This window comes from Bacillus sp. JAS24-2 (assembly GCF_008274905.1).
GTDB classification, from domain to species: Bacteria; Bacillota; Bacilli; order Bacillales; family Bacillaceae_G; genus Bacillus_A; species Bacillus_A cereus.
In genome coordinates this window covers 57,672-115,342 of record NZ_CP031069.1, presented here as the reverse complement: position 1 = coordinate 115,342, position 57,671 = coordinate 57,672, and the positions used below count along the sequence as shown (strand labels likewise).

Below are 57,671 nucleotides of genomic sequence, written 5' to 3'. Positions count from 1 at the left end.
AGACAAGGTCCCATGAGAAGCGGATTTTCCATCTCCTCTCTGCACCTATGCAGGGACTCCTTTTCTTCATTTGACTAAGCAACTTCTGCACATGCAGAAGGGTGGGAACACACCGTCTACTACTTTTTGCTTACGCAATCCACAAATACTTTCTCTTCGTTTCTTCCGGGATATGACACATCTTTCCGTACAGTTCTTTTGCCAAAATGTTGCGGGCACCGTGAATGTCCCAGTGTTCTTCGTAGCCGCACACACAAAAGTAGTTACGTGTCCGCACTTTCTTTCCTCTTAGGGAATAGTAAATCCATGGCTTCTATCATTAAAATCCATTCTCCACGTTGTTTCCCTTCAGGTTTGTAGTATTTAATTTTCCTACCTTTAATTAACTCATCTACTAGGGGGCACCATATCAAAAAAAGAAAATTGTACTTTCAGGCACAAAATTGAAATGTTTTGCTTATCTTCCTTTACGTTAAGGAATTAGTTTGTATATTTGAGGAGATGTTAGGGACAGGTGTATATTCAGGATAATCTAATATTTTCCATTCAAATATGATAGGATAGAAGTATATCCAAAATGGAGGAATGGCAAATGAACTCAAACACAAAACAGTTTATTTATGATATCCAGCAAAGAAAGAACAATTATATAGAAAATGTATTAATAGCAATACACCACCCTCAAAAAGAGCAATCTGAACAGGTCATTCAAAATATAGTAGAAAAGATGGATATGATGATTAGTCTAGTTACTACGTACATGAAGATTGAATCAGGATCTACGGAAGAATTAAAAGAACTTCAGAAAGAAATTATCCATGCTCAAGCATATATCCAAAAAAGAAAATTTGAAGAAACACAGAGATAAAACCCTGTGTTTTTATTTGGTGGTCTATGACGCTAATCTGTTATAAATCAAATTACATGTAATTTGATTATTGTTTTGGCATAATCCATACAATTTGTTGAATTCGTACAATATACGGTACCGTATCTTCAATGAGCAAATGATCTGGTTTCACATCCTTTAACTAACCTCTTACATTACCTCTTACAGTTTCAATAACCACATGTTTACCAATCACGGATTGTAATGTCTGATATACGTAGGGATTGGAGGTACTTACCATATGTTGTTCACTCAAGTCATTTCCTTCTGAATAAATCATTCTATAAGACTCCCTTCTAACTTGCATTCTTTCTCCTAATATATGATATAAATCTTATAAATATGCTAGAAGGATAATTCATTATAGGAAAGGAAATAACATTTTAATAAGGTACTGTTTCTATTTCTGACTTGCTAAAAATTATTTAAATGAAGTTACTTTTACTAGTTAATAGGTGATGATATATGAATATTTTGATTGTACATCTAGGTAGTTCCTTTTAGATATGTATGAATTTAAATACACCCTTTATTAGAATAGTGCTCATACTTTTTTTGAGATTCTTTCGTAATACGTGCATTAAGTAAAATTGCTAACAATAAAAACACTCCATATTTTCCTCCTGTAGCTCCTATGATTATCACACTACTACAAACAAGTATAATTAATAGGATAAACGAAACTGAATAAATACGATTATAATACTTTGACATTTTTTCGCATTTAATGCGTTCTTTCCTTGCATCCATCTAAATTCCTCCTTTAAATTATCCATATCACTTTCAAATAAGTCTTGCCCTTAAAAAGGAAACAATATATCGTTATATGAATTAGTTTCTTTTTTTTTCAACTAACTTATATAACGTAAAAAGAAATCCTATCAATATTAAGCTTTCCACCATGATAATCCCGACCCTCTCCTTCCTTTTAAGCCCAACACATTAAATAAAATTTGTAGCAAACAAAAAGGACCCTCCTTCCTCTTAAAGGCAGATCCTTTCCTCTTGCATGCAACTATTTTTAGCTATTCTTGATTAATTAGAATAACAGCTGGTCCATCTACACGAATTCCACCAACTTCGATTTTTTCGTAAGGCTCAACAGTAATGGAAATGATTCCATCCCGCTTCTTTAATTCATTACTTAATTCTTTTGTTAACATTTTTTTCATGTGTATGCTCCTTCTTATTGCTTAATTTACTATTGTAATGTAAATGGAATTTAAAATGGTTTCCTGGCCAGGAAACCATTTTTTGTAGTTAACCATATGGTGTTCTAGTTCGTTTATCAATTTTACGTAAAGAAGAGAAACAAATCTTATTCACTGTCTCAGTAGATGCAAGAAACACTTAAAGATTGCGGTGAGATTGATTGTTTTTTCTTCTAGAAATAATGACTTAGATATATATACCTAAAACAATGAAAGCCCTACCTCTCTTTCATCCTTACGGCTCCTTGTCCGTGCCAGTGTGAATCAGGATTGCAAAAATCAAGTGACTATTTGATCGAGTTATTTAATGAAACTTCGAACGTTTGTAAAAGAAATTTAAAAATAAAAATGGATTAGATTGAAGTAATAACAAAAGAGGTTCCTACTCTAAAAGTGAGTTGAAGAAATTGAATGTCTTTGAAATGATTTGCTTTTAATACTCATCATATTCCCGAAAGATTTAGAATGTTTTCAGAGGATATAATACATTATTTATAATGAACCTTAACAGAAACTTTTTATTTGATTTTCAGTGATTCCTTTAATTAATTCTAGTTCACTGACCAAAAATCTATATGCATCATCCAATAATTTTTTTTCGCTTGTATTGAGTGCTTTTTCTTTCTTCATACGCATTAAATCCCGTACAACTTCAGCACCTTCTTGTATTTCACCAGTTTTTATTTTGTCCGTGTTCACTTTATGCCTTTGTTTCCACGTCAGTAATTTACAGGATTCTTCATGGTGAAAAATGTGTATAATGTGCTTTAATGCAAGTATATCAGTAACTGGGCGTATATTCGAATTCAATATTTTACCCGTAGGAATCATGACTTGCATATTACTGATCGACATTTTTATGACAAAATACTGTTGTTTTTTTCCTGAGAATTCTTTTTCTTCTATGGCTTCAATTATACCTGCTCCGTGCATTGGATAAACAATGTTATCGCCAATTTGAAACATATAATCCACCTCCATATATGGTAACTTTCTTAACCTTAACACACATTTGTTTTTTTATCAAATATTTTATAATATCATAAAATTATTTTTTATGTCAATTACTTTTTCTTTAAAAATCAAATAAAATAAAAATAGCACAAAAAACATAGGGAGTGTGTCAGATTTCCCATAAAGGGAAGGGGAATTTTCTCTCGCATATTCTGAAACCTCTACTCATTAACGTAGATCAGTTTTTTCCTTGAAAACGACCAAATCGATCCCTTATTTTTTTCAATCTTGTGTGGTACTCCAAAATCTCAATTCTTGCTTTTTCTGCAAGAGGGGCAATTGGTCGTAAGGCTTTTAACCCCCAATACTCAACCACTACATCAAGTACTTGATCAAAATATTGTAGCGGCCCATAGTTTGCTTCTTTTGCAATCACAGCCATTCTATTTTCAAAATCAGGCATGACGGCACCTGGCATTTTAAAATTCCTAATCACATTGGCAATATGGTAGCAATAATTTGGTTCCAATTCTAAATGTGTTCGAATAACATCTCGATAAAAAGCATAATGAAGTGTTTCATCTTTTGCAAGACGGCGTAATAATGTAGCGAGATCTGAATCATGCTTACTTGCAACTTTAGCAACATTATTGTAAAACACCATCGTTGCAAGTTCTTGTAGCGTCGTATACGTCATGGCTTCGATTGGTGTATGAAAATCAGGCTCAAATCCACCCTCAACGACTGACTTTCTTAATTCATGTATACGTTTAGGGTTCACACTTCGAGTGAGTAGTAAATATGTCTCCAATAAATTCGAATGTTGATCCTCTTCTGAGGTCCAAGTATGAATAAAGTCTGTAATAACAGAAAGGGACCCTTTAAAAGTCGCAGATAAATACGTTGTAAACCAAGGTAAATTCACTTCTGTTAATAGCGCTGTTTCAATGGCTGTAATTACACCAGAAGGAAGAGTAACTTGACTCTCATCCCAAGGAACTCTTTTAAAGTCCATTCCCTTATTCCATGGTAAAAACTCATGATAACCCCAGTCTATCTTCTGCGCTCTTATTTTATGTTGTTCATACAGTTCTTTTAAACGTGGTTCTAATCGGAAATCTAAATCATTTGTTAGCATAAAAGTCCCCCCATTTCTTATCACAGATAGTCATTCTATTTTTACTCTTAAAATTTTCTACAAATAAATATTACGTTCCTTTTTTTAAGTCAAACATAATAAATTTGTAACAAAACTTTTTAAGAGCGCTATATTTTTATAGTTTTTTTTATTAAAAGGGGGACCGTTACATCTATTTTCTTTTTTTATAAAATAGATACTGAGGCATACAATATGTTAGTTAGCCTAAGTAAAGGAACTAACCTCAGTAAATACAGAATAACATTCATGGATGAAGATACTCGTTATGTTATAAATCTTCGTGAGTGTAAAAAGGTGCATGCTTATAAAGAATCGTTTTATAATAAAGATAGATAGTGTTTTATACACACTAACAACTTATTTAGATGTAAATCCAATATATTAGATTAAGCACTTGAAAACCAAATACAGTGGATGAGATAGCCTTAAACGACAAATCCCAACTAGAACAATGTACATTGGCTATGTATGGTGAGTTAGACCAAATTTTGTTATACAACAAAAAAGGGAAGAGGCGATAAACATGCAGTCAACGGAAGCGCATATGAAGGAAAAACAACGTAGAGAAAAAATAGAAATTATATTTAGTCACAGGGTAAAAGGAGAGAGTTATTTTCACGGCTCTTCCTATCAATGGAAAAACATTGTATATCAAAATTATAATAGAATAAAACAGAAAGAGTTGGAAGTTGAACAACTCATTTCAAAAATGGAAAAAGAAGGGGTTCGTTTTACGCAGCACCGTTCACTCATACACTATCCCATCATTGATTTTGTAAAATATATAGCTAAGATTTATAAGGAACCCCTCGAAATACAATAATCATATTTAAAGGAAACCTTTATAAAAGGTTTCCTTTCGAGGATTTTTTAACTAAAACCTTAAAAAATCATTACAACATTCTTTTTATTTTCAATACTCTTCGGTTTTGTTATAATATCAACCATAACGTATTATATTCGTTTGTATATTTTCATATTTTGGGGATTTTATTACACAAAAAGACAACTCTTAATTGGAGTTGTCTTTTATTTTTTTTGATATACACAATACTATCCTGATACAAAAACATCAAGATTCTTACAACCACAGAAAAAGTAGGATTTCTAATAAGAGAGATCCTACTTTATTTCCTCATATTCCGTCATTATTTGTATGAAACGTGTTTTTCTTTATCTCTAACATTTGCATAAACATAGTAGCTGTTATTACGCCACTTTTCCATTTAGAATAAGTCTCTTCTATCATATGCATTTGTTGTTTGCTTAAGGTTGAAAGGTTCACCTGAGGACGTCCTAAATTAGCTACTACACCAATCCCTTCTGCTCGTCGCTGATGGATTTTTTTACGCTCTTGATCTACAAACATAGGAAAGCAAAGATAAAAATTGATTTTCAATCAACCGACCCATGTCACCCATCTCACGAAACTTACGGCTATCGAATAAAGTTTCATTTTCTAACAGGGGTATGTATAGCAATGGAACAGGATAAAGTAACAAGCATTAGTGTACATAAAATAACTATTTTATGTACACTAATATACGAAATAACCCTTAAAATGAATGTCCGCTAGTGTTTGTTGCGTGATTTTGTTCCATTGCTACACACACCATATACGTCAATGATTATTATAAAGAAATAGCGAGCTAAATGTCTTTTCTTTACCTTGACATTTATTACAAAAAATGTTATTATTGAAATGAATTATTTTTGTTCGGTGTAAAGGATTTGTAACTTTTCACCTTTATGATCACTGAGAGCAAGGATAGTATTACATTGTGTGTGTTTACACACTAGGAGGCAATACAAATGGAAAAAGGTAATGTAAAATGGTTTAATGGCGAAAAAGGCTTCGGATTCATCGAACGTGAAGGTGGAGACGATGTATTCGTTCATTTCTCAGCGATTCAAGGCGAAGGTTACAAAACTTTAGAAGAAGGTCAAGCAGTGACTTTTGATTTGGAGCAAGGTCAACGTGGACCTCAAGCTTCAAACGTACGTAAAGCTTCTTAATTTTACAAAGCAGGGAAGGCAGGCTCTTTTATGGGAGTCTGCTTTTCTTTTTTCTGTGAAACAAAGAACCCCCTCTCGTAAAGGACATGAACACAGTAAATCAAATGGTAAACCAGGTCTAGCATATACTTACGGATTATCCTAATTTAATTTTTGAGCTACTCAACTTTATAAGCCTTTTTTCTAGCATAAAAGTACCCTCTAAATGGAAATTCTCTTTCTCTACAGTTAGTTATTTTGAGAAGTCAGCTCATTTTTTGTTTTTGGGGTGTTTACATTCCTTACATTGATGTGCATGGGGTACCACCCACATTTTAACGAAAATATACGCTAAGTAAATTTCGTCATAAAAGAAGCCGATTTTTCTGCTCTAAGAAATTTCCGGATCTAATTCGTTATAAGTTAGTTACTACTTAGTTTTCTTCATATTCTTTCACTATTTTATAAAAAGTATTTTTCTTCAGTTCTAATAGCTCCATAAACTTAACTCCTGTTATTTCTCAATTTTTCCACTTTGGGTAAGTTTCTTCTATTATAAATAGTTGCTTTGTGCTTAATGTTGAAAAGTTAAGTTGAGAACGTCCTAAGTGCTTTCCTTGAGATTTAGCTACAGCAATCCCTTCTGCTTGTCGCTGATGGATTTTTTTCCGCTCTTGTTCTGCAACATAGGAAAGCAAAAATAAAAATTGATCTTCCATTAATCGGCCCATATCGCCCATCTCACGAAATTTCCGACTATCAAACAGGGTTTCATTTTCTAAAACTACGATATCGGCTTGTAATTCTCTTGTTATATACTTCCATTCTGAAATTACCTCATCATAATTGCGGCCCATACGATCTAAGGCATCTATATATACAATGTCACCTGTACTTAATATCTTTCTTAATAATTGATATTGAGGGCGATCAAAATGTCGTCCACTTGCTTTATCGGCAAAAATGCGTCGAGCTTCCATTCCTCGTTCCATCATCTTATGTAATTGACGTTGTTCATTTTGATCTTTTGTACTTACACGTATATATTCATAAATATTTGTTTAGGCCGTCAAACATTATGCTAACAAAACCAAAAAAACCAATTCCCGTGTAATGGAATTGGTTTTTTTGTGCAATTCAGTCAATACAGCAACTTGAACCCACATTTTCAAATGTAGTCTTATTAATCTTACCATAATTTTGAAATTCTTAAACAAAAAATCTAAATCTCTAGTAAGTTGCGCGAATCCACTGCATTTTCATCAAGAAAGCTGGAGTATAACAATAATTAAGTTCATACTAGCATGAACAACAAATGATACTAGTAACCTATTAGTACGCACATATACTACAGCAAGCACAAACCCAATTAAAAAATATCCAAATATAAATGGAAAATCAAAATGCATGATAGAAAAGAACAATGAGCTTATTAGTATGCTCCAAGTTTGCTTAAACTTAGAAATTAAAATGTTTATGGCCGCATAACGAAAAACAAACTCTTCTACTAAAGGTGCAAGAAGAACAATTGAAACAAGTGCAACAGGAGATATTGCTGCAGCAGCGACTGTACTAGACGCATTTGCTGATTGCGTAGTTAACTGAAATACACTCTTATCTAACACACTACCAACCATCTGCGCAAGAAATACTACTATGATCCCAACTAAAATCTATACAAATGAATTTCTTGATAATTTAATCGATAACTTGGGATCGTTCATTAGTTCTTTACTATATATAAGAAAAATGATTATTAATGTAAGTGAAAATCCAATTAGTTCCCAATGCACAAGAAGTTGTTGGATTGCTTGCTGTTGGTTTCCCTGAATATCATACCAACCTGTCTTCGCTAACAATTGTACACCTATTATCCCTACAAATTGTGTCATAACAAAATAAATCAAAATGACGAAACCCGATTTATATCTAATACCACTACTCATATTCTTAATTCCATCCTCCACTTTTATTATGTTTTCGCTACTGCTGATTGTAGTTGCAATAAGTTCAAAAATACTTTTATAAGTGTTTTTGTATTTTTCGTAACCTTTTTTAAAAAATTTCATAGTCTATACTGGGCGGGATGATAATACACACATACACCTACTTTATTCGGTCAACTCTACACACTCCGAGAAAGAGCGTTGTTCAATAGCGCTCTTTTTTACTTACCAAAAAATATCCGTCCATAAGTTAAGAGTATTTCTTTCATTATTATTTTTACAAACGCTATGCTAACAGTATTTCTAACATATATTTCTCAATACCTAGCACCTAGAAATTAATCGACTTCATTGATACTTTATTAGTAATCATTGTTTTCCTCTTATGCACTTTTGTAGAAGGGCCTGTTCTCTATTTCGTGTCCTTTTAATTTTTTATCGTTTTCCGACAGAAGACTCCTTCCTCAAAAATGTGAAGGTGTAAAACACCAATTTTAGGTGGGAGATGAATGTCGGTTGTCATAAGCCAACATGTTTACTACCATATACTTGTACAGATTGCTCTTTGAAAACTGAAGATATGAGGTTGGTTGCAGAAAAACGTTGCAACCGTAAAATCTTCAACGTTCTATCGCCCCACGCTTGCCGAAGTTGCGAAAATCAAGCTAAAGTAGGAAGTGTGGTGAATCAACGTACAAGATACTTATGTTTTCACCATAGGGACTACGGGCAGAGCCTGCTAAGATAACCGGTGGATACATCGGTGTTCGCAGGAATCTCCCACTTTAAAAAGTCCGTAAGGACGTTAAGTGGTGAGTAGTTCAATATAGATACATTTACCTTCTCCAAAGAAATTACGGGTGTCCCATTAGCTACCATAATGAGCACAACATTGTCTTGTATACTTGGATTTGAAGCCCCAAAGTATCTGCATTACTTGTTTGCCTTCCTAATATATAAGCTAGGATACATTGAAATATAACAAATTATTTGTATAATATATTTTATTAATCGATATCATATTACTATAGAACCGCTTATATCAAGAAAAGACTCCTAATAATTCCTTAGCGTAAGCTAAGCCAAATTTTTATAAAGAAAAAACCGATTCCCCTAAATATTAAGGGCATCGGCTTTTGTTCATATTCTTTTACTTAATCAATTTCTGACATAAAACTTATAATAATAAAATTAATTTCACTAACTAGAAAAGGGTTCATACTGTACATTTTAAAATAGCAATTAAGCGCTAATATTTGTGTTATGCACTGTTTCACCTTTATGGGAAACGTAACTGTGTGCTATCATTCCTAGCATTATTACAAACATGCCACACCAAGATAAAATAGAGGGGAATGAAGAATGTAATAAGATTAGTTCTCCGATAACAGCAAAAAGCACCTCCATAGATTGTGTTGCTTCAACAGTTGCAAGTTTCTGCATATCTCCTTTAACCATATCAGTAGCTTTAAAAAACAAGATAGTTGCAATTACACCAGAGCAAATAGCAACTAAAATAGATTGCATAGTTTGCTCCTTACTAGGTATTCCTGCTGTAAAAAGACCGTACAAGGATAGTAAAAACCAAAATGGTAAGCTAGCTAATGTCATTCCAAGGACCCGTTGATAAGCATCTAGACGATCTCCACAAACCTCCATCATCTTACGATTCCCGAGTGGATAAGCAAAAGAAGCTACAATAACAGGGATAATACCTAACATAATGTCTTTTACAGCAAGCGATTTTGCTTGTTCCATTTGCATAAGGAAGATACCAAGAAGAATAATCAATGACATACCCATACCCTTCATTGGAATTTTTCCTCTTTTCTTAATAATTCCATCTGGTGTTTGAGAGGTTTGGATAAAAAGAGGAGCTAACAAAGATCCTGATATAATAGTAACTTGCCATGTCCCCGCAATAATCCATCCTGGTGCATGTGCAGCGGCAAAACATAATGGAGCATAAAATAGACCAAAACCTACAAAACTCCATAAAAACCATGCACTTAAATCCTCTCTCATAACTTGTAATAATACTTTTAATTTCTTTCGACTTATAACAAGAAGTAAAAGAAATGGAAGCATGAAAATAAACCTTAATGAAGCACTCCATATCCAGCTACCACCTGATAATTCCATTGCTCGATTTAATATAAATGTGAAAGCAAAAAAGAAAGCAGCACATATACCTAAAAAAATAGGGCGCAAATTTCTCACCTCAATCTGCCTCATAAGTCATTAATTTCTCAAGACTTAACCAATTTTGTTCTACAAGGTGCGCTGTTGTTTCTTTATCTTTATTTTTGCACGCCTCTATAATTTGCTGATGTTGTTCTACTGACTTTAGACCATTTATAGAAGTGAACTGAGAAATTTCGAGACGCTGAATCTTAGATATACTTCGTTCTAACGCACGAATGATTTCTGGATTTTCTGCCACATCTAAAAAAACATTGTGGAATAACTCGTCAGCTTCAATTGCTTTTATAATATCTTTTTTCTCAATAGATAATAGTAAAGCCTTATTACTGAACTCTAATTCTTGAATATCCGACTCTTTTAATAATGGTACTGCTAAACGAGCAGCTAACGAGTGTAAAACTGCTACCACAGTAAATGCGTGTTTCGCCTCCTCAATATTTAATGGTGCAACACGAGTAACTGAACCAGGAATAGATTCAACAAGTCCCTCATCCTCAAGACGCTTCAACGCCTCTCTAACTGGAGTACGGCTAATTCCAAATTCTTCTGCTAACTCTTTATCATTTAAACGTTGCTCCGGTTGCAGCTCTAATGTAACGATCGCTTTTTTCAAAGTTAGATATACTTCATCTCTAAATGACATACGTTTAATGGGTTTAATAATATCTTTTTTCATAAAACCAATATATCGGATATTGGTTTTATGGTCAACTGTAATTTTTCAATAAAATATACTCGATTATCAAATTCTAAAAACGATCATTTAGGGAACTCTATTTAGTGTTAACAAAACTCAAAGAAATACGCTCAAAAATATAAGGGATAACACCAATAAAACGCAAATTTCGTACGCTAAGAAGGAATCAGTTCTTTAATGTTAAAGTATTTGTAGTGGTCGAAAGAATATTATAAAAAAGGGATACTGAAAATTTAGATGCAATGGTTGAAACCATTGTAAAGCATCTTGATACTTTCTCGTGTTCAAATTGACACTACTAGATAAAAAAAATCCTGCATGTTTGAAACGTGCAGGATTTTTTTTATTCTTCGTTTTTCATAAAGTAAGAAACAAAACGGAGAATTTCAAGGTATAACCATACTAATGTCATCATGAGCCCTATTGCGCTATACCACTCCATATGTTTTGCTGCCCCACTACGTGCACCATTTTCAATCGAATCAAAATCCAGTAATAGATTTAATGTAGCAACGACAATCACAACGGCACTAATAATGAGACTGATTGTCCCACCTTGGTGAATGTAAGGAACAGTCAAAACAAAGGTGTTTAGTAAGAAGACAATCAAATACATAATTAAAATGCCAAGTGTTGCAGCTGTTAAAACAGTACGGAACTTTTCAGTTACTTTTATTATACGAGTAGCATATAATACTAACATTGCAAATAAAATCGAAATGGTTAATAATACAGCAGTTAAAAGAATAGAATTTCCAAAACGCATTGTATAATATGCAGAAATACTTCCTAGTACAATCCCTTTTACCACAGCATAAATCGGTGCACAAATTGGTGATATACGAGGGATAAATATAGCTAAAAATGCAACTACTATATTAACTATTGCTACTCCAATTAATACTGATGTTTTCATTGAACCTTGCATCATTTGTAAGTATGAATAGACAGATGCCGCAAGAAGTAAGATAAGCATAATAAATGTTTTTCCTATTGTTCCACCAATAGTCATCGTAGAAGCGTTTGTCTTCTCTTCATGAAATTTGTCTTTTTTTAACATTGGATTAGATGTTCTCATGTTTTCCTCCTAAAATATTTTTTACTTGTAAAGTGAATTTTTATATCTCTAATTTCTTATTGATAATGCGACCTGTAATCGCTACGAGTACAATTATTAACAAGCAATTAAAACATAGACCCAAAATAGTGAAATCTTCAATAGGATAAAATGATGTATCAAAAAAATTATTCTTATCCATGAACCCAGAGCTTTTAATAGTAATTTCATATTTCTCTAATTTACTTAACACATTCATTACCATTGTTTGTATTGTTGAAAAAATAGCAACGAAAATGATGAATAAAATTATTTTACTCATCCATGACTTCACTGGAAACAGCCGTATAATTGCCATGATAAAATAACAAGAAATAAGGATACTCATGAAATCGATTCCCCATAAAAGAAAAGCAAATATGTGTTGGAAGATTCCGTAACTATACAACTTGTGATATTCTTGTCGGAATTCTCCGGTTATTTCCCCACCATAAAGACTGGGATCATAACCAATTACTTTTCCATCATCAAGACTTTGTGAAAAATAATATGAAAAAATTAAGCCTATACCTAATAAAATAATAAACATTACTGTGAAAAATAATAAATTCGCATATATATATTTTTGGGTTGGGATGGCTGTATAACGAACCATAGAATTTTTTAATATTTTATTGAAAGAAGGCAGCGCTATTAAAAGAAGTAAAAATGCAGCTATACCAATTATCATCAGGAATATGATTAAGACTAAATCCTTTATAAACGGAGGTAGTACCCTTGAGAGTCCTATCGTACTAAATAAAAGAAGTAAAGAAAGAATAGTAAAACCAGAATAAAAGACAGCTATTTTTTTTCTATTGCACTTATATAAATAGAGAAAAAGTGGATTCATTACTCAAAAACCTCCTTAAACAACTCATGTACTGCTTTCCCTTGATGAAAACGGATTTCCTCTACATTTTCATGTAATACAATATTTCCTTCTTTTAAAAAGATTACCTCATCAAATATATTTTCGATTTCTTCTATTAAATGAGTTGAAATGAGAATGGTACAATCTTCTCGGTAAAATTTAAGAATTAAATCTAATACATGTTTTCTAGAAACAAGATCAATTCCACCCAATGGCTCATCTAATATATATAACCTTGCTTTCCTTGAGAAAGTTAAGATAAGTTGTAATTTTTCCACTTCACCTTTGGATAAAGCAACTATATGCTCTTCTAATGGCATTTTAAATTCAGTTATTAGTTCCATTGCTTGGTTTAAATCAAAATCAGGATAAAAATTACGGTAAAAAGCTACAGCATCTTTTATTGTCATCCACTCGTCAAAAACAGGACTATCAGGCATAAATGAAACAGTTTTCCTTGTTTCTACTCCTACCTTCTGACCTTCAATTGTGATAGTTCCTTTAGAAGGGTAACGCAAACCAGCAATCATTTTTAATAATGTCGTTTTTCCGCTACCATTATCACCAACAAGACCAATAATTTTCCCTTCAGAAATTGTTACACTTAAATCTTGAAGCACTGTTTTTAAGTTATATCTTTTCCACAGATTTTCAATTTTTAATAACTCTGTCATTCGTTTTCCTTCCTTTTCTTTTCTAATGAAGAATGGAGGATTGGAAGAATTTCTTCTTTCGTAAATCCTAAATTGTCCATTCCATTTATAAAATTATCAAGCAACTCTGTTGCCATTCCTTTGCGTAGTTCAGTAATCTTTTCTCCTTCACTCGTTACAAATCTCCCTGTTCCTCTTCGTGTCACAGCAAGACCTTCTCGTTCTAGCTCTTGAAATGTGCGTTGAATCGTATTTGGATTCACTTGTAATTCACTGGCTAGTTCACGTACAGCTGGGATTTTATCACCCGGTGCTAAACGACCTGTTACAATTTCCTTTTTTATGTATTCCATTACCTGAATATAAATCGGGATATTAGGAGAAAACTCACTTTCCATTTCTTCCCTCCTCAGTATTAGTGTACTAGACGAATAATACACTAATACTGATTTTGTGTAAATGGTAATTTTTTCGAAATATATATAATAAATAAAAGATGATATATTTAGTGAATTAGTGTAACCAAGTAAGCACCATAAACGACCGTTTATGGTGCTTTATTTACTTCTATCCAAATAAATAAAAATATTACGCAAACTCAGGTCCAAAACTCATTACAAAAAATATAAGAGTCCTAACATTTTAGTCATATATAATATGTTAGGACTCTTATATTTTGGGTTTCTTTGAATTTAGGTCTTGATAAAGTACGAAATCCGCGTTTTGTTGGCAGGATCCAATACACTACTCTATGGTATAATTATATCCATATATCTAATTTAAAGGATGATAATAATGTATTTATACACGAATAAGCAAAAAACAGTATCCCTTATAATAGCTTCATTTATTTTTTTTAGTCTTGTAGTAGCTGGTATATACAATTTTACAAAATCAAATTCCTTTTATGTAAATTTAGGAGGTTTAGTTCTTAATAGCTTCATGTTATTTTTAGCAGCTAGAGCTTTAATGAAGCAAATTAAAGTTTAAGTATACACAACGATACAATAATTTTAAGCTTACTTGAGGTATCGCCACATCACGATCTAATTAATAAAATTGAAATGGAGGATTCAGCATGAATAATCTAAAAGAATTCTTAAACAAAAATCTTTTTATCAAATATTCTCTCTATATAATATTAGGAGCTGGATTAATAAGAACAGGTTATGAATTTGGCTATTTCATTACAAACTTTATGCTATAAAACTATAAGTGGTGTTAATGAAAATAACACCACTTACCAATATATTTTCCATCATAGAACTTGAAACATAACAACTATTAAATTCATAATTGCATGTACAACAAATGATACTAGTAACCTATTAGTACGCACATATACTAAAGCCAGTATAACTCCAATTAAAAAATATCCAAATATAAATGGAAAATCAAAATGCATGATAGAAAAGAACAATGAGCTTATTAGTATGCTCCAAGTTTGCTTAAACTTAGAAATTAAAATGTTTATGGCCGCATAACGAAAAACAAACTCTTCTACTAAAGGTGCAAGAAGAACAATTGAAACAAGTGCAACAGGAGATATTGCTGCAGCAGCGACTGTATTAGACGTATTTGCTGATTGCGTAGTTAGCTGAAATACACTCTTATCTAACACACTACCAACCATCTGTGCAAGAAATACGAATATGATCCCAACTAAAATCCATATGAATGAATTTCTTGATAATTTAATCGATAACTTTGGATCATTTATTAATTCTTTACTATATATAAGAAAAATGATTATCAGCATAAGTGAAAACCCAATTAATTCCCAATGCACAAGAAGTTTTTGGATTGCTTGCTGTTGGTTTCCCTGAATATCATACCAGCCCGTCTTCGCTAGCAATTGTACACCTATAATTCCAACAAATTGAGTCATTATAAAATATATAAGTATGATATAACCTGATTTATGTATATTACTATTATTCATGTTTATGTATTTACCCTCCACTTTTTTTATTTAATTAACGATTTTGTTAAATTTTGCTCCATCCATTTTTTCTACGTCTTTCCGCTAAACACATTTGTCTAGAAAACCCTATATTATTAAACAGGGTTATCGACTCTTAACTTGAATTTTTTTACTTTTAATAATGTAACCACCTATAATGGAAATATATTTTTTTCAAGGGAGGAATCTAATGTATATATCAAACAGGATTGGCTTATTTAGCTGGATTGCAACTTGTCTATACTTTTTAATTGAACCTTTCTTTATTTTCACTTCTACAGCACCTTATAACTATTTGCGTCACGCAATGAGTGATCTAGGTGTAACAACCTGTGGAGAATTCACCTACGAAATAGCTCCGTATGAAATATGCTCTCCTAATCATTTTTGGATGAATTTACTCTTTGTTATTAATGGAATAACATTTTGTATTGGAGTACTATATATTTCACAACATCTAGAAAAAACAAGAATTAATAGAATAGCAACACTTTTTATACTTATAATAGGAATCTCCACTATAGTTTCAGGATTAATTCCTGCAGATGTAAACCTAATTGGACATTCTATTCTAGTTTGGATAGGTATGCTGACAGTATTTCCAGGACTATTTATTTTTGCTAAGAATCTTAAAAAAGCTAGAAAATGGACATATTTCTGTTTACTAAGCTTAATAGTAATAATAATCCTTATCTCACTTGTTTTTCTTTTCCCCTTACCTGCAGGTCTACTACAAAGACTTTTCTACTTGGTTCTTTTCGTTTGGGGAACTGTATCAACCTACAAATTAATAAAATAAAAAATTTGTTCACTTTTTTGATACATTTATGAAACATTCATATGTTATCTTCAATACGTTCTTTTCTCTTTATAATACCTTGTGAGATATACTCAGACCTGAAGCCCTAGACCCCCTAACTCTAGGGCTTCCCTATTTAAATAAGGATTTTGTTTAGTTTTATAACATCTCATTTGTGTAATATCTCAATTTTTTAACAACAGAACATTTAATAATGTTAAAATATAGAAGTAATTCATTTTATTACTAGGAGGAATCTCTATGTCTATGGGAACCTGGGCCGCAATTTTTATTGCTATATTTTGTGGAGTTATTTCTTCTAATAGCAAGTTGAAAAACTCCCATAATAAAAATGGATAAACACCCCACTGAAATGCTAGATATCTAGCATTTCAGCTACTAATCTCTCCCAAATAACTAATTTGTTGTAAAAACTTAACTTCAAAGTACCCTCTAAACTCTTCCAGAAAAACCACTTGCGTGCCACTACCTTTTTAATGTTATATATTAATTTAACAATTATAATTCCATAGATATGTATCAAACCTCATGCAACCTTCAAATGCTTTAATCCCATTTCAAGCGCACCAGTTCCACCAAATCCCTGATTAAATAATAGTGGGATATCATACTTCTTCGCGTATTCTTTGGCTACATCTATGGACACATGACCACATGTACCTTTTTGAATGACAATAACATCGAATTTTTTTTATAACACTTCTAAACGTTTTCTTTACGCCTCCATGATTTTTCCCATCATGGAAAATAACCTGACAGTCTCTTTTTTTTGGCCAACTTCTCTAACGTCTTTCCATTAGATCCACCTAAAACTAGAATTGTACTCATCCCCATTCACTCTCCTTATCTTTCTTCTTTATGTATGTACTTGGTGATGTTAATAACACAAGTGTACAAGCTACAATATTCATTAACACGAAACAAAATACTAATAAAATAACGAAAATCGGTGACAACAAGATAAGAATAAAGCCACTTACTACCAAACAGATAAAAATAAAGCCATTGCTCATGTCTTCGTAACCATCTAGTCCTTGTACAATATTCAAACTATGCATCCATACTGTGATACTATCCCAATTTTCTATTAACAGATAGCCACCACCCAACAGAAAAGCCCAGCCAAGCAACGTTCCTAATAATCCAGAATTTCGTCCTATATAATACCCCGAAACAAAATTCGCAGCTGTTCCAATTAACATCCTCATTTGTATTCCCCCATATCTATCTCATTTTAGCGTTATATGCAAATTTCATTTAACCATGGTTTTATTATATAAGAAAATTATGAATATTCAATAAATAATTTTAGGTACTCTTTATTTTTTTACAAAAGGGTTGTGTTTTTTCTTCCACAACCCTCATTTCCTTCTTAATCCACAGGTACTTCTTCTTGTCCATGTGGAATTTGTGCAATTGGTGTTACAATTTGTGCATATTTGTTTACCTGCACTTTAAATTGTCGTGGTTCTAAGAAGTTTACCTGTTGAATTAAAACTTCAATATGAAACGTATCTACTTTTTTCCCACGGTCAATTTTGGTAATTCGCGCATTGTAAAACTTATCCCCATTTAGGAAATATCGTTGTACAGCTTCTGTAGCAAGCATACGCTCATTGCTTGTCATTTTCATTGGTTCAATACCAAATCCAGCCTTTGTAAACAAATACGGGACATCATAACTACTATTAGAAATTTTTCGTAGCAAATCCTCTACTGTTTTTGTCTTTGCGATATATTCTTCCTCTTTTGTATCAAATCCCTTTGGCTTATCTCCAAGCATCTCGATTTCATCTTGATTGACCTGCTCTTCCTCTTGTACTTGAGATTTCATCATGTAACGATGAATAGTATTATAAGTAGCAACGCCTACTACTAACACAATAACCCCCAATATAACTAAGTACTTACGAGGCAGATTCGCTAACACATTCATGACTTTCTTCATTTCTTCACATCCCAAATCAGTCTATAACATTACGAATTTGCGTCATATGTTGACCTCTTGCCGTATAGTTTAGACCTGTAATTTGTACACCTTTATTATCACCAATATGAATCATTCTTTGATTCCCCATATAAATTGCAACGTGCCCTGGGTTTTCATAGAAAATAAGATCCCCTGGTTGTGCATGATTGATATCTGGTACTTGTTTACCTTGTCCGACTTGAGCACCTGTCCAATCTCCAAGTTGTACACCTATGCTTGTTCTAAAGACATACTGCGTAAATCCTGAGCAATCTGAAGAGCCACCTGGTGGATTACGGTCTCCTAATACATATCTGACTTTTCCTTGCCCTAGCCATTTTTTCGCTTCTTCCAGTACCTTTTGTCGTTTAGCATTTGTCATGGTAGGAGAACCACCAGATGATAACCCTGGATCATCATTTTTCTTAAAGAACTTCATTGGATCCGTCGGTTGATCGTTTATACGAATTTGGAAATCTAAATGGACAGCGTATCCAAGCATGTTCAGAACACCACCAACATAGTTAGAACCACCCATTTCCCCTATAATTTGTCCTTTTGTTACCATAGTTCCTGGTGTAACTGAAATCTTACTCAAGTGTAAATAACGGGATACAATGCCATTTCCATGGTCAATATAGACACCTAGACCACCGTAGTTTACATATCCTGTTTGAGCTGTAACTACTCCTGCTTCCATCGACCATACAGGGTCTCCTGGTTTTCCAGCGGTCATGGCTCCAATATCTACAGCATTATGCGGTTTGTTATTATGAATTTCATCAAATGTACCTGTAATACGCCCTGATTTCGTTGGCCATTTCCAACCTTTATCAGAAATCCATTCTCCATCTCCATTTGCTACACAACCTAAATCTTTGTAATATTTTAAAACTTTGGAAACATATGTAAAATCCCCATAACACGCATTTACCTTGGTTCGGAAGTTATTCGGATCGGAGCAACCACCTGGATTTAAATGATTCTTACTTCTTGAGAACTCAATAGCTGTTTCTTCTGAATAGCCACCCTTTGCTAAAGCGTAACTAATAAAACCTTCGCCAAAGTTGTATGACTGCAAAGCGAGTGCAATGTCACCATTGGCCTTTCCTAGTACATCTTTAAATTCCCGTACACCTGCTTCTATAGAAATATTGGGATCTTTAATACACCCTACACGAGCATTTCCCTTTACACCAATACAAGATGAGCTCATGTCTCCATATTGCCCCTCTGAAGCCTGCATCGGGTCATTTCCTGCTCCACCTGATTCCTGCATCATTTGGGCAGCCAAAATACCAACATATTGAGCAACACCATGTTTTTCTGCCATTTCTTTAATCTTTGGAAGATATCCTGTAACTTTTGCATTAAGATTGACAGGCTCCCCGCCAGGACTCACATTACCTACACACATACCACCAACAAAATTACTAGAAGGTGCTAGATGTCCATACATACCTTCTAGCATCCCGGCTTCTAATATCTCACGAGCACGTTCTTTTTGACTTTTACTAAACTTTGCGAGTTCCATAGCTTTCTCTAGCCCATGAGAAGATGTTGTCACTTTTTTGCTTCCACTTGCATTAATCTCATCTATTTTTTTCTTAAAATCTGTATCTCCTAATATCTTTTTTACATCTGGTCCGGAGTAACTTTCAGATTTTGTTTTTTGCATCTCCTTTTTCTTTTTTTCGCAAGGACCATTCGCTCCTGCCTCACATACCTCTTTTTCCGTATATTCTTCATATTGGATATCCAAGAAATATGATATAGCATCATGCGGATCTTTACCAGTTAAATTATTATCATATCGTGCCATGTCAAAGGCGACGACCTCTTTCCAATCCACATTCAAAGCCATTGAGACTTCCATATATTTTTTTACTTGTTCCTCTGTCTTACCTTCATCATCGGTAAAAGGTACAAAAGAGACTAAAATCACACACACAGCAATAATTACTCCCATAATCAAAGCGGCAGGTACTCCAACCGCTGCCACAACAGCACCCACAATTTTTAATATACCTGCTTTTAGCATTTTGGCAGCAGCTTTCGCTGCCGCCTTTCCTGCTTTTCCTGCCAATTTTGCCATCTTCCCGCGCGCTTGCATCCCTTTTTTCTTAATAAAGTGGGAAGCTACATCTTTTAAAGGATTACTTTTTTTCTGTTCATTTGGATCGTTAGGATTTTGACTCATAGACTTATCACACCATATTTTCCATTTTGAGAATTTCTTCCTCTTCGCTGTGCTAAGCGAGGGTTTGGCGCAAATGGAATCAGATTTTGTGGGTCATGTTCTGATAAATTCAAATGCGTTTCTGTACGGACTACTTCGTCCTGTGTTTGTGTTACTAAGATTTCTTCTCTTGGCTTAATACTACTGTCTTTCACTTCACAAACTCTTTCAATCCTTTGGTTTTCTTGTAAACGCGTATCTCCTTTTCCGAATGGCGAAATACGTGACACTGTACCGTCTGTTGTTGTCGCAACCATGTAACTACGATCTCTTTCTACCACCATTTGTACATTCTTATAGCCACCTTGGTCTAAATCAGACATATAGAAGTGACCATTGTCTACCTTGTGATTTACCGTAAGTGGTGGTTCATTAAATACCGGTTTCTGTTGTAACGGTCTATGATTTGGGTTTCCTACTAATTGATTTGGATTTACATTGATCGAGCGATTGATATTGATTTTTCCACCACTTGAATCTTGTATATAGGCTGGAGATGCTTTCGCACCATTACGATACTGCGTTAATTGTCCATCTGAAATATTTAAGTCCTGATATACGACTTGTCCAGATCGTATACTGCTATCTCCACTACCATAACGAGATACAACTTGCGTCATACCACTAGCGTCTTTTGCTTCAATCCAAGATTTATTATTTGTCGTCACAAGACGTACTGCACCTTTTACAACCGATTGCGCACCTGTATGATCTGTTGTTGTCGGTACCATCTGTTGAATTTCCTGAATCTCTTTTGCTTCTGTACGAACTGCACTGTTATATGGATTATGTTTACTTACCATACGTGCAGTTGCTTGATAAGCACCCGCACCACCAATCACACCTGCGGCGTAACTTAAGCCTTTTGTCACATTATAGTGACGCTCTGCTGCATTCCCACCTAATGATGTACTAACTGCAGCAGTAGTCCCACTTATCACTCTTTGTACTGCATTCCCTCCGGATTGTTGAACAGCACTCGCGGCACTAAAGTATGCATTTGATACCGTATCAATGCGATCCGCAAGCATAAGGTGTTTCGCACCTTCCATTACACTCATACCAAGTTTTGTACTTTGCTGTGTCATACGTCCCACTGCTGAAGTTGGGATAGACATTTTACCAGCACTTTGTGCAATATTCGCTACACTTGTTGATGCATCTGCATAAGAGCGTTCAATTTCCGCAACGGAAAGATCTCCTGCACGTGCGATACTCGCTTGTGTTTGTGTCGCTGCATATACAGCTTTATTGATTGCGCCACCTGTCGCAACGCCATGTGAACGAACACCTTGAATCCCACTAGTAATTCCAGAACCTACTTGTTGGCTCACCATTCCAAGACTTGCATGGCTTTGTAAACCTTTCGTTAATTGCGAAGCAAAGGCATCTTTATTAATATACGATTGATTATGTAGACTCTTACCACTCGTATCTTTTGCCTGTACGGGCATCGCTCCCGCTTGTACTGCCGCTTGTTGTGCGACTGCTTTAAATTCATTTCCTTTTTCATTCAGGTGCAACTGCCAAGCTTGCTCTTTTTGTGGTTGAGACATAGTTGGAGACAAGTTTTTCATAAAGCTTGCCTGTTGTTCTGCTGCATAGCCTTGTTTAAAGGATTCTGTAGAGGCTTGTACCAGGTTCCCAACATTACTTACTTGTTTTGCTTGCTGGCTTCCTGTTCCACTTGTCAAACCGTGCGTTTTCACACCGTTGACTGCCTTCTGAATGCCTGCTGCACTAGATACACCCATAGCATTTAAACCAGGATTTTTTTGTAACTGTTGTGATAAATGAGAAGCGAAAGCTTCTTTATTCGCATAGTTTGTACCGTCTTTTTGCTGTACAATACCAGCTGATGCTGCCGCTTGTTGCGCATGATTTTGAAATCCTTGTACTTTTTGATCTAAATGCTTATTCCATGCTGCTTCTTTTTCTTGTTGCGGCATATCTGCAGGGAATTGTTTCATAAATCCAGCCTTATGGTCTGCGCTATACGCTTTCTTAAATGCAGCAGTAGAAGCACCGACAAGAGCACCGACTTGTCCCATATTTTGATGGCCACTTTCTAAAGTTTCTCCTTTTACATCCTCGACTGCTTTTCCGACTTTTCCTAATGCAAGTCGGGAAGCAAACGCATCTTTATTCACATAGGACTTATCAAACAGATTATTTCCTTGTTTGTCCTTCGCATCAACTGGCATGGCTCCTGCTTTTGTTGCAGCTTGTTCTGCGTGGTTTCTAAATCCTTGTACTTTTGTGTTCAGATGGTCGTTCCAATGTTTCTCTTTCTCTTCCGCTGACATGTTTTCTGGTAATTGACTCATGAATGTATCTTTATGGTCTGCCCCATAACCCTTTTGGAATGCATTCGTTGCAGCGTTTACTAAATCTCTAGCATTTCCATATGGTGTAGCGGTTTTCTTCATATTTTGTAAATCTTGTTTCCGCTGATTTGAGAAACGAGACATTTGATCACTATTTGTTTTCGCTACTTTTTTAGCAATCTCCGCATCAGATGCACCAGGGAATGCTTGTTTCAAACGACTTGCGACTGCAGAATCTGGATTATCAGCTTTCCAATTTTCAAAGTCTTTTGTAGCTAAATCCTGTGCAATATCTTCATCGGTTAGTTCCGGATAAGATTCGCCATTTAGATTTGAATAAGTATCCGCACCCTTCTTTACACTGGAACCAATATGTTTTCCTAAAGCTACAGCTCCTTCGCCGACTGCAGCAACACTTCTACCAGCCACTGCACCAGGAGCACTACCTAATGCACTTCCAACTTGCGATCCTGCTACCATCGCTCCCGGTCCAAGACCAGCTCCCGCTGCCATACCTGCAAGTCCTGTCGCTGCTTTACCAATTGAACTTCCAATTTGACCAGCTTTTAACATACGAGCTGCACGAGATGTTGTACCCACATCTGTCCCTAAATTCGCTCCTAATGCATCTTTCGGGTTATCCGCATCTTCTTTATTATCTTTCTCTCCATCTTTCTTTTCTTTCCCTTTATCTTTTGCACTACGGTAGTCGTCACGAACACCTTTAACCAATCCAGCCACACTTGCTAAAGCACCCATACCCATCATCGTACCTGCTCTATGAATACCAGCGGATGCATTGGTGCTAAGGCCAATAAAGCTTTTCACGATTTCACCAACTGGGATAAACATCGCAAGTAATATTAATTTTATAATAGGATTTTGCGCACCCCCAATTAGTGTAATAACTAACCATAGGGTAATTGCGTGAATCGCTTGAATTAATACTGCACCCATAAGTTCACGAATCCAATATAACGTCTGTTGTTTCTTTTGTGGGAACATCCACATTCCTACCATTACAGGGCCTAGTAACATTAATACGTATAGTGTCACAGCGCGCATTAAATAATAAAAGTTTGCCCATATCATTAATCCAGCTTCAATAAATAGTCCGAATATGATAAACATATAATCATTTTTATGGTCTTTCATTGAAAGTTCTGTAATCGTCTTATTGTCTGCCAGTCCATTTTTTAATAGAGGTATTTGCTGATCTGGGTTAAAATTCCCTAACGCCTCTTTAAACTCTAATATAATCCAAGAATTTAGATCAAAAATAAAATTATAAAAGAAATCTAAATGCCAGAGGCAAATCGAGATAATCATTAAGTCTTTTGCATATTCAATTAATGCCGTGCGATTATTTGGATTTAGAGTCGTTGCTGAATATTTTGCTGCTGTAATTACTACACTGACGAGGACACAAAAAGCAACAAGTTTAAACATGACAGGCATACCGGTATCTAATACATTCGTAACTGCATTCTTTGCATATAAAAAATCTAGATTAGATTTATCTCCACCAAAGACTAGAACTGGAATAGTATCCATAAATCCATAAATAGGCGCTAGTAGGGCCTTTACCATATGGATAACAAGGCCACCGACCCAATCTATTATTTTCTCAAGCATAATTTCACCTTCCTTTACAAAGGTACGCTACTATCCTGCGTATCCTTGTACTTTCTTCATATTGTTTAAAAGCTCTTGAAGTACCGCTTCATTCGATTCAATAAACATCATTTCTTTATCTGATGGATCTGTTTGAATCCAAACCGAACTATCTCCTACGCGGAAAATCCCTTCTCCTTTTCCTGGATTGTTGAGAATAATATCAAGCTCCCCAGCAGTTAAGTTAAAGTTCTCTTGAATTTTTTTCTTATCAATCTTATTTTGCTCTAAAAAGAAATAAGAAAAAGTAGATTGCAAGATACCGCGAGCTTTTACATTTTCTAAAATACGAACAAAGTCCTGACTCGCCCAACACATACCAGCATTTCTTTTACGTGAACGACGTGCTACTTTTTCTAAGAAGTTTACCGTTTGTTCATAATCGATAAACTGCCACATCTCATCCACATACAGTACTTTTCGCTTGATAGCGTGTTCTGGACTCTTAATCCAGTGCTCCCAAATATAGTTCAAGATAACGTGGAAAGCGATTGGTTTTAAGAATCCTTCTTCTAAATGACTAATATTAAAGTTAACAACACGTGATTCATTTAACTGTGTTTCTACACCACGACCAAAATGACTTTGCCCATCAAATAATGGTTTTGACCCATGACGTAAGAACGGACGAATCGCAGCGATTAACTCTTCTGCCTTCACATCGTCTCCATGATGTTCTACTATGACATCGTAGATTTCTTTTAACTCCGGCTCTGGCTTTCTTACTTGAGACTGAATTAATTGTCCATCCACCTTCTTCACTTCATCTGTATATAAAGAAGAAGGATGTGAAGTAATACCATGTTTATCAAACACTTCACGGATTGCATCTTCTAGCATCGTACGTTGGAATACATTTAATCCTGGTTGATCAAAGTCTTGCCCACGAATAATAATGTCAAAGAATCCTAGTATTTCATTGATTTTCTCTAAAATTGGTACAAATCTCACATACTTTACGCCATCACGTTCTACGAGTTCTTTCTTATCATATTGTTCAAGTGCTTCTAGTTCTTCATCTTTATCCGTAATCTGAAGCTCTGTTACAGCAATTGCACAAGGGTTAATAATGATATTACTTTCAGGTGAAATGTTTAAATTAATACCACCTAAACGTTTTGTAATTTTTACGAATTCACCTTCTGGATCGATAATCATTGCATGCGTATCTGCAAGTGACGTTTCACGAGCTAACTTCATTTTTAAAAGTAAACTTTTTCCAGAACCCGAGATCCCTGTTACCCCAATGTTATAGTTTGGCGGGCGATAATCTGCATTCCCGAATGAATTTAAAAATTCTACTTGCCCAGTTATTTTGTTCTTTCCTATTGGTATCCCACCATTAAACCTTCCGGAACCTGACACAAAAGGGGCAAATGTACATAACGCACGTCTATCGATATTTCGATAGGTATCTTGCAGCGTATTTGGTGCACCTAGTGGCATAGTAGCTTTCAAACCGCTTTTCACACGGTTCCAAGTACTCGCTATCTTAAAGTGAGATGCTTGCATTTCATCTTCAATATACTCACATAAAACGTCCAATTCTTTCTTTGATTCGGCATACGCAACACCCATGGTACTCACCATATACGAGTCGTTTTCATTGAACTGGATTTCATCCATTAAATTGTTTGTATCTTGAATTTTTGCATCTAAGTCTTTTTCTTGGTCAATGTTTCCTCGTGTACGTTGGAAAGAAAGATTGGAACGTAACATCGTCAGCTGCATATCTAATGATCGCATTGCTTTAGCTTTTGGTTCTTTATGAATATCGATCATGACATCCACTTCTCCAGCCGAAGTTAACATGTTGAGCCAATTGGTTTGCATCATACGTGGGTACCCATCTCGTGGAATATAAAACGGACGGAAGAACGTATTACTTCCTAAAGATTGTTTAATAACTCCATAATCTTCTGCGTCAATTTTCATTCCTTCTGGAGCAATAACATCAAACACTGTTGTTTGATTGTCTAATTGCGTCGGTACTTCTTCTTCCAACTCTTCCTCCTCTAGATCCAATTCGTCCCTCTCTTCTGCTTCTATTTTTTTCTTTTCCTTTTTCTTTTTTCCGAACAACTTCATGTTTACGCCACCCCGTTATTTGATTTTTCTGCTTTTTCTTCTGCTAGCACTTTCTTCATTAACTCTAGTTTTCTTTCATTTGTTTCCCCTGTTGAATAGAGCGAGAAATTCTCGTTTTCAATTAAATCCTGGAAACGAGCTTTTACGGCTTTCCGACGGTTAAATGCTACATATAAAAGTTCTATTAATTTATCTTTCGTTAACATTTCTACATTAATTTTTGCTTTCGATAGTAGATTTCGAGAAGCATTATAACGGCGATATAATTCGTTAAACGCCTTATCCACAATCTTTTCTTCTAACTCTTCCTCTGTATCAGCAGTAATCGTACTAATATCAACCTTGTATGGATAAATTAAATAACGCTTTTGTTCATATCGAGGTTGCGAACGCTGCCAGTACTCTAAGTTATCAATAACTTCTTGTCCATATAGAACCGTCTCTGGTGTAAGGTCCTTCGCACCTTTCATCGTTTCTGTCATTTTGCGTACAGGATCTGTTAAATCCACAAACTTACTTTGAATATATACTTTCGTATTAAACTCTAATGTGGTTAACCATGATTCAATTTTGATATCAATTGCTTCTTGTTCCATATTGGAGAGTAAATAATAGTTAACTGGATGTGTTTCCGCAATCAGAACAAATGTATCATCATGATATCGAATCATATGATTATCGATTTCCTTAATGTCTTCTACAAAAGCACGAAAGAATTCAACATTATCCTCATCAATTTCCGATTCAGCAGGCATATTTTTTTTATTTTTCTTTCCAGCTTTTTCAGTAGTGTGTTTCTCTACTCCACCTTGCTTTTTCCCTTTTTTCTTAGAACCAAACAGCGGTTTTCCATTCATTTTCCGATAAAAGAAAAATCCCACAATGGCTATCGCTGCAAAATATATCATTTCTAACATTTATAAGTTCTCCTTTGCCCATGTAGTTGGCTCGTACCCTTTTCTCCACTTACCTTTTTCGGAACGGCTACGCATTTTGATAAGTAGATACTTATCTAGATACATGTGTTGTTTTTCCTTATATATAAAAGCAAACGTTATAACACCTATTACCGTCGGTAGTGCTAAAATTAAGCAAATAAAAAATGCTACTACTGCATCAATAGGTGCGAATAGTCGCCATAAAAATGGTACATATAAATAAAGGGATGCTCCGCCACCCAATAGATAAATCAATTGGCGCTTGCTCAGCACACCTAGTAGTGTTTTTTGTTCCGAAGTCATATCAACAGGAACGGTTACTTTTCTCATTCTTTTTCCTCCCTTGTATAAGAGAAGCTCTCCCCAAATCGAGGAGAGCTTGTACAAACTCTTATGTTAGATTGTTGTCACCCAAGCAGCGATATCGTAAGCTTTGATCATGACAAAGCCTCCAATTGCCGCACAAGCTAAACCAATCATAGCTTGTGTACGGTTTTCAGGGTTCTTCCCTTGTGCTCCAGATAGTTTAATAGCTGCAAATACAACGCAAGCTGCCACCCAAATTCCCCCAAAACCAATTAAGGTTTTCACCAAAGTGTTCATGCTTTTTTGAACGGTTTCAGCATTACCGCCACCACCATTACCACCAAGCCCTTTCGAAAAACTATTTTTTGCCAGTAAGAAATCTCCTACTGATGTTGTCATAAGTTTTGCAGACAACCAATTCAACATAATTCCTGCACCTCCGGATGTTTTTGCTCGCTAAACGCAAAAAGACCCCAATACACGCACACGTCCCCTAAGGACATGGCGCATATTGAGGTCTTCTCTTATATGCGAACTGATTAATTTTATATTTTATTGTAAAATCTTATTACTTTTATATTATATCAATACGATATTAAAAAAACAAGTCCTTGTTTACACCTTTATTTCTTTGTTAGGATCGTACTATACTATCTGAATTTAAAAAATATCACTGTTCTTAAGACCTAAAACATTCATTTTTTCTTTCAGTGGGCAACATGATTCTATTTTATTAGAAATAAAAAACAGATAATTGTGCATTTTTCACAAGTACCTGTTTTTCACTACTTCTATCTACTCTTTGTTTCTTAAAATTTCATTAACCTTTTCCACACTTAATTCAGTGGCTTCCGCTATCTTCTCTATAGGTACACCTACTTTAATTAAATTGTGAATCATCTCTATCTTAGTTGCTATTCTAGCTTCTTTTGCTGCCTTTTCTTCTGCCGTCTCTATTTCTGATATTCTATCTTTTATTGCCTTCTCTCTCGCTTCATATAAGCGCAAAAAGTCCTTATCACTACTTAAACGCTCCCAATCCTCTATTGCCTTTTTCAAAACTGGATCTTTTTCCATCGCGATTCCCTCCAGGATTGTAGTTAATTTCTCATCTTCATATGCAGGAAATAATAATAGCCAACGTGCTAATATATCCTCCCATGGATCCATTCGATCTTCTTGCCATTCTCGAATTACTTTTGGAATCTCAAGAAAGTGCAATTGCATATTCTCTGAAATTATGTGCTCCGATTTTTTGTTCATGACTACACCAACATTATGAAAGTTCTCTTCTCCTGGAAACAGAATGAAATCCACTATATTAATACAAATAGTTGGTCTTAATTCTGTATACTTCATTCCCTGAGTCATTTGAGAATAATACATGCCAGCCCAGTAGAACAAAGATCGCTCGATCATGTCTTTTTTGTCGCGAACCTGTATCTCTATATTTAATTTTATACCACTATTAAGGGTAGCTCGCAAATCTAAAATAGACAATTTATCATCCTTTTGTTCCCTTGGAAGATGTGGATCATCTAAATGCAAAGAAATAATTTCCTCATCTAAAAAGAGGATTGTAATACTGCATTAAGAAAACCAATGAGTATATCCTCGTTTCCTTCTACTCCAAACAAGCGCTTGAAAGCAAAATCAACTCGTAAATTTACTAGACCTTTTTTCATAGATGTATTCATATTCTCTTCTACCTTTCTTTTAGTTAATTTAAATCCTCTGTGGTAATTGGATATAAGAAAAAGATAGAATTAAAAACTCTATCTTTTTCTATCTACCTATTTATGAAAATACCAACCTACTTTATGAGTTTCACAATCTCTGAAATACAGGTTTAAATCCCGCTTGCATTGCATCATCCAGCCCCTTACCTTGTGCTGGGTTCCATGCAGCTATGATTACGTTATAGTCCTCTGTCTTTAACTTTATCGCAAAGTCTATAAGAGCTTTTCTTACTTTTTGATTTTCTACTAAATCGGCATCAAACGCTAAATAGACATTTTCTACACCCATATCCTTTAATACAGGCATAGTAATTCGCCAAGCATTTACACCAGGAATCGCAAGAACCGTTGTTCCTATTTCAGAAAGCTCCTCTTTATTAAATCTCTCTGGAAGCAAATCAGCAACCAACTCTGCTTTCATAGCTCCCTCTGTAATCATTACTGATTTAGTTTGATGAAGTATACCAGAATTCCAATGTTTTAAATGAGAACTTGGTACCGCCACATGCACAGGAAGTGGATTTTCACTACCTCCTGCCCCAGTTCCATGATTTTTGTTTGCTGATGAGAGCCAGAGATATTTTTGCCCTTTATGTATCTTTACAACAATTTGTCCCTCTTGAAATGGAATCTCTACCTTTTTGCTCACTTCTAGTTCGCCTTCAAAGATACAATCACCATCTTTAGTTATCTTTACAACATTAGGCTGCTCGATTAATTCCGCTTGAACTCCAGTAGGCGCCGATTTCACATGAACGGAGTTTTTCACTTCATCCACACGAACCTGCCATCCAACTATTTGATTGTACTGATTCCGAAAAGGAATCAAAATACCAGGAGATCCTGACATCAAACGAAGAGAAAGTTGACCCTTCCTCATCTCATAAAAGCCCGGAACCCCCTGCCAACAGTTTTTATTCCTCATCTGTTTAAATAGCTGTTCCCAAACAGTCGTATACGTATTATCCTTCTCTAACACAATTTGTTGTTTTAAGAAAGATCGATATTGACGTACTTGTATTTGTTCCTCGCTCATTTTTCTATCTCGTAATAAATGTGTATGATGATGCTCCTGCAATGGTATGAAATCCATTAACTTCCGATTAAACACATCTAATTCCTCATTGCTTTTCTTATCATGAATCTGAACTTCATCCACCTCAGGCAATTGATACTTATTTTTTCCATTTATGTAGTGAATGTAGCTTGGATTGCCCGTGTTTTTCCCATAAATCCATTTACTTTCTACACGTGTACATGCTACCTTCTCTTGCGAAACATGCAGCATGCAATTTCCTGTATCATGACAAATCGGACACGCAACACGGTAAAATTCCCACCAGCTACCTCTTGGATAGGCACTTGTTAAACGAAATTGACCTTTTTGAATGTTATAACTCATTTTTTCCCCACTCCTTGTATATTGTTTATTATCTCCTCTAATGATAGTAATGGTTTATCAAGTGTAATTGTATGTTTGTATTTCATTATAATGATCCCCTTCCAAAGCAAAAAAACACAAATCTTGTGTTTTTTCTCATAGTGTTTTTTATTTGTATACCTAAATCTAACTACCTTTTACAAGTGATTCCTAACTTGAAAACAACACAAAAAGGGCTCCTTCAAGTCGATTAAAAATGTGCATAGCAAAATAAGCTATATATACACTAATCGGCTCAAAGAAGCCCTTTCATAAATGAAACAAGACGCAACTTGCTTCTACAACTCAACCACAACACAATAAGATGTGGGAATAAACGGAATCAATTAAACAATAAATATAATTTCATATTAATGAATTCATACAAAAATTTCAATAATTTTATGTTTCCTTAAGATATCCCGCTCATTTTTTAAAAATTCATATGCTTTATCACTACCTTGGTTTCTTAATCAAATGATATAACTCCCTCCACGATAATATTTAATTTAATATTGAAATTCTCTAAAACTCGATGTATTATATTTTTGTGTTTTTCTCAGTTCCTAAGCCGAGAATACATCATCACTTCTGAAAGGACCCGAACTCCAGCGGGTTCTTTTTATTTACTTGAACTCATTTTCGAATTATTGTATTATATTTTCGGGTCTTGCTCCATAAATCATTATCAGGAGAATCTGCAGGTTTGCAGGTTCTTTTTTTGTAAAATAAAAAACAGCTGTTAGGCTACTTAAAGTTTGTCTTATCACCAAATAAAATGATATATATTCTCCCGTTATACTTTCATCAACTCCTGCAACTCTAGCAAATCTCACTATGTCCGCCCCCTGAATGAAATACATTGTTAGCATAACTGACACCCACGACCACATAACACGATAAAGCTCATTCACTCTTTGCCTAGTCGTAACAATTAAATCATTTGCAGGTCCATTAATCCATACAGTTGTTCTACCTGAAATAAACGGTAGATCTATCCCATTAACAACTATTCTTGCAATACTTTGCGTTATATCCACATCGATCCCCTCATTCCAAGAATCAAATATGTTTCCCATATTTACATAAGTATTCTTAGTTATAAGAAATGTTTAAAGTGAATTCTTAAAAAAAAAGAGTGCTATTAAAATATCCACTCCTTCAAAAGACTTTACCAATCTCGATGTTCACCGTGATCATGATCACGATTGCGGTCATGATCACGTCTACGACGACACTCATCACAATCGCAATCGCGTCTACAATGACAGTCGTTAAAATCGTTTCTTCTACGTCTACGACCGCATCCGCAAAATACTAAATCATCCCAAAACCTATTACAATCTCGAGAATGTCCAAAATTATTATTCCATCCCATAGATATGATTCCCTCCTCTAAAAATAGAATTCATCATATTCTATGATGAAACGGTAGAAATAGTTTGTTTACTAGTCTATGTTTCAGACTAATAATATTTCAATTTGCAAGTCTATTTCATCCCTTATCTTTCCTTAACAACAAACAAGACGCTATCCAGATCACGGGGCAGCGCCTACGATAATTGCTATACACTTAATCAAAATCATTTATCCTCACATTATTTATTTCTTTGCTTCCATACCCCATTCTCTTTACGATAAATATTCTTGCCATCCATGAAGTCAGCTGTCTTACCCGGAATGTTATATTTCTTTTTCTTAGCCTTCTTCTTCAGCCTTTTCTCTTCTTGAACAGCTTACAAATCCGCCTTCCATTGTTTCAACAAATCCTTTTCACGTCGCATCGAATTTGTACCCCTCAGATTAAAATGTAAACCAAATAATTAGATTCTACCTATTTATATAGAATCCTTTAATCCAAATGTACATTTTGTCCAATAAAAAAAGAACACTATAAAGTGCCCTAAGCTTCTGAGTATAAAATATACGACAATGCCTTGCCAATTCTAATGGCGCAACCTAAAAGAGCTTTATAGCGGAATATATATAGCTCTCGGAAAAGGAATAAGTTGGTTGGCATTGATTCGATATTGTATGATGAAAACCTCCTTATGTGCAAACGAAAGAGAGCACTCCCCCAATAAGTGCTCTCTCTTGAAAAAATATAGGGGAACATGTTGGAAACCGTTCAGTGTCATTATATGATACTCATTCCCGACTATGCCTAAGTCATGTATTCAAGGGACTTAATGTGTAATTTCTATACAACAAAGAAAAAAGCACCCGAATGGATGCTTAAATTAAACTTATTCATTATCAATATCTCTACTTTCATCATTAACTGATTTCGGATCTAACATGATTCCTATATCCGGTGGCAAAATTAACTCTATACCAGCTACTGGTTGATTGTCCTCATTAAAATAATACTTCTTTATCTTATTCAACTCTTCATTTTTCTTATTTTCACTCATATTATCCCGCCTTTTATGTATGTTATTAAAAACTTTTCTTAATATGTACATTGAGAAAGATAATATACTATTTTTCAACTCTCACAAAACTTATAAAATTTTTACATAATAAAAGAACACCCAAAATTGATAGGTGCTCAGATATATAAAGTGGTTTCCATCCACACATTCCAATATATGCTCGTCTATCTCGAAAGATGCAAACAAAAAAGCACCTAAATAGGTGCCTTTTCGAAACGTATTAAAGCGAGTAGCGAACACAATGAATTCTTCTCGGTGTCATTACCATCTTATGTTCGAGATTCTTAAATATGCCTAATCGTTAATGTGTAATTTCTGTATAACAAAGAAAAAAGCACCTGTTACAGATGCTATTGATCATTATAGTTACGTTATCCATTATGCCTTTAATAACTTACGTTTCTTATTAGCCATCTTCTCTTTTGTTGCCTCAATGTTACCCGATACCCTCTTATGGTCCTGATTAATCTGAATCATGCTATCAAACATAACTGGGGCCACTGTTTCATCTACGTATTGTAAGTAATCAATTGGCGATCGTTCTGTCTGTTCTACTAAATACCCTTGAACTACCCCCACTTTCACTTCGTTTAGAAATGAGGGATTCCTAAGTAAAGAGTTCTATCGAACTCTAATTGATTAGGCTAACCCCGCAGTCCTTGCGGTTAGAAGCCTTATCGCTTCATTCTTTAGATTGATACTTGCGTTAATATCCCTATCATGGTGTGTACGGCAAGAAGGGCAATCCCATTTACGTAGGTTCAGATTTTTAACGTCTTTGTTTTGATATCCACAACAAGAACATAATTGGCTAGAAGCAAATGTTTTCGATACGACAATGACTTGTTTGCCATACCATTTTGCTTTATATTCCAACATGGTTCGAAACTGTGACCAAGATACTTCACTAATTGCTTTTGCTAACTTATGATTCTTTAACATATTCGATACTTGCAAATCCTCTATACCGATAACATCGTGGTTTTTGATGATTTCAGTTGAGATTTTGTCTAAGTAATCTTTTCTAGCATTTGATATGTATTCATGAATTCTAGCTACTTTTACTCGTTGTTTATTCCAGCGAGAAGATCTCCTTTCATTCTTCTAGAAAGAACACGCTGTGCTTTCGCCAACTTATCTTCTAATGATCGGAAAAACTTCGGATTTTCATAGGGTGTTCCATCTGACAAAATGGCGAAATCTTTTAGTCCTACATCTATCCCAATGTAAGAATGTGTTTTCGGAAGTTCTTGCACTTCTGTTTCAACTAACAATGACACAAAGTATCTACCAGAAGGGTTGCGTCTAACCGTAGCATTTAAAATACGTCCTTGTACTTCACGACTTTTGGCAAATCGAACAAGACCTAGTTTTGGCAATTTTATTTTGTTTCCTACGACAGCAATGTTTTCATTTGTTTGTTTTGTGGTGTAAGATTGTACGTTGTTTTTCTTAGATTTGAAACGCGGGGCACTAGTTTGTTTTTTGAAAAAGCGTGTATAAGCATCCGCAAGGTTGCGAACAGATGACTGAATCGCAATACTATCCACTTCTTTGAGCCAAACAAATTCTTTTTTTATGGCAGGAAGTTTGGCAGAGCATGTACCATATGTCAAACCTTCCCCCGTCTCTTTGTATGCGTTATCCCATAGAGATAGGAAATGATTGAATACAAAACGAGAACAGCCAATTGTTTTATTAATTAGGGTTGCTTGTGTTTTATTTGGATAGATACGAAATTTATATGCTTTATTAATCATCATTCATTTCACCCCCATTTCGGCATGTGTCTATTATACAACAAACATACATTCGATAGATAATGAAGTAACACTTTATGTATACCGAACAATTAAGATGGCTTCCTGCCATCTCTTGTCCGAAGCCAATTCATCTCCCACCTACTCACTTCGCGTTCCTTGAGGAAGGAGTCTTCTTGGCTAAAATGATAAAATGAGGTTCGTCACGAGAGCACTTTACTAAGTGCTCTTTTTTGGTTTTAAAATAAAACAAAATGAAATTTTTATACTAATCTTCCTCAAGAACCGTAACAGTTAAGTGATTTCTCACTCTCTTTCGCTTCGCTAACTTCCTCTGATAAGCTGGCGTTGTATAATAACGAACTGTTGCAGGAAGTACGCCCATATGTTGAACGCATTCCTTTGCAGTTCCAATACATACGAATGATTCACCTTTGTAAACGACGTACTCCTTTAAGTTCATTTTCATTCTCCTTTTCTAATAAAATAGCGTTTTTATTCAACATCAATGTATCTAATTTAATAATTGCACTTAAATCTTAATATATAAGCCGTTTCTAGTATTTAAGTACGTCATAGAATACAATATAGGACAAGGTTTCTCCTAATCTAGTCCTAATAAAATTGAGAAGGAGGTGAATACCAATGGCTATCATACCTCCATTTATGGCTTCCAGAAGATTTACTTCTACACTAGGTGCGGGTACAGGTACAGGTGCCGCTTTTGCAATTGCTGCTACAGCTTGCTTAAATGATGCTGGTGTTGCTGCTACAGCATTCCCAAAATTCACGTATTATAATTTCTACCTAAACGGTGTACTTCAGCTAGGCGGAGAATCAAGTGTTACTACTGGCCCAACTGGAGCGATTACAATTCCAGGTGGCGATACATTTGATCCTGCAATCCCAGTTACTATTGAATTTATCGTAACTTAGTTATATTTAATTTTTTCACAATTAATTACTGTAAGCATATACTAGTATCGAACATAAGCATCATAAGGATTGCTCTACAAGGCATTCTTTAGCTTTAAAATAAGAATTTTATTAAATAACTTAATGAAATTCAATATTATGATAATAATAATCACAATACAATCTGCTTCTTACCCAGGTTGTAATTCACAACAGAGAGCAGTTATTATAAAAAGCTGCTCTTCTTTATTTTTGTTACATATACCTAGAGTTTTGGCCCATACTATACTCAACCATGAGATTCTGTACTCCTTAAATTCATGGGTGTAAATTTCTCAATGCAGTTAGCTTTTGCTAACTGCTCTTTTGTATTGAGTTAAAAATAAGTTTTAAGTCTTATTCCTTTTCTACAACATATTCTTTTAATCTAACCGTCCAGCTCAAAGTGTTACCTCCTATCTTAAAGAGCACTTATGCATGGTGCTCTTTTTTATTTTATTTTTTTCATTTCTGCATAATGTTTTCAACCCTGTTCATACTATTTTTGTAACTTAAAGTTACAAACTATTTCTGTAAGCGCAGCGTTTCTTTTGTACAACAAGCAGTTAGTTTTGTTAACTAGCTGCTTTGTTGTGTAAAAGAAAGATTTTGTTTTAAAATTACACATATCTAAAAAACATACATATAATATCTTGGGTATCTTTTTTAATATTAGTTTTGGTCAAAGAGCACTTTTAAGAGTGCTCTTTTAATGTATTGCAATGTATCACGTTTTACATACAATAAACATAGAATGTAATGAGCACGCAAGACATAATTTTTATATAAACGTGTATATTTTTTATACACGTTTTTTTATTAAATAAGAATTTTATTTAACTTTTATTCATTTTTTTGTTTATTTTGAATACATTACTATTAAATCAAGCAATGCAAAGGTTTCTCTAACCCAGTTCCCTTGTATTCCTTGAACTCTTTGCACACAGGACCTGTTAGTTATAACAGGTTCTTTAATTTTTTCATCATACAATAACTATTTTGTTCACTTTTTTGATACATTTACGAAACATTCATATGTTATCTTCAGTAAGTTCTTTTCTTTTCATAAATTGTGTGAGTTATACCGACACAAGAAGCCCTAGATCCCTAAATCTAGGGCTCCTTCGTTTAAATAACTATGTTTTTCGATTTGATGTATAGACAACTATATATTTAGATGTTAAAATATCATTGTGATTCCCACTTGGTTTCACATACGACTTTTTTTCTTCGGTTATGGGGTTCTTACGTAATGGTAAGGACCATTTTTTTATTTCAATAAGCATTTTATTAAAAATTTACATATACATAGCTTCCTTTAATAATTTCAATTTCTAATAAATCTATGTCTGTGTTATCAAATATTTCAATCACATGTAAAAGTTACGTAAAGATTGCTATGAGTCAATCCTTCCACCCCAGGAACGTTATATAATGAAATCGCAAACATTAAGTTTGTACCTTTCTGTACGACATAACTCTTTGCTAGGGGAACTCCTAGCCTTTTTTATTTAGTGCCCATAGCCAGTAAATCCGAAGCCCATATTTCTTTCTGATTCCAATAATCCCAACGTTTCTACTGACGCTATGACGCCTACTAGTGCCTCGTTCAATCAAATGAGTTTCTACCCTTTAAATACGTCATAACGCTATGTCTCCTAATCCAAATTCATTATCTCTTCTAAGGTTCTATCAGAAATATAAGTGGTGATAATCTGTATCTTTCTGTATTTCTTTTTAGCCATTTCTATAGCTCTGCTCTCGGACTTCGCATCAAACCAACGAAGCTTCCACTTCTCGTCTTTGTCGTAAAACTCTACTGAGCATGTCATAACGCTATTACGCTTCAAGAATTTGTTCACGGTACTTGTTGTGGTATAATCAAAACTTCCGACTACATCCCCCAGTGTTAGTTGTTTCATGCCCCTAACCCCATTGGACGCGATTTGATTTTTTTCTTATCTGTCTGATCCATAATCAATGCGGCGATTTCTAGTTGATGCCTTCCTAACTCTTTTGCTATTTCAAGAATATCTTTATCTTCATCCCACATTTCCCTTAATTGAGTCACTTCGCTTTCAACAAACACTAAATCCAACTCTTCTAAAGCAATATATAAGTTACGACGCGATTTCTTCATGTACTTCTCCTTCTGCAACGCCATTGTGTAATTCTCCTTTTCCAAATCCAATCCAATTCGTGGCATCCCATTTTCCCTCCAGCTGTAATTGATGAATTTCTCTTAACTCCTCCATAACGGCATGACGTCTTCTATCCACTTCGGAAGGACGACTTTAGATTGATTATTATCTAACATAGGTCTTTCACTCCTTATTTACTGAGAGAAAATTCATGGTATAATAGAGGTAGCTAATTTTAGGGAATGTTTTCTCTACAGCGCTCATTGCCATCGAGCGTTTTTTATTTTTCAATAGCTAACTTTCTGAAAGTTTGTTAAAATTTAGTTACCGATATGTGTAACAACTGGCCTGTGCTTCTGTACGGGCTTTTTTGATGCTTTCACGCATCGGAATATCCAGGAACCTCTCAATAAGGTGGAGAATCCCCATTAAATCCCTGAACATTCAGACAAGTAAAGGTTTGTCTATGTTCATAAATATGTAAAATCTTTATATAAAAATTTAATGAAGTGTGTGTTAAACTTATTACATTCCAAGAAGTCCTTTACTTTTAGAATCGACAATTCTTCAATACCCTTAGTCTTGCCCTGCATCCCCTTGCAGGGCTTTTATCATTTAGCTAGAGTGTGATATACCTCTTGTATGTTTCCTCAACCTTATCTGCGCTGTTATGTACACCCTTTGATCTTAAATCCTTTATAATTCACAAGATTTTCTTACGTTCATATTCATCACACTGCTGTTTATTTGTCATTCCGTGACCACCCTGTCTTTTTGTCCAGGCATCTATTCGGTGTACCAGGTATACGAATACACATATCGCTGCTGATACAATTAACAGTGATAATGTGCTTTCTTCCATAATTTAAACCGCCTCCCTATCCATTTCTGGAATGATTCCGCGTTTCGTTAGAAGCTCGTTACACATGCTTCCAAGTCTCATTTCTTACAACCTTCCCTATAGTTGAATGTGATGTTCCGAATGTTCTAGCCATTGCTCTAGGTCCATACTTAGAGTGGCCTGGTTTGTAGTGTTTTCTTATCCATTCAATTTGTTCTTCAGTAAAAACAGCTGTACATCAATGCTTTCTCGCACTTACGGGTAAGGATATGCAATAGTGCATTTTTCTGTATGAAGTACCCTGATGCCTATTTTATCGTATTGATCAGTGAAAGTTACGACTCTCTTTTTTTATTTATGATATCCCACCTTATAAATCTCTAAATCAATTTAATATGATAAAATAATTCATATTACATATAGGAGGTATATTATGAAAAAGAAATTTATGCTAATGATGCTTCTGTTTATGTTGATGGTAGGATTACATCCTACTTCAATGACAAAAGCAGAAACCACTAGTACACAAGGTGAGCAATTTGAACAAGGTAAATATGATTTGAAAGCTGATTTTCCTTTTGGACAGAACTGGAATAGGAACTCACAGTATGCTGGAACAGAAACAGGTAAAGTGAAATGGGAATACAAGCTTTATGCAAAAGATGGTGGTACTCAATTGATGGAGTCTCAGCCAGCGATAGGAAGTGATGGGACGATTTATATTGGAAACTACAATAGAAAATTGTATGCGTTAAATAAAGATGGTTCAATTAAATGGATTAAAGATGATGTAGCATACTTAAGTAGTACACCAGTTATAGCGGAAGATGGAACAATTTATGTTACAAGCGGAAAACTAACTGCTTTAAATCCTGATGGTTCGATTAAATGGCAAGTTAAAGATGCAAGTACTTATAATACTCCCATTATAGATAGTGAAGGTACAGTTTATGTATATAACTCAAAAACAATAACTGCTTATAATTCGGATGGATCAAAGAAATGGGTATCAGATGAGATGTTTATAGGAGCTACCGATAGCAAGAATTCTACATTAATATCAAAAAACGGAACTATTTACACTTTGCTTTCAAGTGGTCAAAACTATTTTCTCTATGCTCATGATAAGAATGGCAAGGAATTATGGAATAAAAAGTTTAGCGGGAATGGGGGGAACCCTGGTTTTTCTTTAGGATTAAATAGTGAGTTATATATAAATGGTGGATCTGTTGTATATGTTTTTGACAAAAATGGAAATCCAATAAAGCAGTGGAGACAAGATGATATAAACTCAAAAGCTGCTCCTACAATCTCTTCGAAGGATGGAACAATTTATATAGCTGGAAATAGCGGGTTATCTGCATATAATCAAGACTATACATTAAAGTGGAAATACTCAACGGGTACTCAGGTTATTGTGAACTCACCAGTAATAGATAAAAATGGTGTAGTTTATGTTAGGTCAGAACGAGAAGTATTTGCAGTAAATCCAGATGGAACACTAAAATGGAAAATGCCATTTTCATTATTCCATGTCGGTTCTTCAAATAATTCTATAAGCATTGATAAAGACGGAACTTTATACGCTGCTGGATATGTGGCAAAAATAAATTACTATGCTCCTGATGAAACGTATTATTCAGTAGTAGCTATTGGCGACTCTTATACAGACACTGTATGTACTAAAGATAGTACATACATGCAAGTACTTAAATCACTTGAAGCAAAGAGTAAGACTGCTAAGTTAACAGATGAAGAGAAGAAAGAAGCACGTGATATTTTGAAGAAATTATCGGCTGATCTTGATAAAACAGAGTAGTAAAATCGGGCGGATTATTACAGATACAGTAACTTTTAAAGGAAGAGGGCTTCGGCTCTCTTTTTTATTTACTCTTTTTAAACTAGAACCTTTTTATACAACCTTCATAATATATATGGGACAACCTTAAACTCTTTTTTGAAAGGAATGATTAGATATGGCAGATTATTTCTGTAAAGATGGAAAGAGATATTACAAGAAAAAAGACAAATCATGCAACCCTTCAAGCTCCAATAACTGTTTCATAGAGACATTTACAATTTTCGGCTCTGAAACTACCCCTACAAGTCTTGAAATTCCACCCGGTTCTACAATTACCCTATTTGAAAATTTTACAACCAATCACAATAAAACTCTAATTCGCTTTAGTTTTAGCCCTGTATTTGCTGCGTTTGTTACATTGACTATTAGAACATTTAATTCCACAACTCCACAAACAATTACATTAACACCAGGAGATAGAAAAACTTTCTTATTTGAGGATGTTCAGAGTATTACTTTCTCAAATGCCACTACAGCTAACGCTGAACTTAGTCCATTATTTATCCAACAAACAACATGTATTTGCTGTAATGAATCAAATTCATATTACTATGAGAGTATTGACTATGATTATTAGCAGTTATTATAGAGGGCTTCGGCTCTCTTTTTTTGTAAAAAATAGGCATACCAGACAAACACTCATCCATTACAGTATACATAATTTAATTTCATACAAACAAATACTAATAAGTAGGTGAATTATTTATATGTATTACATTCCACAGAACCCCCCTCCTTATTATTGGAATTATGGACAAGATTATAGACAACAATTAACCTCAGATGTGCTATTACAAAACCCACAGATATATAATGGTTTAAAAGTTAAATCGCCTAGGGATATTAATATATATTTAATTGATAAGGGCACTAGGAGATTAATTCACGGCCCATCTGTTTATTTATCTTTATTTAACCAATCCCCATCTCATGAAGTATTAGATTTAGAAAGAATCCCATTAGGAAACCCAATTGTTCAAGGAACTCATTTATTTCGTTCAGATGAACCATCAAATCGAAGTATATATTGGTACGACAAAGAAGATGGAGTACACTGGGTAAAGCGAGGTATAGCTAGCCCTCAAGTCTATAGAAAATACGACTTTACTGAAAAAGTCCAAATTCATCCACAAAGTATTATTGACGGTATACCGGATGGGAGTGAAGTCAACTAATGTCATAAAATCTATTCATAAAAAAGGAGAAGCGGAGAGGCTCTCTTTTTTTTGTCTTTTAGATGTTCTCCCAATTCTAAAGGGACAATTATCCATAATGTTCCCAATTAGTTATAATACATCAAATAAATATCAAATTTATTTTAGGAGGAACGAACTTGAATGGATATTTTTATAGACAGAGTCCTGTGTTAAGCCCTATGCCTGAACCTTGGAAACATGAAATTCCATGGTGGTATATTCCTAAACCAAAGTCTTGGCCACTACCAGATCCATATGCTAATCCTTATAGTATACCGGCACAACATTTTCAGTCATATCACCAATATCAACATCAACCATATAGATGATTATTTTTTACTAATAGATAAAAAGGAGAGACTGGTACTCTTTTTTTATTTTCTACCGACAAAATATGACAATATTCGAATTAATTGTTTGCTATTATCATATAGAAATCTTACATTTATCTACATAATATTATTGTATTTTAAAGTTTTTAAATGTAAAAATTTCCGATGTAAATACATACCATTTAGGGAGATGGGGAAAATCATGAAAAAATTATTAGCTTCAGCAACAGCGGTAACACTATTAACAGTGGGGTACAGTTCTGCTGCATTTGCAGAAAAAAATCCAAACGACAAGAATTGCAGTCACTTTAAAAACAAACAAGAAGTTATGGAATTCTGGCACAGCAATGGATACAGTGCAACTAACGATCCTCATGACTTAGACCGTGACAATGACGGCTTACCTTGTGAAGTGAAAAAAGGGGACTACGATCAATTTGTAGCTAGCAAACAAACTACTAAAAAGGATGAAACAAAACCACAAGAACCGGTTAAACAGGAAGATACTAAAAAAGAACCTGTAAAACAAGAAAATACACAACAAAACAACCAAGCAACAAACAATAAACAAGAGCAAACTAAACAAACAGCTGTAAAGAATGAAACAAAAAAACAAGGTGAAAAATTACCTAATACAGCATCAAACGGTGTTACAATGATGCTTGCAAGCGCTGCTTTAGTATTAGCAGGTTCAGTTCTTGTATTCCTTCGTAAAAAAACGAATGCCTAAACTAATACCTAAAAACGGCAGGAATATTCCTGTCGTTTTTAATGTGGAGTGATAAGTTTGAACAAACTTGTTTGGTTGGGAGCTTTATTAATTACTATCGGCTCTTTTACTTTTTTTTATTACTTTATAGATTGGTATGACGCAAGAAAAACTGTTGAAGCCTTAACAAGTACTGAAATTCAACAATATAAAGATATACAACCTGTTACTAATGATAAAAAAGATGTCAAAAATGAATCAAACAAAGAACAATCCCAACATATTCTACCAAATCAAGAACCTAATCTTACAAATACTAGTGAACCATTACCAGAATCACCAAAACAGATCCCAGCTTCTCAAGTTCAACATCAAATGGGAGAACAAATTGCCTACATGGTGATACCGAAAACTAAACAGAAATATCAAGTTTACTGGGGTGCTGATGCAAAAACTTTAAAAAAAGGGGTAGGAATGTTTGTTAGTGACATTACAACCACTCCTTCTGGAAATGGGCATACTGTTTTAAGTGGACATCGTGATACGGTATTTACTAATTTAGGAGATTTACAAGAACATGACTATATTTTAGTTGAGTATGATAAAAAAATATATACTTATCAAATTCAAAAACACTGGATTACAGATGCAAATGATCGTACCGTAATTATCTCAAGAGATAAACCAACATTAACACTAACTACATGTTATCCATTTAACTATATTGGAGATGCACCTGAGCGATACATCATTGAAGCATCTTTGGTTGCTATTAATTGAGAGTGAGAGCTATAGCTCTCTTTTTTTATTTTTATTCGACATGATACAACAAAATAGTTGTAACTGGATTTGTTATGCTTGGATGAGAAATTCCACATTCCCTATAATTGGAGGAAATGAATTATGCAAAACTCATTTTATACAAAGTGGTGGTTTTGGTTTATCATTGCCGTTGTCGTAATTGTTGTTGTTGGCGGAAAAAACACCAAAGAAGAAGCTACAACTACTCCAACCGAACCCCAAAAAGAAATAAAACCAGAACAACCCAAACAAGATGTTCAAGTTCAACCAGAAAAGAAGGAACAACCTAAACAAGATGTTCAACAATCTGCATCGGGATTTACAAATCCTATAAAAAATATCGATAAAACAGCTGCTATGAATGCCGTCAAAGAAAAAGCAAAGAAAGACTTTCCAGATGATTACATGACACAGAATTACGTAGCAGATGAACAATCTAAGGCGTTTGATTATATAAATGGTATTGAAATCAAATCTCAGGAAGAACTAAACGTTATGAAGAAAGCGATTAACGACTTCCCTAACGATTTCATGACGACTAAATATGTGTATGAAGAACAGATAAAAGCTATGAACAAGCAGTAATAAGATATTATGCTTTTCATTTTTTCGCAATCAAAAATATGGATAAATACGTTAAAACAATATTCGGATGAGATTCCAATACATATCATTAAAATTAAAGTGGTTCAAGTCGGAGGAAGGCACCTTTGGGTGTCTTTTTTTCTACATTAAAAAGCCCACCTATTTCCCTAGGTAGGCCATTTTTGATTTTGCATTTGCGTGCGATGATATTATAATAAAACTCCTTTATCCTCAAACTCCCCCATTGTTCTTCTTCAATATATTTAAGATGGTTCTTTGTATATTAGTCTAAAGTACGAGCAGCTGCATAGAATGATCCAGAGCCACCATTTCTGTGAGTAACTTTAAGCTTATATTTACCTTTTGAAAGAGTATTGTACGTATTTGTAAAACCCTTTCCTGCTGCTAACGATCCAGAACCAATAACATTACCTTTTGAGTCTTTTAAAGACCAGTCAAGTGTACCTTTAGTATTGTTTGTCATATGAACTCTCATATCCGCTTTTTTTACATGCTCGAACGATACTTCTCTTTCACCATTTATCAGACTGAAATCATCTTTAAGTATTTGGGTACGTTGGATTATTGGCGCTGAATTTTTAGTATTATCTACACCTACTGTACTTGCTGATGCTGCTCCAATCCCTCCAGTTAATACGATACCAGTTGCTAATGTTCCTACTACTAATTTCTTAAACATAATAAATCCCCCTTAAATATTTTTTATAACTTGCACCTTAAATGTATCACTTTTGTATTATTTGTAAATATTTTGAATTTGTAGAAATATTTATTTAATTATTAACAATATTGGGATTTAATTTTATCAAATGGAAAATAGAGGGGTTTGCGATGATATGTAATAATGCATGTTCATTGGGCAAAAGAATATGATAAAATCTAACCACCTGTTCTATTTTTTCAGTTATCTTGGAAACCTTACTTCTTATTTACCCAAATGGGGGGCGCTTTATGGCGTCTTTTTTTTATTTTCAAGAAGATCTGCCCAATTCATTCCTAAATACATAAGGTAGTGTGCACCCATTAAATTACGTGGAATGAACCCTAGTTTTATCCTCTAATCTAAAGGAGGCACTATTGTTATAGGATATGGTAGTAGTTCCGGTAAAGGCTGCGGTTTGGCTGGAGGATTTGCTTTATTAGTTGTATTATTTATTCTATTAATCATTATCGGATGCAGTTGCTTCTGCTAAAAAAACTATTGGAAAAGACACTCATATATGGGTGTCTTTTTATGTTTATAACTTTTTTTAGAAAATATTTGAAATATTATACAAATAATTATATCATTATATAGTAATTATTTATAATTATAGAAATATTTAAGGGGATTTTTAATGAAATTAGGGAAATTAGTATTAGTCGGAGCTTTAGCATTAGGGGGGTTATCAGCAGTTGGCACACTTGATGCAAAACCAGCGGCAGCAGCAACAAGTGTACAAAAAGCAGTAACAACTGAGGACTGGGGCTTTAAAACAATTTTTGACGTGGAAGTTGGAGCTAAAATGATGCCTAGCATTTACACACACAATATGCAAGCCAGCTATAAAACTGGTGGTCGTCCTATTTTTATTACTGTACCTTGGGAAACAAATACATTCACATCTCAAGACCAAATTAAAGTCTTCAAAATCCTACCGGGTGGCAACTTAGCTCGTTATCAAACAATGAACTGGAAACAAGAACATGATTACGGTTCAATGCAAAATTTTGCAACATTTGAAGCGCAAATTACAGATGCTTATGATGCAGGTAATTATATTGCAGTAGGATATGTTAAAGGTGAGTTTGTAAAAACTGACTTCTTTACTATCAATAAATAATTTCAATAACCGCTTCCTTAACAAATAGGAGGCCAGTTATTTTTTGTGTAAACGTATATTTTCTCAAAATTATATGATGACCTTTAATACATAAAATATGGTTATCAAGTCGGAGAAAGGCACCTTTGGGTGCCTTTTCTTTTTCTCAATATAAAAAAGCCCACCTATTCCGTAGGCGAGCTAAATGTAATTTTGCACAATTAATTTATAGCAAAATCACTTGTAGCGAAAGTAATTAAATTTAACTTTGTAACCCTAATACCCTAATAATCTCAATTGTTTTATTATCTTTTATTTTAAAATAAAGCCTTTTCCCTATCCGTTCACTAATTACAATATTTCCAAAGGCTAATTTACGCAAATGTTGTACAATCAAATCCTCTGTAATTCTTGTTTGCTTACTTAAATCAGAAACCGACAACGATCCATATGTAATCAATTTACAAACAATTGATAATCGAGTAGAATTCCCTAATAACCCTAAAACTTTTATATTTTCTGTATAGAAACTAAAATCCATATGAAAAGCATGTAACAGATCTTCCAACCTCCTAAAATAAGATGAATATCAACCAAAATATCTTAACATAAAAATAGTAAAAAACACCCTAAAATATACCAATTGTTCATTGAGAAAAATGATACTTGAATGGGAGTCCAATACATATTCTTAGAATTAAAGTGATTCAAATCGGAGGAAGGCACCTTTGGGGTGCCTTTTTATTTATGGTTTTTTTTAGAAAATATTTGAAATATAATACAGTGGATTATATTATTATGTGTATATGATTTCTGGTTTTAAAAATCACAAAAATTAATAGGGGGAAACAATAATGAAGTTAGGAAAATTAGCATTAATTGGAGCGTTAACTTTTAGCGGTTTTACTGCAATAGAAATGAGTAAGCCTACCTCACAAGCAGCTGCAGCTTACTCAGATCCACTTAATGATGATTGGGGATTTAAAACCATTGTGGATTTACAAAATTCAGAGGAAAGTACATATCAACCAGATTGGAAGATTGGGAATTTAATAACTGGTGATACATTTTACTTAACACAGCACTTTGGTAGAGAACATTTTGGTGCGCAAATGAAAATTTTTAAAATCCACACAAATGGTACCCTAGAACGATTCCAAACAATAGAACCAGAATTTATTCCTGGAACAGAAATTTGGCAAACCCCTATCACTGATAGCTATACAAGTGGTACTTATGTGGCTGCAATTAAATATCGTGGTGAATACACGTATTCAAATCAATTTACAATCAATTAGGGATGTAATAAATTGAAAAAAGGCATCCTTGGGTTTCTTTTCTTCTGTACATTATATCTATTACGTACTCATTGATTTTTTATGTACGTTTGATATAATTACTGTATTAGTATTACAGTAATAACTTGTGTATATAATAAAAGAAGAGATGCGCTAACATCTCTTCTAATAACTGCTACCGTCAGGGTGGTGGTTATATCATTTATTTTTTACGAAACCCACCCTTTTGCTTCCGACGGCGACGAGGAGTGGGTTTTTTGTTATCTTTTTCTAAAATTTGTTTCCTAAAAACATACGCAGAAACTTCACGTACAATGGCTTTCACAAATTCTTTTAGAAGCTCAAACAAAAACTCCATAGGTATATCACCCCCTTTCCTTCCAAATGGAAAGAAGGGATAACCAATCACCCTCACAATATACAGTTAATCCTATTCTATCATACTAGTACAATCTCACCAATATAAAAAAGACCACCATTAGGCAGTCCTTTTTGGGTAGTTTTAGAGATTAAATTATAACATATTGATATACGGATTATAAATATATTTTTCCTAAAGATACTATAAGTTTTTTATAATTCTTGATTTCTCAATCTTCACTACATGATAAATTTCCCTATAAAATTAACAAATAACATGAAAATTATCAATCCACTAGATTATTAGAAAAAAAAAATGATTATCTATATAATCATTTAGTAAAATATAGATATAATTTAAGAGAGTAAAGTTAATATAGATTAACCAAGTAATGAAAAGAAAATGTTTTATTGCATAAAAAAAAAAAGGCTCCATTGCTGGAGCACTCAAAATAAATAAACGAATTAAAACAAGAAACAGACAATTTAACTATATCGATAAAATATAAATAAATCTATATATATGCAATATTACATATAAAAACTCTATTTATTGATGCTATAATAGGTTTACTCGATGATTGTTATATTTTTTATGGTTTTTAAGCAATACAATACCTTCTTAACAAGTGTACAAGTAAAAGAAGACATCTTAATCGATGTCTTCTTTTCTTATATAATAACAACATAATAAAATTAAGATGAGGTCAGTCGGTGGAAGTCACCTTAAGGGGTTCTTCTTTTCTTTATGAAAAAATCCCCAGACAAAATGCAGAGATACAATATAACTCATATTTTGCACCAGAACCTTCTTATCTATCCTGTAGTAAACTCCAACACCTTCCGGGGACATCTGTTTCAAACGTTTGAATGTTTCCTGTATCAGCCACTGTCACATAACAGGTTTTCCCATCAGGTCCTCCAAATGTAAGGTTATTACAGTTTCTTCCCTCAAGATGAATTTCACTTAGAAGATGACCATCAGGTGATATCTTTGCCACCACACCTTTGCCAATGCGAGCTACAAACAAATTCCCAGCCATATCACAACGCATTCCATCAAGTCCAAAATCGGGAAATTCTATAAATAAACGTTTATTACTTAATTCGTAATCACTTGATAAATCATATACCCATATTTTTCTTTGTACTGTTTCATTTACATATAGTTTCTTTTCATCAGGACTCACTTCAATTCCATTAGTCGTTCCCATATTACTTTCTAATAAATTAGTGACCCCATTTTTATTAATACGCCATAATTGTCCCGTTGATTCACTCCAGTTAGGATCACTAGCAAATAAAACACCTTGATCGGTTATCGCTAAATCGTTAGGCTGGGTCATAGCAGGTTCATGAGCATACACCTTTATTTTTTTTGTTTCAATATTAACTGCAAATATATTATGATTAACATAATCTGCAATAAACAAAATTCCATTACGATCAATACGTGTCCCGCTTCCGATGCTATTCTTAGGAAGCTCAATAAAGATATTACTATCTCCAATTGGGGTTACTTTTCCAATTGTACCTCTTCTTTTAAAATTAACAGCGTAAATATTCCCGTTTTTATCACATGAAGGCCCTTCTATTCCAGCAGTAAATCCATGTGGTGTAGTTAGCATTTTTCTCTTTAACGCTTCAAAACCCATGATTTAAAACTTCCTTTCCTATTAAATCACTTTTTTATCGTTTTCCGACAGAAGATTCCTTCCTCAAAAATGTGAAGGTGTGAAACACTAATTTTAGGTGGGAGATGAATGTCGGTTGGTACAAGCCAATATATTTGCTATCATTTACTTGTACAGATTGCTCTTCGAAAACTGAAGATATGAGGTTGGTTGCAGAAAAACGTTGCAACCGTAAAATCTTCAACGTTCTATCGCCCCACGCTTCTCAAAATTGCGAAAACCAAGCTAAAGTAGGTAGTGTGTGAATCAGCGTACAAGATACTTATGTTCTCACCGTAGGGACTGCGGGTAGAGCCTGCTAAGATAACTGGTGGATACATCGGTGTTCGCAGGAATCTCCCACTTCAAACAGTCTGTTAGGACGTTAAGTGGTGAGTAGTTCAATTCAAAGATATCCAATACACATACTAAACACGAAAAAAAAATTGGAGTCTGTACTCTTATATATTCGAATATGAGATCCCACCCACATTTTAACGAAAATATACGCCAAGCGAATTTCCTTTTACAAATGAATGGTAATATGAAAGATGATGAGTTTAATAAATATAAAGAGGTTATGAATAAGGTAGTGAAGTAAGCAGTAGCACTCGAAAGAGTGCTTTTGTTTTTTCTCAATAACTGAAACTACTTAACGTGGTAAAATAATAATTGGATTGGCATCCAATTATTATTTTACGATGGTTCCAATCGCAAGAAGGCACCTTAGGTTGTCTTTCTCTTATTTTCAAAAGGGCACTCTCAAAAAACATACATTAATGTGGACCCGTTAGAATCCATAGAATGAACCCTAGTTTTAAATTCTTATCTAAAGAAGACACTCTTGTTATGGGATATGGTAGTAGTTGCGATGAAGGTTGGGGTTTTGCTAGAAGATTTTCTTTATTGATTATATTATTTATTCTAATAATCATTATCGTGTGCAGTTGCTTCTGTTAAAAAGACTATTGGAATAGACACTTGAATTTGATTGTATTTTGGATGAAAAATATCTACAAAAAAAACGGTCTATATTTAGACCGTTTTTACCTTTTAATCACTCAAATTCAAATGTAATTCAGTTATATTTTTCTCTTGATCTATATCATTTGCTATCAGCCAAATTAATTGTTCCGTTAATTCGCTCCGTTTCGATAAAATGCGTTTATTATATTCTGTAGCCAGACAACCTGCATAATTAATCCAATTAGTAAAGGATCTATCAATACAAGCAGTATATTAATAAGTTTCCCTACAATAACTGAACTACTTAGTTTTTTCTTCTGTCTTTTTATTTACCTTAAAGCAATCCATTCATAGCTTGCCCACTCTTTTGGTTTCTTATCGTACTTGATACGACCAGTCGTACAGAATGAAGCAATCATCCATTGAATGAGGTTCATCTTGGCATATGGATCAACACAATCCTCTATTTTTTTTAATTGATAGCCTGTACTATTTTTCTGCCAAATTGTATATAAACGAAAATGTGTTGTCGTAACAAGTCTAGCTTTTGTTGTAACTTGCCATTTTGCAATTTTCGTTAAATCCTCTTTGACCTTTCGATCATACTCTTGTTTTATGACTTTATAACTCTTATCTTTATTAATTAATCCATTAGAAAATGAAAAAGGCATTTGATGCACCTCATAGACCGTTCCTTCTTCATCTCCTAAAATGTTTGATTCTACTAGAAATATATTTTTTAGTTTTAATTGTTCCGTTAATTCTTTTCCGCTCCGATAGAATGGTTTTTTCATCTTATGCAATAAGATAACCTGCATAATTAATCCAATTAGTAACGGATATGCTAATACTAACAACATACTAATAAACATATTTAAAATGAAAACTCCTATAAGCGCAAAGATTGTAAAGTAAATATAGGTTTCTCTTTGATGAATAATCCTACTGTTCAAACCAAGATACCTCCGTTTTGATAGAAAGTGAACGCAATATACACCATTGCCCCTAGTAAAATAGAACAAGCCCCAGGAAAGCTCTGTATTAGCTTTATTTCTTTCTTAGGCAGTTTCACACCAAATATAGACGCAGCATGCTCCAATTGGTCTTTAATCGCTCCTACAAACCCTAAAATTTTAATTAATCGATAAACACTAGCAATCCAAAAGAATAGTAAATGGAAAGCTGTTAATGTAATTGCGGTAAGCATAGCCGATTCTTCTACTACATTGCTAACATATAAAGCTACCACCACAAGCATTTTCGTATCACCAGGTGAAGAAAATTTAAATGTCTCTAACAATAAGCCACATACTAAGGCCATAGTTAGTACAACTACAATCTCTTTTCCCGTTCGTATTCCTGCAAAATACGTGATACCTAAACCTACTATTAAAAAAATAAAATGCCATATATTTTTTGTTTTTCTATACTTTAAGTCGGTAAATACATTAAGTACCATATAACTTAGAAATAATCCCATGATATACAAGCTCATTTTATTTACTCCCCTCTTGATTTCATATAAAAATACTGTGTAAAAAAGGGAACCACTTTTAGAGTAGCCCCCTCGTTTATTTTTATATTTATTTTTTATTCCAAGAATCTATATCTGCATTGCTTGATGCTTTTGTGAATCTTGCCAGGATCGTATCATAGCCACCTTGGATTGCCTTCCATACAAATGGGCCAATTACTAATACGATAATCACCGCTAACGCGATTAACATACCGTTTTCTGATGATAATTGTGAGTCTTCATTTTTTAACCAATTTTTCATTTTTGCTAACATTTCATTTCGTCTCCTTTATATATCGATTTTAAGATTCTACTAAAATTAGAACTTATCTATTTAAATCTTTAATTACTTATTCCAAGAATTTACGTCTGCATTGCTTGATGCTTTTGTGAATCTTGCCAGGATCGTATCATAGCCACCTTGGATTGCCTTCCATACAAACGGGCCAATTACTAATACGATAATCACCGCTAACGCGATTAACATACCGTTTTCTGATGATAGTTGCGAATCCTCGTTTTTTAACCAATTTTTCATTTTTGCTAACATGATTGAATCTCCCTTATCCATTTATTTGAGCTATACGTAAAAAACATCATTAATCTAAAACTTCTATTACTTGTTCCAAGAATTCACATCTGCATTGCTTGATGCTTTTGTGAATCGAGCTAGAATCGTATCATAACCACCTTGGATTGCTTTCCATACAAATGGGCCAATCACTAATACGATAATGACCGCCAAGGCGATTAACATACCATTTTCTGATGATAATTGTGAGTCTTCATTTTTTAACCAATTCTTCATTTTCGTTAACATATATTTTGCTCCTTTACCTATTCCATTTTTGATAATGTCTTCTATAAACTTGCAAATCCTTGCATTAAAGATTGAATAACAATCACCATTGGATAAATCACAATACATCCAATAACTGCGACGTTAAATTTATTCATTTCCATTGGTTTATTTTGAATGAGACGGTTATAGTTCTCATGTTTTAACTCACGCATCATTTTAATCTGTGCATCCATAATGCGAAGACTCTGTACCTTGTCCGTTTTTTGCGCTTGTTGCAATGCAATCGTAAAGGTATTTACTTCTGGACTATTTAAGGCTGCTGCAAAGTTTCGAAATGGTTGATCCGATCCTGCATACATTTCTAATTCCGCAGTAAGTGTAGATACATACGGACGAAGATGTCTTCCAGCATATATTTGCGCCTTTTTTACTGCTTCTAATGTTGTATGTGTTTTTAACAACTGCAGCATAGGAATTAGATACTCTGGTAATTCGAACTTCCTAGCTTCTATCGCCTGCTTGATTCTTCTCTTTAATAGATAATCAGGATAGAAATAAAGCAGCGGTGAAATTAAAACACCCACTTTAAATAAGTAGTAATCATGGAACACCGTACATATCAAGAAAACAGAGGTGAAAATGATGGGATATGCAACCTTCATTTTTAAATATTCTTCTGGTTTCGTATCCAGGCCAGCTTCTTCTAATTTTTTCTGAATCTGCTCTTTCTTTTCTTCTGTCAGATACTTATGTGATAACGACTGGAAGGGAGCGAGCATCATTTGATTTAAATTCTTCTTTTCAATTCGTTTTGCATTTTCTACATAGTTCGTAAGTAAGCTACCGCTGTCTTTTTTACTTTGTAGAAAGGTAGAGAATACCCAATACATGACAACGAATACCACTACAGCTAAAATCGTAGCCACCTTATTCCCCTCTTTCTGTTGGGTTATAATTTGCAATCTTTTCTACACGGGTTGCTAAGAAAAAGACAATGAACATATTTACCGATAACGCGATTTTCCCCATCATAGAACCTGCTAAAAATCCATATGCTTCTTTTGACATCAACATAATAACAATCGGCATAGCGATGACGATTAAGCAGTTCTGTACAAAAGCACGTTGTGCTTGCGACAAACTAGAACGCAATCTTGCCAGGTATAGCTTTTGTTTTTCAAAATCTTCTGCAATATCTAGTAAGACTTGTACTGAATTTGTTCCACCTTCTCGGCTGCACACTTCCAACATTTCATGGAAGAAAACCAATTCTCTAAAGTTAAACGTTTCATTGAATCCTCTAAATGCACGATGCATTGTGGTTCCACCTTCTAATAAAAGAGAAACTTTCTCTATTTCTTCTTGAATGCTTTCATGCATCATTGGCTTCACCTGAACTAACACCCGTTTTGCATTGTTACTAATTTGAAGTGCATTTGCTACTGCCTTCATATAGATAGAAAGACGGTCAATGACAACCAAGTAGTAACGTTTTTTTCTTCGATAGAGAAGAAACCTTGGAACTAAGAATCCAGATAAAACGGTAATCAGAATAAAAGGATCTCTACCAAAAGAAAAATAGAATACTACTGCAATACTCATTCCGGAAAGAATCGTATATACCCAGTACATGCTTTTTGTCAATTTCCACTCGTACTTTTGGGCTTCTTGGATAACGGATTGTGGCAAATACATCCGTATCCCTTTAATATTCCTTAATTCCAAGCGCCTTTCTTCTTTCTCGTTTTCTTGTACAAATTGAGAGAGAGCAGAACCCTTAGATTTTGCAAAAAGTAAAACGAGCAATACTACACTAATAAATATCAAGAATATGCATCCATAGGCTAATAAACTATGCATATTGCACCTCCCGTTTTGAAAGGAATGGTGCATAAAGAGCTGGATTTACAGTAGAAGAACGGAATTTCTTCTCCATATCAGCTGATATTCTTCCTGTAATAATATGTTGGCCATGAATTTTCCCTATTCTTTCATTCATTTCATCTTGTTTCTCATATGTTGGCATAAACTGAGACAATGGATTAAACTGTATATCTTCCTGATAATCCAATAGTTCAATCATCTCTGTAATATAACGATTTCCATCATCTTTCTTTTCCAAAAAGACAATTACATCAAATGTCTGTGAAATCAATTCATATAAATACTGGGCATCAATATTCGCACCACTTTGCAGACACATAAGCATTAAACGCCTAACTGCTTCTTTTGCACTTCTTGCATGGACAGAGGTGAAACCAGGATGTCCTGTTTGGAAAAAGTTAATCATTTTTAACGCTTCTTTCCCCCTCGATTCCCCTACAATTAATCGCTTTGGCCCTTGACGTAAAGCATTTGTTAACAATCTATCAAAGTCGATTGCATTTTCTTCTACTTCCGATGCCCTACATTGCATCGGAACAAAATGATGTTCCGGAAAAATGCGATGCAAATATAATTCAGGGTTATCTTCTACTACAAGAGTACGTTCTTTTTTCTTTCCTTTCGGAATGTGAGAAGCAAGATATTTCATAAACTCTGATTTCCCTGTACCCGTGGCTCCAGCAACTAGAATATTCATTTTGGCTTTCACGGCGGCAGCCAAAAAGTCCAACATCTCTTTTGACGCTTGATTGGTAGATAACATGCGCTCTTCAGAAGCACGAAGGTGATCCGCATTCTTACGAATCGTTATTGTTGTTCCGAGTCCCCCAAGTTCATCTAACGCAATATTGATACGGATATATGGAAACACGCAGTCCACATACGGCTTTGCTGTATTTAATGACTCTGACGTACTGTTTACCATCTTATAGGCTAAAGCCTTTACCTCTTCTTCTGTCTCAAATCGGTAAGGAAATGTACATTCTCCCTCTCCAATTTTTTCGTAAATAATTTCTTTTGTGCCATTGATATAAATATCGGTTACATCCTTATCTTCTTTTAAAGGTTCTATAATCCCAAACCCTACAATATCGTCACATACCATATTTAGTAATTGTTCAGAAGGTACCTCTGAAATGACGACCTGATTACTTAATAGAAAGCTTTTAATGATTTGTTCTACAGCTGCTCTCTTCTCTCTATTCATAAAGGATTCGCTTAAGATATCACGATGGTCTTTTACTAAAAATGCACGAATTTCATCCGTTATATCTTTAATCTGTTGAGCTTTAGTTGTTCCTAACTTTCGAGCCGATTTGGAACGAATCATATAACCAAAATGATATAAATCCACTCGATTGCGCTTTAAGGCAACTTGTTTTTCCTGTAAATAGCCCCACATACTACTGCCTCCCTTTTAATTTCGTAAACCAAAGAGACCCTTTTTCATAGAGGATGTATGCTGGAATGGAACATCAAGACCAGCTGCTTCCATAATGTGATGGACCTTGGTATTAATTTGCGGAGAACCAAATTGCATCCCCCATTCGTAACTCGTCCGATCTCTGTCATACGGAATTGTCACTGCAATGTTTTGGGAAGAAAGCTTTTCAATATCTTCTACATAATCCTCATCCCCCATATTCAAAACATGAATCATACGAGGCAATGTTAGCTTTGCTTCTTCTATTAGTTGTAATTCGCGTTTAATCGCTATTGCACCACGAGGGTTGCCATTTAGCACATGAACAACAAGGTCTGATTGATATAGAATCGGATAACTCAACACCTCGGATAATTCAGTTGGTACCGATAGAATGATATAATCGTATTCTGTATCTACAAGTGATTCGATAAAAGTCGTTACAAACAATTCTTTGTTTTGAATCTCTGGGAATTGAGCCAAACTATAACCTGATGGAAATACCAGAAAATCCATCTTATCGTGCAATTTTTGCATCAATCTTGGATTCACTTTTTTCTCTAACAAATCTTGCTTGGTACAAATATACTGTGAAAGATTATATTCATTTTCTTTTCTTACAAGCTCTAGGATATTTTTATTCTCATGGCTAAGACCTGTTCCAATTGCAAAACTTGGTCTTACTTGGTCCGCTTCTACATAAAGCACCTTTTTTCCTAGATGAGCTAACTCATTTGCCATCGTAATACTTAATGTGCTTTTTCCTACGTTTTCATTTGTGGCATAAAAAGCAATAATTCTTACCTGCCGATCCATCCTAAAAACTCCTTTCTTACTTAGATTCGTTCAGATACTGCGCTACATACTCTTTTACATTTTTAGAAATTGGATTGGTCGAATGCTTCTCTATATAGTCTAAAATGTTCTTTTGATCAGATATTTGCGAGAATCCTTCAGCTGGTTCTAGTTCTTTCCCTGTTTGTTCTACTTTTTGTCCGACTGCAACAGGAATTACATCTCCAAGTGTTTTTGCACGATTTAAGTATTGAAGCTGTTCAGGTGAAACAGCCAGTGTATATAATCGCGTTACCTTTGGCTTTTGTTTTCCTTCTTGTTCCTCTTTTGATTCTTTCTTTTCTAATACAAATG

General features: G+C 34.3%; 58 protein-coding genes and 10 pseudogenes (1 of these 68 only partly in view). 16 read left to right on the top strand and 52 right to left on the bottom strand.

Annotated elements, in window-relative coordinates:
• Positions 1-263: 263 nt before the first annotated feature.
• Positions 264-413, bottom strand: a complete 150-nt coding sequence (locus DN407_RS31790) for a helix-turn-helix domain-containing protein (protein ID WP_179955839.1) — start codon at positions 411-413, stop codon at positions 264-266.
• 179 nt (positions 414-592) lie between these two features.
• Between DN407_RS31790 and DN407_RS27675 the strand changes: the two genes are divergently transcribed.
• Positions 593-868 carry a hypothetical protein gene (locus DN407_RS27675; protein ID WP_149216836.1) on the top strand — a complete coding sequence of 92 codons (276 nt, stop codon included), beginning with the start codon at positions 593-595 and terminating at the stop codon, positions 866-868.
• 67 nt (positions 869-935) lie between these two features.
• Here DN407_RS27675 and DN407_RS27670 read toward each other — a convergent pair.
• The 5 genes and pseudogenes from DN407_RS27670 to DN407_RS27650 form a co-directional block, all read right to left on the bottom strand.
• Positions 936-1,169 (bottom strand): annotated as a pseudogene (locus tag DN407_RS27670) (YuzF family protein).
• 236 nt (positions 1,170-1,405) lie between these two features.
• Positions 1,406-1,639, bottom strand: coding sequence for a hypothetical protein (locus DN407_RS27665; protein ID WP_149216835.1), 234 nt, complete (start codon positions 1,637-1,639; stop codon positions 1,406-1,408).
• A gap of 275 nt (positions 1,640-1,914) precedes the next feature.
• Positions 1,915-2,061 carry a BC1881 family protein gene (locus DN407_RS27660; RefSeq protein ID WP_149216834.1) on the bottom strand — a complete coding sequence of 49 codons (147 nt, stop codon included), beginning with the start codon at positions 2,059-2,061 and terminating at the stop codon, positions 1,915-1,917.
• A 543-nt stretch (positions 2,062-2,604) separates the two neighbouring features.
• Positions 2,605-3,066, bottom strand: coding sequence for a CarD family transcriptional regulator (locus DN407_RS27655; protein ID WP_179955838.1), 462 nt, complete (start codon positions 3,064-3,066; stop codon positions 2,605-2,607).
• A 226-nt stretch (positions 3,067-3,292) separates the two neighbouring features.
• Positions 3,293-4,192 carry an acyl-ACP desaturase gene (locus DN407_RS27650; protein ID WP_149216832.1) on the bottom strand — a complete coding sequence of 300 codons (900 nt, stop codon included), beginning with the start codon at positions 4,190-4,192 and terminating at the stop codon, positions 3,293-3,295.
• A 544-nt stretch (positions 4,193-4,736) separates the two neighbouring features.
• On the opposite strand from DN407_RS27650, the gene DN407_RS27645 reads away from it, so the two are divergent.
• The gene (locus DN407_RS27645) at positions 4,737-5,036 is read left to right on the top strand and encodes a hypothetical protein (protein ID WP_149216831.1); all 300 of its coding nucleotides are present in this window, start codon (positions 4,737-4,739) and stop codon (positions 5,034-5,036) included.
• A 299-nt stretch (positions 5,037-5,335) separates the two neighbouring features.
• Here the strand turns inward: DN407_RS27645 and DN407_RS32335 are convergent.
• A pseudogene (locus tag DN407_RS32335) lies at positions 5,336-5,685 on the bottom strand (recombinase family protein); the annotation flags it as partial.
• Positions 5,686-6,025: 340 nt separating this feature from the next.
• Between DN407_RS32335 and DN407_RS27635 the strand changes: the two are divergent.
• Complete coding sequence (locus DN407_RS27635) at positions 6,026-6,229, top strand: cold-shock protein (protein ID WP_000410775.1); 204 nt, start codon at positions 6,026-6,028, stop codon at positions 6,227-6,229.
• A 413-nt stretch (positions 6,230-6,642) separates the two neighbouring features.
• On the opposite strand, the pseudogene DN407_RS27630 reads toward DN407_RS27635, so the two are convergent.
• The 8 genes and pseudogenes from DN407_RS27630 to DN407_RS27590 form a co-directional block, all read right to left on the bottom strand.
• Positions 6,643-7,263, bottom strand: a pseudogene (locus DN407_RS27630) (recombinase family protein).
• Positions 7,264-7,470: 207 nt separating this feature from the next.
• A pseudogene (locus DN407_RS27625) lies at positions 7,471-8,154 on the bottom strand (CPBP family intramembrane glutamic endopeptidase).
• Between the two features lie 1,242 nt (positions 8,155-9,396).
• Positions 9,397-10,389, bottom strand: coding sequence for a DMT family transporter (locus tag DN407_RS27615; RefSeq protein WP_149216829.1), 993 nt, complete (start codon positions 10,387-10,389; stop codon positions 9,397-9,399).
• Positions 10,376-11,035 (bottom strand): GntR family transcriptional regulator, encoded by a 660-nt coding sequence (locus DN407_RS27610; RefSeq protein ID WP_149216828.1) that lies wholly within the window; start codon positions 11,033-11,035, stop codon positions 10,376-10,378. The genes DN407_RS27615 and DN407_RS27610 overlap by 14 nt, the downstream gene beginning before the upstream one ends.
• 364 nt (positions 11,036-11,399) lie before the next feature.
• Positions 11,400-12,134 carry a Bax inhibitor-1/YccA family protein gene (locus DN407_RS27605; protein WP_149216827.1) on the bottom strand — a complete coding sequence of 245 codons (735 nt, stop codon included), beginning with the start codon at positions 12,132-12,134 and terminating at the stop codon, positions 11,400-11,402.
• A 40-nt stretch (positions 12,135-12,174) separates the two neighbouring features.
• Positions 12,175-13,005 carry an ABC transporter permease gene (locus DN407_RS27600; RefSeq protein WP_149216826.1) on the bottom strand — a complete coding sequence of 277 codons (831 nt, stop codon included), beginning with the start codon at positions 13,003-13,005 and terminating at the stop codon, positions 12,175-12,177.
• Positions 13,005-13,700 (bottom strand): ABC transporter ATP-binding protein, encoded by a 696-nt coding sequence (locus DN407_RS27595; RefSeq protein ID WP_149216825.1) that lies wholly within the window; start codon positions 13,698-13,700, stop codon positions 13,005-13,007. The genes DN407_RS27600 and DN407_RS27595 overlap by 1 nt, the downstream gene beginning before the upstream one ends.
• Positions 13,697-14,077: a GntR family transcriptional regulator gene (locus DN407_RS27590; RefSeq protein ID WP_149216824.1), complete on the bottom strand. Its 381-nt coding sequence runs from the start codon at positions 14,075-14,077 to the stop codon at positions 13,697-13,699. The genes DN407_RS27595 and DN407_RS27590 overlap by 4 nt, the downstream gene beginning before the upstream one ends.
• A gap of 397 nt (positions 14,078-14,474) precedes the next feature.
• Between DN407_RS27590 and DN407_RS32330 the strand changes: the two genes are divergently transcribed.
• Together DN407_RS32330 and DN407_RS32325 are read left to right on the top strand one after the other, a co-directional pair.
• Positions 14,475-14,669 (top strand): hypothetical protein, encoded by a 195-nt coding sequence (locus tag DN407_RS32330; protein WP_149216823.1) that lies wholly within the window; start codon positions 14,475-14,477, stop codon positions 14,667-14,669.
• A gap of 88 nt (positions 14,670-14,757) precedes the next feature.
• Positions 14,758-14,886 carry a hypothetical protein gene (locus tag DN407_RS32325; RefSeq protein WP_002164303.1) on the top strand — a complete coding sequence of 43 codons (129 nt, stop codon included), beginning with the start codon at positions 14,758-14,760 and terminating at the stop codon, positions 14,884-14,886.
• Positions 14,887-14,937: 51 nt separating this feature from the next.
• Here DN407_RS32325 and DN407_RS27580 read toward each other — a convergent pair whose 3' ends face one another.
• Positions 14,938-15,621 (bottom strand): CPBP family intramembrane glutamic endopeptidase, encoded by a 684-nt coding sequence (locus DN407_RS27580; protein WP_149216822.1) that lies wholly within the window; start codon positions 15,619-15,621, stop codon positions 14,938-14,940.
• A 211-nt stretch (positions 15,622-15,832) separates the two neighbouring features.
• On the opposite strand from DN407_RS27580, the gene DN407_RS27575 reads away from it, so the two are divergent.
• Positions 15,833-16,441, top strand: a complete 609-nt coding sequence (locus DN407_RS27575; RefSeq protein WP_149216821.1) for a DUF998 domain-containing protein — start codon at positions 15,833-15,835, stop codon at positions 16,439-16,441.
• 547 nt (positions 16,442-16,988) lie between these two features.
• Here the strand turns inward: DN407_RS27575 and DN407_RS27570 are convergent.
• The 18 genes and pseudogenes from DN407_RS27570 to DN407_RS27490 form a co-directional block, all read right to left on the bottom strand.
• Positions 16,989-17,290 (bottom strand): annotated as a pseudogene (locus DN407_RS27570) (DUF2325 domain-containing protein).
• Positions 17,287-17,670, bottom strand: a complete 384-nt coding sequence (locus tag DN407_RS27565; RefSeq protein ID WP_149216820.1) for a hypothetical protein — start codon at positions 17,668-17,670, stop codon at positions 17,287-17,289. Before DN407_RS27565 ends, DN407_RS27570 begins: the two are co-directional and overlap by 4 nt.
• 164 nt (positions 17,671-17,834) lie before the next feature.
• Positions 17,835-18,410 carry a hypothetical protein gene (locus DN407_RS27560; RefSeq protein WP_149216819.1) on the bottom strand — a complete coding sequence of 192 codons (576 nt, stop codon included), beginning with the start codon at positions 18,408-18,410 and terminating at the stop codon, positions 17,835-17,837.
• Positions 18,411-18,426: 16 nt separating this feature from the next.
• Positions 18,427-20,631, bottom strand: a complete 2,205-nt coding sequence (locus DN407_RS27555; RefSeq protein ID WP_149216818.1) for a lysozyme family protein — start codon at positions 20,629-20,631, stop codon at positions 18,427-18,429.
• Entirely contained in the window at positions 20,628-24,632 is a 4,005-nt protein-coding gene (locus DN407_RS27550) for a TrbL/VirB6 family protein (protein ID WP_149216817.1), read from the bottom strand. The genes DN407_RS27555 and DN407_RS27550 overlap by 4 nt, the downstream gene beginning before the upstream one ends.
• Positions 24,633-24,662: 30 nt before the next feature.
• On the bottom strand, positions 24,663-26,759 hold the full coding sequence (locus DN407_RS27545; protein ID WP_149216816.1) for a VirB4 family type IV secretion system protein: 2,097 nt from the start codon (positions 26,757-26,759) through the stop codon (positions 24,663-24,665).
• 2 nt (positions 26,760-26,761) lie between these two features.
• Complete coding sequence (locus tag DN407_RS27540; protein ID WP_149216815.1) at positions 26,762-27,676, bottom strand: hypothetical protein; 915 nt, start codon at positions 27,674-27,676, stop codon at positions 26,762-26,764.
• Entirely contained in the window at positions 27,677-28,027 is a 351-nt protein-coding gene (locus DN407_RS27535; protein WP_001233532.1) for a PrgI family protein, read from the bottom strand.
• A 66-nt stretch (positions 28,028-28,093) separates the two neighbouring features.
• Positions 28,094-28,429, bottom strand: coding sequence for a hypothetical protein (locus DN407_RS27530; RefSeq protein ID WP_000935868.1), 336 nt, complete (start codon positions 28,427-28,429; stop codon positions 28,094-28,096).
• Between the two features lie 369 nt (positions 28,430-28,798).
• Positions 28,799-29,700 (bottom strand): annotated as a pseudogene (locus tag DN407_RS27525) (Rpn family recombination-promoting nuclease/putative transposase).
• Positions 29,701-29,830: 130 nt separating this feature from the next.
• Positions 29,831-31,144, bottom strand: a complete 1,314-nt coding sequence (locus tag DN407_RS27520) for a DUF3854 domain-containing protein (protein ID WP_149216814.1) — start codon at positions 31,142-31,144, stop codon at positions 29,831-29,833.
• Between the two features lie 784 nt (positions 31,145-31,928).
• Positions 31,929-32,241 (bottom strand): annotated as a pseudogene (locus DN407_RS27515) (hypothetical protein).
• A gap of 92 nt (positions 32,242-32,333) precedes the next feature.
• Positions 32,334-32,540 carry a hypothetical protein gene (locus DN407_RS27510; RefSeq protein ID WP_016090324.1) on the bottom strand — a complete coding sequence of 69 codons (207 nt, stop codon included), beginning with the start codon at positions 32,538-32,540 and terminating at the stop codon, positions 32,334-32,336.
• A 220-nt stretch (positions 32,541-32,760) separates the two neighbouring features.
• Positions 32,761-32,946 (bottom strand): annotated as a pseudogene (locus tag DN407_RS27505) (hypothetical protein).
• A gap of 462 nt (positions 32,947-33,408) precedes the next feature.
• Positions 33,409-33,576, bottom strand: coding sequence for a hypothetical protein (locus tag DN407_RS31785; protein ID WP_001293569.1), 168 nt, complete (start codon positions 33,574-33,576; stop codon positions 33,409-33,411).
• 399 nt (positions 33,577-33,975) lie between these two features.
• Positions 33,976-34,167 (bottom strand): annotated as a pseudogene (locus tag DN407_RS27500) (hypothetical protein); the annotation flags it as partial.
• A 69-nt stretch (positions 34,168-34,236) separates the two neighbouring features.
• A pseudogene (tnpB, locus tag DN407_RS27495) lies at positions 34,237-35,360 on the bottom strand (IS200/IS605 family element RNA-guided endonuclease TnpB).
• Positions 35,361-35,625: 265 nt separating this feature from the next.
• Complete coding sequence (locus tag DN407_RS27490; protein WP_149216812.1) at positions 35,626-35,820, bottom strand: hypothetical protein; 195 nt, start codon at positions 35,818-35,820, stop codon at positions 35,626-35,628.
• Positions 35,821-36,002: 182 nt separating this feature from the next.
• On the opposite strand from DN407_RS27490, the gene DN407_RS27485 reads away from it, so the two are divergent.
• Entirely contained in the window at positions 36,003-36,293 is a 291-nt protein-coding gene (locus DN407_RS27485) for a DUF4183 domain-containing protein (protein ID WP_149216811.1), read from the top strand.
• Positions 36,294-37,969: 1,676 nt separating this feature from the next.
• On the opposite strand, the gene DN407_RS27480 is transcribed toward DN407_RS27485, so the two are convergent.
• The 4 genes from DN407_RS27480 to DN407_RS31780 all read right to left on the bottom strand — a co-directional run bounded on the left by DN407_RS27480 (position 37,970) and on the right by DN407_RS31780 (position 39,314).
• Positions 37,970-38,233, bottom strand: a complete 264-nt coding sequence (locus DN407_RS27480) for a hypothetical protein (RefSeq protein WP_149216810.1) — start codon at positions 38,231-38,233, stop codon at positions 37,970-37,972.
• The gene (locus DN407_RS27475) at positions 38,230-38,475 is read right to left on the bottom strand and encodes a helix-turn-helix domain containing protein (RefSeq protein ID WP_086388419.1); all 246 of its coding nucleotides are present in this window, start codon (positions 38,473-38,475) and stop codon (positions 38,230-38,232) included. The genes DN407_RS27480 and DN407_RS27475 overlap by 4 nt, the downstream gene beginning before the upstream one ends.
• Positions 38,432-38,566, bottom strand: coding sequence for a hypothetical protein (locus DN407_RS32320; RefSeq protein WP_254915689.1), 135 nt, complete (start codon positions 38,564-38,566; stop codon positions 38,432-38,434). The genes DN407_RS27475 and DN407_RS32320 overlap by 44 nt, the downstream gene beginning before the upstream one ends.
• Positions 38,567-39,155: 589 nt before the next feature.
• Positions 39,156-39,314 (bottom strand): hypothetical protein, encoded by a 159-nt coding sequence (locus DN407_RS31780; protein ID WP_179878599.1) that lies wholly within the window; start codon positions 39,312-39,314, stop codon positions 39,156-39,158.
• Positions 39,315-39,726: 412 nt separating this feature from the next.
• Here DN407_RS31780 and DN407_RS27470 point away from each other — a divergent pair, with 412 nt between their 5' ends.
• The 6 genes from DN407_RS27470 to DN407_RS27440 all read left to right on the top strand — a co-directional run bounded on the left by DN407_RS27470 (position 39,727) and on the right by DN407_RS27440 (position 44,777).
• The gene (locus DN407_RS27470; protein ID WP_149216809.1) at positions 39,727-41,112 is read left to right on the top strand and encodes an outer membrane protein assembly factor BamB family protein; all 1,386 of its coding nucleotides are present in this window, start codon (positions 39,727-39,729) and stop codon (positions 41,110-41,112) included.
• 157 nt (positions 41,113-41,269) lie between these two features.
• Positions 41,270-41,731, top strand: a complete 462-nt coding sequence (locus DN407_RS27465) for a hypothetical protein (RefSeq protein WP_088321904.1) — start codon at positions 41,270-41,272, stop codon at positions 41,729-41,731.
• A 130-nt stretch (positions 41,732-41,861) separates the two neighbouring features.
• Positions 41,862-42,329 (top strand): hypothetical protein, encoded by a 468-nt coding sequence (locus DN407_RS27460; protein ID WP_149216808.1) that lies wholly within the window; start codon positions 41,862-41,864, stop codon positions 42,327-42,329.
• Between the two features lie 555 nt (positions 42,330-42,884).
• Complete coding sequence (locus tag DN407_RS27450; RefSeq protein WP_088321901.1) at positions 42,885-43,412, top strand: excalibur calcium-binding domain-containing protein; 528 nt, start codon at positions 42,885-42,887, stop codon at positions 43,410-43,412.
• Between the two features lie 57 nt (positions 43,413-43,469).
• Entirely contained in the window at positions 43,470-44,171 is a 702-nt protein-coding gene (locus tag DN407_RS27445) for a class D sortase (protein WP_086388422.1), read from the top strand.
• A 123-nt stretch (positions 44,172-44,294) separates the two neighbouring features.
• Complete coding sequence (locus DN407_RS27440) at positions 44,295-44,777, top strand: hypothetical protein (RefSeq protein ID WP_149216806.1); 483 nt, start codon at positions 44,295-44,297, stop codon at positions 44,775-44,777.
• 283 nt (positions 44,778-45,060) lie between these two features.
• On the opposite strand, the gene DN407_RS27435 is transcribed toward DN407_RS27440, so the two are convergent.
• Positions 45,061-45,477 carry a hypothetical protein gene (locus DN407_RS27435; protein ID WP_149216805.1) on the bottom strand — a complete coding sequence of 139 codons (417 nt, stop codon included), beginning with the start codon at positions 45,475-45,477 and terminating at the stop codon, positions 45,061-45,063.
• A gap of 403 nt (positions 45,478-45,880) precedes the next feature.
• On the opposite strand from DN407_RS27435, the gene DN407_RS27430 reads away from it, so the two are divergent.
• Both DN407_RS27430 and DN407_RS27425 read left to right on the top strand, forming a co-directional pair.
• Complete coding sequence (locus tag DN407_RS27430) at positions 45,881-45,991, top strand: YjcZ family sporulation protein (RefSeq protein WP_149217095.1); 111 nt, start codon at positions 45,881-45,883, stop codon at positions 45,989-45,991.
• A 144-nt stretch (positions 45,992-46,135) separates the two neighbouring features.
• Positions 46,136-46,621, top strand: a complete 486-nt coding sequence (locus DN407_RS27425; RefSeq protein ID WP_149216804.1) for a DUF5065 family protein — start codon at positions 46,136-46,138, stop codon at positions 46,619-46,621.
• 241 nt (positions 46,622-46,862) lie between these two features.
• Here DN407_RS27425 and DN407_RS27420 read toward each other — a convergent pair whose 3' ends face one another.
• On the bottom strand, positions 46,863-47,141 hold the full coding sequence (locus DN407_RS27420) for an ArsR/SmtB family transcription factor (protein WP_002183137.1): 279 nt from the start codon (positions 47,139-47,141) through the stop codon (positions 46,863-46,865).
• A 313-nt stretch (positions 47,142-47,454) separates the two neighbouring features.
• Here DN407_RS27420 and DN407_RS27415 point away from each other — a divergent pair, with 313 nt between their 5' ends.
• Positions 47,455-47,898 carry a DUF5065 family protein gene (locus tag DN407_RS27415; protein ID WP_098347821.1) on the top strand — a complete coding sequence of 148 codons (444 nt, stop codon included), beginning with the start codon at positions 47,455-47,457 and terminating at the stop codon, positions 47,896-47,898.
• A 202-nt stretch (positions 47,899-48,100) separates the two neighbouring features.
• Here the strand turns inward: DN407_RS27415 and DN407_RS31775 are convergent, their stop codons facing one another.
• The 12 genes from DN407_RS31775 to cpaB all read right to left on the bottom strand — a co-directional run.
• Positions 48,101-48,256: a hypothetical protein gene (locus DN407_RS31775; RefSeq protein ID WP_165362282.1), complete on the bottom strand. Its 156-nt coding sequence runs from the start codon at positions 48,254-48,256 to the stop codon at positions 48,101-48,103.
• A gap of 814 nt (positions 48,257-49,070) precedes the next feature.
• Positions 49,071-49,913: an SMP-30/gluconolactonase/LRE family protein gene (locus DN407_RS27410; RefSeq protein ID WP_098347819.1), complete on the bottom strand. Its 843-nt coding sequence runs from the start codon at positions 49,911-49,913 to the stop codon at positions 49,071-49,073.
• A 1,313-nt stretch (positions 49,914-51,226) separates the two neighbouring features.
• Positions 51,227-51,850, bottom strand: a complete 624-nt coding sequence (locus DN407_RS27395) for a hypothetical protein (protein ID WP_098347817.1) — start codon at positions 51,848-51,850, stop codon at positions 51,227-51,229.
• Positions 51,847-52,392 (bottom strand): hypothetical protein, encoded by a 546-nt coding sequence (locus tag DN407_RS27390; protein WP_149216803.1) that lies wholly within the window; start codon positions 52,390-52,392, stop codon positions 51,847-51,849. The genes DN407_RS27395 and DN407_RS27390 overlap by 4 nt, the downstream gene beginning before the upstream one ends.
• A gap of 88 nt (positions 52,393-52,480) precedes the next feature.
• Positions 52,481-52,687, bottom strand: coding sequence for a hypothetical protein (locus DN407_RS27385; RefSeq protein ID WP_000879952.1), 207 nt, complete (start codon positions 52,685-52,687; stop codon positions 52,481-52,483).
• 72 nt (positions 52,688-52,759) lie between these two features.
• Positions 52,760-52,963 (bottom strand): hypothetical protein, encoded by a 204-nt coding sequence (locus DN407_RS27380; protein ID WP_000879955.1) that lies wholly within the window; start codon positions 52,961-52,963, stop codon positions 52,760-52,762.
• Between the two features lie 66 nt (positions 52,964-53,029).
• Complete coding sequence (locus tag DN407_RS27375; RefSeq protein ID WP_000956353.1) at positions 53,030-53,233, bottom strand: hypothetical protein; 204 nt, start codon at positions 53,231-53,233, stop codon at positions 53,030-53,032.
• A gap of 41 nt (positions 53,234-53,274) precedes the next feature.
• The gene (locus DN407_RS27370; RefSeq protein ID WP_000201169.1) at positions 53,275-54,141 is read right to left on the bottom strand and encodes a hypothetical protein; all 867 of its coding nucleotides are present in this window, start codon (positions 54,139-54,141) and stop codon (positions 53,275-53,277) included.
• 1 nt (position 54,142) lies between these two features.
• The gene (locus DN407_RS27365) at positions 54,143-55,075 is read right to left on the bottom strand and encodes a type II secretion system F family protein (RefSeq protein WP_149216802.1); all 933 of its coding nucleotides are present in this window, start codon (positions 55,073-55,075) and stop codon (positions 54,143-54,145) included.
• Positions 55,068-56,501, bottom strand: a complete 1,434-nt coding sequence (locus tag DN407_RS27360) for a TadA family conjugal transfer-associated ATPase (RefSeq protein WP_149216801.1) — start codon at positions 56,499-56,501, stop codon at positions 55,068-55,070. Before DN407_RS27360 ends, DN407_RS27365 begins: the two co-directional genes overlap by 8 nt.
• 15 nt (positions 56,502-56,516) lie before the next feature.
• A complete protein-coding gene (locus tag DN407_RS27355; RefSeq protein WP_149216800.1) occupies positions 56,517-57,338 on the bottom strand; it encodes a CpaE/TadZ family protein in 822 nt (273 codons plus the stop codon).
• Positions 57,339-57,354: 16 nt separating this feature from the next.
• Positions 57,355-57,671: the final stretch of a Flp pilus assembly protein CpaB gene (gene cpaB, locus DN407_RS27350; RefSeq protein ID WP_074541159.1), read on the bottom strand. It continues 544 nt past the right edge of the window; the window shows 317 of its 861 coding nt (coding positions 545-861); the start codon falls outside the window, past its right edge; it ends in the stop codon at positions 57,355-57,357.

Bases quoted from the DNA above. Each gene is read 5' to 3' on its own strand.
- DN407_RS27675 (WP_149216836.1), top strand. From the start codon at position 593: ATGAACTCAAACACAAAACAGTTTATTTATGATATCCAGCAAAGAAAG.
- DN407_RS27665 (WP_149216835.1), bottom strand. From the start codon at position 1,639: ATGGATGCAAGGAAAGAACGCATTAAATGCGAAAAAATGTCAAAGTAT.
- DN407_RS27660 (WP_149216834.1), bottom strand. From the start codon at position 2,061: ATGAAAAAAATGTTAACAAAAGAATTAAGTAATGAATTAAAGAAGCGG.
- DN407_RS27655 (WP_179955838.1), bottom strand. From the start codon at position 3,066: ATGTTTCAAATTGGCGATAACATTGTTTATCCAATGCACGGAGCAGGT.
- DN407_RS27650 (WP_149216832.1), bottom strand. From the start codon at position 4,192: ATGCTAACAAATGATTTAGATTTCCGATTAGAACCACGTTTAAAAGAA.
- DN407_RS27645 (WP_149216831.1), top strand. From the start codon at position 4,737: ATGCAGTCAACGGAAGCGCATATGAAGGAAAAACAACGTAGAGAAAAA.
- DN407_RS27635 (WP_000410775.1), top strand. From the start codon at position 6,026: ATGGAAAAAGGTAATGTAAAATGGTTTAATGGCGAAAAAGGCTTCGGA.
- DN407_RS27615 (WP_149216829.1), bottom strand. From the start codon at position 10,389: ATGAGGCAGATTGAGGTGAGAAATTTGCGCCCTATTTTTTTAGGTATA.
- DN407_RS27610 (WP_149216828.1), bottom strand. From the start codon at position 11,035: ATGAAAAAAGATATTATTAAACCCATTAAACGTATGTCATTTAGAGAT.
- DN407_RS27605 (WP_149216827.1), bottom strand. From the start codon at position 12,134: ATGAGAACATCTAATCCAATGTTAAAAAAAGACAAATTTCATGAAGAG.
- DN407_RS27600 (WP_149216826.1), bottom strand. From the start codon at position 13,005: ATGAATCCACTTTTTCTCTATTTATATAAGTGCAATAGAAAAAAAATA.
- DN407_RS27595 (WP_149216825.1), bottom strand. From the start codon at position 13,700: ATGACAGAGTTATTAAAAATTGAAAATCTGTGGAAAAGATATAACTTA.
- DN407_RS27590 (WP_149216824.1), bottom strand. From the start codon at position 14,077: ATGGAAAGTGAGTTTTCTCCTAATATCCCGATTTATATTCAGGTAATG.
- DN407_RS32330 (WP_149216823.1), top strand. From the start codon at position 14,475: ATGTATTTATACACGAATAAGCAAAAAACAGTATCCCTTATAATAGCT.
- DN407_RS32325 (WP_002164303.1), top strand. From the start codon at position 14,758: ATGAATAATCTAAAAGAATTCTTAAACAAAAATCTTTTTATCAAATAT.
- DN407_RS27580 (WP_149216822.1), bottom strand. From the start codon at position 15,621: ATGAATAATAGTAATATACATAAATCAGGTTATATCATACTTATATAT.
- DN407_RS27575 (WP_149216821.1), top strand. From the start codon at position 15,833: ATGTATATATCAAACAGGATTGGCTTATTTAGCTGGATTGCAACTTGT.
- DN407_RS27565 (WP_149216820.1), bottom strand. From the start codon at position 17,670: ATGAGGATGTTAATTGGAACAGCTGCGAATTTTGTTTCGGGGTATTAT.
- DN407_RS27560 (WP_149216819.1), bottom strand. From the start codon at position 18,410: ATGAAGAAAGTCATGAATGTGTTAGCGAATCTGCCTCGTAAGTACTTA.
- DN407_RS27555 (WP_149216818.1), bottom strand. From the start codon at position 20,631: ATGAGTCAAAATCCTAACGATCCAAATGAACAGAAAAAAAGTAATCCT.
- DN407_RS27550 (WP_149216817.1), bottom strand. From the start codon at position 24,632: ATGCTTGAGAAAATAATAGATTGGGTCGGTGGCCTTGTTATCCATATG.
- DN407_RS27545 (WP_149216816.1), bottom strand. From the start codon at position 26,759: ATGAAGTTGTTCGGAAAAAAGAAAAAGGAAAAGAAAAAAATAGAAGCA.
- DN407_RS27540 (WP_149216815.1), bottom strand. From the start codon at position 27,676: ATGTTAGAAATGATATATTTTGCAGCGATAGCCATTGTGGGATTTTTC.
- DN407_RS27535 (WP_001233532.1), bottom strand. From the start codon at position 28,027: ATGAGAAAAGTAACCGTTCCTGTTGATATGACTTCGGAACAAAAAACA.
- DN407_RS27530 (WP_000935868.1), bottom strand. From the start codon at position 28,429: ATGTTGAATTGGTTGTCTGCAAAACTTATGACAACATCAGTAGGAGAT.
- DN407_RS27520 (WP_149216814.1), bottom strand. From the start codon at position 31,144: ATGAGTTATAACATTCAAAAAGGTCAATTTCGTTTAACAAGTGCCTAT.
- DN407_RS27510 (WP_016090324.1), bottom strand. From the start codon at position 32,540: ATGGGATGGAATAATAATTTTGGACATTCTCGAGATTGTAATAGGTTT.
- DN407_RS31785 (WP_001293569.1), bottom strand. From the start codon at position 33,576: ATGAGTGAAAATAAGAAAAATGAAGAGTTGAATAAGATAAAGAAGTAT.
- DN407_RS27490 (WP_149216812.1), bottom strand. From the start codon at position 35,820: ATGAACTTAAAGGAGTACGTCGTTTACAAAGGTGAATCATTCGTATGT.
- DN407_RS27485 (WP_149216811.1), top strand. From the start codon at position 36,003: ATGGCTATCATACCTCCATTTATGGCTTCCAGAAGATTTACTTCTACA.
- DN407_RS27480 (WP_149216810.1), bottom strand. From the start codon at position 38,233: ATGAAACAACTAACACTGGGGGATGTAGTCGGAAGTTTTGATTATACC.
- DN407_RS27475 (WP_086388419.1), bottom strand. From the start codon at position 38,475: ATGGCGTTGCAGAAGGAGAAGTACATGAAGAAATCGCGTCGTAACTTA.
- DN407_RS32320 (WP_254915689.1), bottom strand. From the start codon at position 38,566: ATGGAGGAGTTAAGAGAAATTCATCAATTACAGCTGGAGGGAAAATGG.
- DN407_RS31780 (WP_179878599.1), bottom strand. From the start codon at position 39,314: ATGGAAGAAAGCACATTATCACTGTTAATTGTATCAGCAGCGATATGT.
- DN407_RS27470 (WP_149216809.1), top strand. From the start codon at position 39,727: ATGAAAAAGAAATTTATGCTAATGATGCTTCTGTTTATGTTGATGGTA.
- DN407_RS27465 (WP_088321904.1), top strand. From the start codon at position 41,270: ATGGCAGATTATTTCTGTAAAGATGGAAAGAGATATTACAAGAAAAAA.
- DN407_RS27460 (WP_149216808.1), top strand. From the start codon at position 41,862: ATGTATTACATTCCACAGAACCCCCCTCCTTATTATTGGAATTATGGA.
- DN407_RS27450 (WP_088321901.1), top strand. From the start codon at position 42,885: ATGAAAAAATTATTAGCTTCAGCAACAGCGGTAACACTATTAACAGTG.
- DN407_RS27440 (WP_149216806.1), top strand. From the start codon at position 44,295: ATGCAAAACTCATTTTATACAAAGTGGTGGTTTTGGTTTATCATTGCC.
- DN407_RS27435 (WP_149216805.1), bottom strand. From the start codon at position 45,477: ATGTTTAAGAAATTAGTAGTAGGAACATTAGCAACTGGTATCGTATTA.
- DN407_RS27425 (WP_149216804.1), top strand. From the start codon at position 46,136: ATGAAATTAGGGAAATTAGTATTAGTCGGAGCTTTAGCATTAGGGGGG.
- DN407_RS27420 (WP_002183137.1), bottom strand. From the start codon at position 47,141: ATGGATTTTAGTTTCTATACAGAAAATATAAAAGTTTTAGGGTTATTA.
- DN407_RS27415 (WP_098347821.1), top strand. From the start codon at position 47,455: ATGAAGTTAGGAAAATTAGCATTAATTGGAGCGTTAACTTTTAGCGGT.
- DN407_RS31775 (WP_165362282.1), bottom strand. From the start codon at position 48,256: ATGGAGTTTTTGTTTGAGCTTCTAAAAGAATTTGTGAAAGCCATTGTA.
- DN407_RS27410 (WP_098347819.1), bottom strand. From the start codon at position 49,913: ATGGGTTTTGAAGCGTTAAAGAGAAAAATGCTAACTACACCACATGGA.
- DN407_RS27390 (WP_149216803.1), bottom strand. From the start codon at position 52,392: ATGAGCTTGTATATCATGGGATTATTTCTAAGTTATATGGTACTTAAT.
- DN407_RS27385 (WP_000879952.1), bottom strand. From the start codon at position 52,687: ATGTTAGCAAAAATGAAAAATTGGTTAAAAAATGAAGACTCACAATTA.
- DN407_RS27380 (WP_000879955.1), bottom strand. From the start codon at position 52,963: ATGTTAGCAAAAATGAAAAATTGGTTAAAAAACGAGGATTCGCAACTA.
- DN407_RS27375 (WP_000956353.1), bottom strand. From the start codon at position 53,233: ATGTTAACGAAAATGAAGAATTGGTTAAAAAATGAAGACTCACAATTA.
- DN407_RS27365 (WP_149216802.1), bottom strand. From the start codon at position 55,075: ATGCATAGTTTATTAGCCTATGGATGCATATTCTTGATATTTATTAGT.
- DN407_RS27360 (WP_149216801.1), bottom strand. From the start codon at position 56,501: ATGTGGGGCTATTTACAGGAAAAACAAGTTGCCTTAAAGCGCAATCGA.
- DN407_RS27355 (WP_149216800.1), bottom strand. From the start codon at position 57,338: ATGGATCGGCAGGTAAGAATTATTGCTTTTTATGCCACAAATGAAAAC.